The organism is Azospirillum brasilense (assembly GCF_022023855.1).
Taxonomy (GTDB): Bacteria; Pseudomonadota; Alphaproteobacteria; order Azospirillales; family Azospirillaceae; genus Azospirillum; species Azospirillum brasilense_F.
The window spans coordinates 1,160,834-1,215,212 of sequence record NZ_CP059450.1; the positions used below are offsets into that span (position 1 = coordinate 1,160,834).

The following is a 54,379-nucleotide window of genomic DNA, read 5'->3' on the forward strand; positions in this document are numbered from 1 at the left end:
CCTTCCCATCGTGCCGGGCATGCGTCTTCCGCCGCGGCAGCGCGACCTGTTCAGAAAGCCGCCGGAGGAAGGTGAGAAGGGCGAAGACGATCCGGAAAAAGACGACGAAAGCGGGAATGACGGCGATGCGTGAAGCCCAGGCCGGCGTCGCCTTCCATGCCGTGGCCCAGACGATGATGCCACGGAATAGCTTGCTGCTGTCGGTGGGGACGTAGATGGATCAGCCCGAGGCCGAGCGCATCCGAGCAGATCGCGTCGCCGCAATTACCGGTCTATCCAAACGCTCTGTGCAGTTGCTCGCCAAACAGGGCAAAATCCCCAGCGCTGCACAACTCGTCGAAGGAGGTGCTTGGACCTTCGTTGAGTCTGAAGTGCGGCGTTGGGTGAAACTTCGCGAGGATGCTACAGCATGCCTAAGCAGCCATCGGCTGCCGATGACCGGAACCTGTACCAAGTCGACGGAACTTGGTACCTCCGGGTCAAGATCGACGGCCAACCAATACGTGAAAGTCTACGAACAAAGGATCAAGCGGAAGCGGTCGCACGTCGCGACCGTCGCTTAGCGGAGCTACGCGGCCACCTCCACTCCTGGCCCGAGGCGGTGGGCAAATGGCTGAAGGAGTACCTGCCCGACAACGTCGACGACACGACGGCGCAGCGCTATACCGTCTCCATAGGCCAGATCGCGGCGGCCGTCGTCACCGATTCGACGGCCGGTAAGCGCGTGCCTCTGGAGGAACTGCCGGTCGAGAGAATCGCCCATAAGACGATCGGCGAGATCGTGAACTGGTCGAAGCAGCGTCGGGCCGCAACGAACGCGACCCTGCGTCGCGATCTGACGGCTCTGTCGAGCGTTCTGCATGCCTGCGTCGGCTGGGGTTGGCGCGACGACAACCCGGCCCGGACCTGGGATCGGTCGCACATCAAAGAGCGGAGGGAGCCCATCACCTTGCCGACCGCGGCCGAGATTGAGCGGTACTGCGCCAACGTGAAGCCAATGTGGGCCGCCCTGATTCGCTTTCTCGCCACCACCGGCATGCGAGAAGCTGAAGCGGTCGGCCTTACTCGCCCGCAGATCGCCGCTGACGGGTCCAGCATCACCCTCACCAGGACGAAGGGCCGGCGCGCGCGGGTGGTTCCCTTGAGCCGTCAGGCCGGTGTCATACTGGGTGGCATACCCCGCCACATCAAATCCCAGTACGTTTTCTGGCACGACGACGGCCAGCCGTTCCGAAACGTGGCGTCCCGCCATATCCAAATCCGGAACAGGATCAACGCAGCGGCCAAGAAAGCTGATAAGGGCTTGGAACCACTGTCATTTCGACTGCACGACCTACGGCACCTCTTCGCGGTAAATTACCTGCGCGACGGGGGGAGCATCTACGATTTGCAGCTTATCCTCGGCCATTCATCAGTGAAGGTGACCGAGATGTACCTCGACTATGTCGACCCTGCGACCCGGCAACGGGTGATGCGTATTGGGGGAGGGGTGTCACAGAAGTTGGCATAGCTGCAACGGTTTCACGAAGGTTGTAGCCTTCATCCTGCCCGTTGATCTATCGCTAACTTATTGATGTGAAAGGAAGTGGCGGAGGGGATGGGATTCGAACCCACGATAGGGGTTTGAGCCCCTATAACGGTTTAGCAAACCGCCGCCTTCAGCCTCTCGGCCACCCCTCCTACCGGGTCGGCGCTCTGTGGCGCCGCTGGCGTGGGTGCGTTCTAACGATCCGGATGGGGCCTGTCAACGCTTACTCACCAAAAACGTGATCAAACCGAGAAAGAACAAAATCTGTATAAAATTTTATGTACTTTTTAGAAAATCAGAGGTAGTTTACTACCAGAACGCGATAGCAATTCTTGGTCAGGGGGACGCCATGAGCTTGTCACGCCGCTGCGCCGAAACGCTGATCGATCTGGTCGAGATCAAGCTGAGCTGCCTGGAGATCACCGACCGCGAAGACCTTCGGGAGAAGGAGTTGCTGTTGCGTTGCGTTCAGGAATTGAAAGCCGAGGTTCGCGGCGAGGATGGTGCCACGGCCGCATTCGCGGCGCCCAAGCGGCGCGGCCGCCGGCCCAAGCATCTGCAGCCTCAGGATTTGCACGCCTGACGCAATCTCCCGGCGTTCATCAGACCGGCACCACTGGCCCCGACACCGATCCCGGTCGAGACGGCAGCGCCGTTGGCGCGACGTCCTCCTGCGTGATGCGGCGGGGCAATCGCAGAGTGAAGCCCGTCCCCTGCCCGCTCACCGAGCGCACCGCCAGCGTACCACCCAGCACCCCCGTCACGGTGCTTTGCACGATGTGCAACCCGAGACCCGAACCGCCCTCGCCACGCTTGGTCGTGAAGAACGGCTCGAAAACCTTGGCCAGATGGTCTTCTGGAATGCCGGACCCGTCGTCGGAAAAGTCGATGACGACGTGATCACCACCGTCCGGGTGGGCGGCGATCCGGATGGTCCCCCGCTGCTCCTCGCCATAAGCATGGATCAGCGCATTGATCACGAGGTTGGTCAGCACTTGACTCAGCGCGCCGGGGAAGCTGTCCATTTCCAGCCCCTCTGGGCAGTCCACTTCGACCGTCACCAGCGTGCGCTTCAGGCGGGGCCGCAGGGAGAACAGCACCTCGTCGATGTAGGTCCGCAGATCGAAGGTTCGTCGCTCGCCGGAGGTCTGGTCCACCGCCACCTGTTTGAAGCTCTGCACCAGCGCCGCCGCCCGGTTCATGTTCGACACCAGCAGGCGGGCGGCCTCCGTCACCACATCCAGATACTCGGCCAGATTGGTTTTCTTCAGCGCGCCCGAATCGAAACGGACGCGCAGGTCGCGGGCCTGTTCGGCGATGTGGCTGGCGGCGGTGAGGCCGATGCCGATGGGCGTGTTAATCTCATGCGCGACCCCGGCGACCAGCTGGCCCAGCGAGGCCATGGCCTCCGCCTGGATCAGGCTCTCCTGGGCGGCGCGCAGGTCGGCAAGAGCGCGCTCCGCCTCGTCGCGGGCGGCCACCATGGCGGCCTCCGCCGCCTTGCGGTCATTGATGTCGTAGAGCCAGGTCAGCAGCGCTGGCTCCCCGTCCATCTCGATCTCACCCCAACTCGACAACACCCAGATGATCGTTCCGTCGGGCTTGCGGAAGCGCACCTCGGCGTCGCGGAAGGGGCCTTCCCGTTCGAAGCGGTCGATCAGAGCCTGACGGTCCGCCGGATCGGCGTACAGCCGTTCGGCGGGCATCGGCAGCAGGTCGTCGCGCGACCGGCCCAGAATGATCTCCGACTGGGTGTTGCAGAACACCAGCAGGCCGTCGCGGCGCGTGATGTTCACGGCAATAGGGCTGGCCTCCAGGATCCGGAGCAGCCGCTCCTTGCCGGCGCGGACCTCCTCCTCCTGGCGGCGGCGCTCGGTGATGTCGGTCATGATGCCGACATAGCGCACCGCCTGCCCTGCGTCGTCGCGGATCGCCCGCCCCTGCGCTGCGATCCACATCCAGTCGCCATCGGCGCGGCGCAGCCGGTAATCGTAGGCGTAGGCCGCGGTCTCGCCACGCAGATGGGCATCGATGGTGGTCAGCACGCGCTGCCGGTCGTCGGGATGCAAACGCACGTCCCAGAAATGGGCCGGCATCTCCGGCGGCTCGGCGTAGCCCAGCATGCGCGGAAAGCTGTCGGACCACCAGCAGGTTCCCCGCGGAATATCGGTGTCCCACACCGCGGCGCCGGTGGCGTCCAGCGCCATTTCCAGGCGGTCGGCCAGATCGCGGCGAACCGCGTCGGCCTTCTTCTGTTCCGTCAGATCGTAGAACCAGCTGATGTGGCAGCGTTGCCCTTCGAAGTCGATGACAGTCGAACTCAGCGAGCCCATGCAGGTTTCGCCATCGCCGCGGCGCAGCAACACCTCCTGCCCATCGAAGAGGCCATCGGCGTAGAGCCGATCGATGGCGGCCCGGCGGTCCCGCGGGTCATGGTAGAGCGGCCACATGCCGTCGCGCTGGAGCTGCTCGCCGCTGACCTTGAAACAGGTCGCGGCGCTGGGGCTGTGGTAGAGGTTGTCGCCGTCGCGCGTGTTGATGAGGACGCCGATGGGGGCGGTGTCCAGGATGGCCCGCAACCGCTCTTCCGTCACGACGGAAGGGGGAGCCATGTTCTCCGCCAAGGGTCTTCGCCCAACGCGCCGCGCCGCCAGCAAGCCGGCGAGAAATCCGGCCAGGAGACCGGCGAACAGCGCGAACAGCGCCACCGTCAGCGAATCTGCAATCATTGGGCCTCCCGCCGGCCCCACTTGAAACCGACGGGAGAACAAAATCAACGGTTATGACGCCGCACCATGCCATGGCACGGCGTCACAACCGCTTCCCAATCAGCCCTTCAGCTTGGTCATCAGGATTTCGTTGACCAGGGCCGGGTTGGCCTTGCCCTGGGTCGCCTTCATGACCTGACCGACGAAGAAGCCGAACAGCTTGTCCTTGCCCGACCGGAACTCCGCCACCTTGTCGGCGTTGGCGGCCAGCACGGCGTCGATGGACGACTCGATGGCGCCGGTGTCGGTGACCTGGCGCAGGCCCTTCTTCTCGACGATGTCGGCAGGCTTCTCACCCGTTTCGAACATCGCCTCGAACACCTCCTTGGCGATTCGGCCGGAGATGGTGTTGTCAGCGATCAGGTCGATCAGGCCACCGAGATTTTCCGCCGAGACGGGGCTCTCCTCGATCTCCTTGCCGGCCTTGTTCAGATAGCCGAACAGCTCGCCGGTGACCCAGTTGGCGGCCAGCTTCGGGTCACGCCCCTTGGCCACCGCCTCGTAGAAGTCGGCGCGGGCCTTCTCCGACACCAGCACGTTGGCGTCATAGGAAGACAGCTTGTACTCGCTGATGAAGCGGGCCTTCTTGTCATCCGGCAGTTCCGGCAGGGTGCGCTTGATGTCCTCGACCCAGTCCGGATCCAGTTCCAGCGGCAGCAGGTCCGGATCGGGGAAGTAGCGGTAGTCGTGCGCCTCTTCCTTGGAGCGCATGGAGCGGGTCACGAACTTGGTCGTGTCCCACAGCCGCGTCTCCTGGTCGATCTTGCCGCCCTCCTCGATGATCTCGATCTGGCGGCGCGCCTCGTACTCGATCGCCTGCATCACGAAGCGGATCGAGTTGACGTTCTTGATCTCGCAACGCGTGCCGAAGGGCGCGCCCGGCTTGCGCACCGACACGTTGACGTCACAGCGCATGGAGCCTTCCTCCATGTTGCCGTCGCAGGTGCCGAGGTAGCGCAGGATGGAGCGCAGCTTGCGCACATAGGCGCCGGCCTCCTCCGCGGTGCGCATGTCCGGCTCCGACACGATCTCCATCAGCGCCACGCCCGACCGGTTCAGGTCGATGTAGGTCTTGGCGGGGTGCTGGTCGTGCAGCGACTTGCCGGCGTCCTGCTCCAGGTGCAGGCGCGTGACTCCGACCGTGCGGGAAGAGCCGTCCGGCAGATCCAGCACGATCTCGCCCTTGCCGACGATGGGCTGCAGATACTGGCTGATCTGATAGCCCTGCGGCAGGTCGGCGTAGAAGTAGTTCTTGCGGTCGAACACCGAGTGCAGGTTGATCTGCGCCTTCAGCCCCAGGCCGGTGCGCACCGCCTGCTCGATGCAACGCTCGTTGATGACGGGCAGCATGCCGGGAAAGGCGGCGTCGACGAAGCTGACCTGGCTGTTCGGCTCCGCGCCGAAGGCGGTGGCGGCGCCGGAGAACAGCTTGGCGTTCGAGATGACCTGGGCGTGGACCTCCAGCCCGATCACGATTTCCCAATCGCCCGTTTCGCCCTGAATGTACGACATCGGTCTCTTCTCTCGTCCGGCTCAGGCCATGAACGGCGGGGTGGCGGTGACGGCGGCGGCCTTCTCGATGACCTGACCGACGCGCAGGACGGTCTCCTCATCGAAGGGCCGGCCCAGGAGCTGGAGCCCCAGCGGCAGCCCGTCCGACCCGACGCCCGCCGGAACCGACATGCCCGGCAGGCCGGCCAGCGAGGCCGGGACCGTGAACACGTCGTTCAGGTACATCTGGATCGGATCGTCCATCTTCTCGCCGATGGCGAAGGCGGTGCTCGGCGCCGTCGGCGTCAGGATGACGTCGCACTGCTTGAACGCCTCGTCGAAGTCCCACTTGATGCGCGTGCGCACCTGACGGGCCTTGTTGTAGTAGGCGTCGTAATAGCCCGCCGACAGCACGTAGGTGCCGATCAGGATGCGGCGGCGGACCTCCTTGCCGAAGCCGGCGCCGCGGGTGTTCTCGTACATGTCCTTCAGGCTGGCGCCCTCGACCCGCAGGCCGTAGCGCAGGCCGTCGTAGCGCGCGAGGTTCGACGACGCCTCGGCCGGAGCGACGATGTAGTAGGTGGCCAGCGCGTACTTGGTGTGCGGCAGGCTGATCTCCACCGGCTCGGCGCCGGCCTGCTTCAGCCACTCGATGCCCTGGTCCCAGATCGCGGCGATCTCGGCGGGCATGCCCTCCACCCGGTATTCCTTCGGAATGCCGACCTTCAGGCCGCGGATGTCACCGGTCAGCGCGGCGCGGAAGTCCGGCACCGCCATGTCGACCGAGGTCGAGTCCTTCGGGTCGAAGCCGCACATCGAGCGCAGCATGATCGCCGCGTCCTCGACCGTGCGGGTCATCGGCCCGGCCTGGTCCAGCGAGGAGGCGAAGGCGACCACGCCCCAGCGCGAGCAGCGACCGTAGGTCGGCTTGATGCCGACGATGCCGGTGAAGGCGGCGGGCTGGCGGATCGAGCCGCCGGTGTCCGTGCCCGTGGCGCCAAGAGCGGCGCGCGCGGCCACCGCAGCGGCCGAGCCGCCCGACGAGCCGCCGGGGACGATCTGGCGCGACCAGTTGCCGACCTCGCCCGGGCTCCACGGGCTGATCACGTTGCCGTGGTGGGAGGTGATGTTGGCCGAGCCCATGGCGAACTCGTCCAGGTTCACCTTGCCCAGCATGATGGCGCCGTCGCGCCACAGGTTGCTGGTGACGGTGGACTCATACTCCGGCTTGAAGCCGTCGAGGATGTGGCTGGCCGCGGTGGTCAGCACGCCCTTGGTGCAGAACAGGTCCTTCACCGCGATGGGCAGACCCTCCATCGGGCCGGCCTCGCCCTTGGCGCGGCGTGCGTCGGACGCCTTGGCCATGGCCAGCGCCTGTTCCGGCGTCTCGGTGATGAAGGCGTTCAGCGGGCGGATCGTCTCCACCGCCTTGACGTGGGCCTCGGTCAGCTCGACCGCGGTGAACTCCTTCTTGGCGAGGCCGTCGAGGGCCGCCGCCATGGTCAGATGCGTAAGTCCCGTCATCACTCGACCACCTTCGGAACGACGTAGAAGCCTTCGGCCGTCTCCGGGCCGTTGGAGAGGACGGCGTCGCGGTAACCGCCATCGGTCACCTCGTCCTTGCGGCGGCGCAGGGTTTGCGCGGCCACGCTGGTCATCGGCGGCACGTCCTGCGTGTCGACCTCGCCCAACTGTTCGACGAAGGTCAGGATTTGGCTCAGCTCACCCGCCAGGTGATCCAGTTCATCGTCCGGCACCTTGATGCGGGCCAGATGCGCGATCTTGGCCACGGTGGCCTTGTCGAGCGACATGCCTTCCACTCTCTTCCGAAACGTCTGGAAAAACGGCTTGGAAGCTATCACCCGAATTCTATTACCGCAATGATTCAGGGATATCCCTTCCATCGGCGGCTCAGCCCAGGACAAGCGGCGGGAAGGCACCGCGAGGAGGACGCGCGGCAAAAGGTTTCCGGAACCGACGCCGCATGGTGCGGGGGCGGGTTCCCTGTTAGATTGTCCAACATACGAAACGAACTCGCGCCGAAGCCACCCCATCGCACCCAACCCGGCAGGCTCTCGATGACCGCATCACTGACGCTGGCGAAACGCCTTTTCCTTGGTTTCGGCATCGGCGTGGCGGGCTTCGCCGCCGTCGCCCTGTTCAACACCATCGCCATGACGCGGCTGAGCGACCTGCAGCAGGAGGGAATGCGGCGGGTCGCCGACGCCACGACGCTGACCGAACTCGCCGGCTATGACGGACGCCTCTACAAGATCGTGGCCGACGCGCAGATCAACGGCTACGCCCCGCAACACGAGGAGCAGTGGAAAGCCGTCCGCCGGAACGCCGAACTCTACATCCGAAAGACCGCCGAGGTGATGGACACGCCGGAGGAGCGTCGTTGGGCGGATGAGGCCGAGCGGCGTTTCCGGGCCGCCGTGGACATCTTCGAGATGGAGATGCTGCCCATCCTGCGCAGCGGCCCCGCCGACGCGCGGACCCGTACCATGGACGACCGGATCGACCGCGAGTTGGCCGCCATGTCCGAGCTTTACGAGAAGATCAAGGACTCCACCGCCCACGAGGCCAGGGAAGCGGACAAGGAGTATGACGACACCGCCGAACGCTACGGCATGATCGGGGTGTCGATCTCGCTGGCGATGACGGCGATCCTGCTGCTGACCGCGCTGCTCACCACCCGCTCGGTGGCCGGACCGGTGCGCGCCATGACCGAGGCCATGCGCCGGCTCGCCGACGGGGATCTCTCCATCGCCATTCCCGCGCAGAACCGGCGCGACGAGATCGGCGCGATGGCCGGCGCCATGCTGGTCTTCAAGGATAGCCTCCAGCGCAACCGCGCCATGGAGGAGGAAGCCCGGCAGGCCGACCAGCGGGCCGCGGCGGAGAAGCGGCGGCTGATGAACGAGCTGGCCGACTCCTTCCAGACCGGCGTTCGGGACATGGTCAGCGCCGTCGCCGCGGCGGCGGGCCAGCTCCAGGGCAGCGCGCGCAGCATGACGGCCATCGCCGAACGGACGACGGCCCAGGCGTCGTCCGTCGCCACGGTGACCGAACAGGCGTCGGGCAATGTCCAGACCGTCGCCTCCGCCACCGAGGAGCTGAGCGGCTCGATCGCCGAGATCGCCCAGCAGGTCGACAGCGCCGCCCGCACCAGCCGGGCCGCGCTCGAGGAGGCGCAGCGCACCAACGCCACGGTGGAAAGCCTGTCCGGCACGGCGGAGCGCATCGGCAGCGTGGTTCAGCTCATACAGCAGATCGCGTCGCAGACCAACCTGCTGGCGCTGAACGCCACGATCGAGGCCGCCCGCGCCGGTGAGGCCGGCAAGGGCTTCGCCGTCGTCGCCAACGAGGTGAAGGGCCTCGCCAACCAGACCGCCCGCGCCACCGAGGAGATCGCGGCCCAGATCCAGGCGATCCAGGAGGAAACCCACGACGCCGTGTCGGCGATCCGCGACATCGCCGACACGGTGCGGCAGGTGAACGACATCGCCGGGGCCATCGCCCTGTCCGTGGAACGCCAGTCCGCGGCGACCGGGGCGATCTCGCGCAACGTCCAGCAGGCCGCCGAGGGCACCGCCAACGCCTCGCGCAGCATTCTGCAGGTGAACGACGCCTCCCGCGAGGCCGGGCAGGCGGCGGCCGACGTGCTGGAGGCCGCCAACAGCCTGGGCGACCACGCCCAGGCGATGCGCCGGTCGGTGGACGAGTTCGTTCAGCGCATCCGCAGCGCCTGACCTTGCGACGACGCCCGGCGATGAAAGAAGGGCCATGTCACCCCTCGCCACGGCCCGCGTTCCAGCCCGCCCGGTCGATGCGCAGGGTGAAGAGAGCAAGCCGGTTTCCCCAGGGCGCCGTCCGCTCCTCAATGGTGATCGGGACGAAGCCCAGCGCGGCGTAGAGAAGAAGCCCCGGCGTGTTGGTGTTGAAGCAGCGCAGCACAAGCTCGGGCAAGCCGTGATGGTCGAAGGCACGGTCCATCATGGTCCGCACCAAGCGCTTCGCCACGCCCGTTCGTCGCGCCCAGGGTGCCACGCTGACGTTGCCCAGGCTGGCGCTGCGTCCCTCCTCGAAGGTGGCGAAGTTGGCATAGCCGACCACCTCGCCGCCGCGCAGCACCACCGTGGGATCGCGGCGCAAGGCCAGGGAATCGCGCACCTGTTGCGGTGTCAGAGGCCACGTGGCGCGGGGAAAGAGAAAATACAGTTCCTCCCGATCATGGGGGAACCGGCAGATGTGGGGAATGTCGGCATCGGACAGGGGGCGGTGGCTGTACGCGGAGGCGGGGGGTGGAGCCGGTGCGGCAGTGGACATGGACGAACTCCGGAATTCATGCGTGATAGAATAAGTACGCCGGAAAACAACTCAAGCGGCTTCGCTGCGCCGTCGCATCGCCCAACATCTTCGCCGGACTTGCCGTTCCGGCTTGTGGCTTCTATGGTTCGCGGCATGATCCACACGCTTCCCGAACTGGCCGCCCGCCTGGGCCGGGGCCAGCGCCTGCTCGGCCTCGACGTCGGCACCAAGACCGTCGGCATGGCCGTGTCCGACCCGAACTTCGTCGTCGCCTCGCCGATCGGAACGCTGAAGCGGACGAAGTTCACCCAGGACGCCCGCGAGCTGTCGCGGACGCTGCGCGATTACGGGATCGGGGGGCTGGTGATCGGCCTGCCGCTGAACATGGACGGGTCGGAGGGGCCGCGCGCCGAATCCACCCGCGCCTTCGCCAAGAACCTTATGGAGCGGTCCGACCTACTGGGCTGGGACGCCGAGATCGCCTTCTGGGACGAGCGGCTGTCGACCTCCGCGGTCGAGCGTTTCATGATCGGCGAGGCCGACATGACCCGCAAGCGCCGGGACGAGGTGGTGGACAAGATGGCCGCCGCCTACATCCTGCAAGGCGCGCTGGACGCGCTGGCCCACATCCGCCGCATGGAGCGGGAACAGCGGGAGCGCGACGAGTACGACAACGACATTGGCGGCGACAGCGGCGGCGGCCACAGCGGCGACCACGGGGACGCCTGACGGCTCCATGCTGCCCATCACCGGGGCGCTGGCCCCGATCTTCCTGCTGATCCTGTTCGGCCAGGGGCTGCGCCGCCGCGCCGTGATCCCCGACTCCGCTTGGCCGTCGCTCGACCGGCTGACCTATCTGCTGTTCTTTCCCTGCCTGATCGTGGACGAGCTGACGCGCACCGACCTGCGCGCGCTGTCCATGGGGTCCATGGGCGGGACGATGACGGTGGGGATCTTCGCCGGGGCCGCCCTGGCGCTCGCCGTCCGTCGCCCGATCGGGCTGGACGGTCCGGCCTTCACCTCGGTCTTCCAGGGGGCGATCCGGCCCAACACCTATGTCGGGCTGGCGGGGGCCAGCGCGCTCTACGGGTCCGCCGGGCTGACACTGACAGCGGTGGGCATCGCCGTGGTGGTGCCGCTGGTCAATCTGCTCTGCGTCACGGCGATGGTGCGCTATGGGCGCGTGGCGGACGGAGCGCCGCAACGCAACGGCGTCGGCGCGGTCGTCTTCGGCATCCTCCGCAACCCGATCATCATCGCCGTCGCCATCGGCGCCGCCCTGAACCTGAGTGGGATCGGCCGCATTCCGGTGGTCAGTGACGTGGTGGGCATTCTGGCGCGGGCCGCCCTGCCCATGGGGCTGCTGTCGGTCGGTGCCGGGCTGGACCTCGCCGCGGCGCGCGGCGCCGGGCTCGGCGTGGCGCTGTCCAGCGTCCTGAAGCTGCTGCTGGTCCCCGCCGCGACGGCGCTCGCCGGGCTGTGGCTGGGGGTGGACGGGCTGCCGCTGACCATCGCCGTGCTGTTCAACGCCCTGCCCTGCTCGGCCAGTTCCTATGTCCTGGCGCGGCAGATGGGCGGCGACCACGCGCTCGTGGCCAGCATCATCACCGTTCAGACTCTCGCCTCCGCCGCCACGCTGCCGCTGGTTGTCGCCTTGGCGGGATGATGACCAAGCGGCCATGGCCCACTCTCCGCCAACGGTTCACGGCGGTTCGGGTGCTCCTTGGGGAAAGCGTTCCAACCCGTCGTCAATGGCGTAATAGTCGCCCTTGTCCTTCGCATAGATATGCCGGAGCGTCGCCAATCCCGTCGGCTGGTCCAGGCTCCCGGCGGCAACGTCGAACAGGTCGGACTCATCGCCGCTCCAGAACAGCGACGACCCACAGCGCGAACAGAAGCCCCGCCGCGCCTTCGCCGAGGAGCGGTACCAGGACAGGGTGCCTTCCGCATCGGACACCGCCACCGTCTCACGGGGAATGGTGATGTAGGCGCCGAAATGGCCGTGAAAGCGTCGGCACTGGCCGCAATGGCAGTTCACCACCCCCATGGGCCGCTCGGTCACGTCGTACCGAACGGCGCCGCAAAGACACCCGCCCGTCAGAACTCCGCCGTCGCTCATCGGTCCGCTCCCGTCCGTTTCCTCGATAAGGGATGAGTCAGCCCTGCCAGAAGGGCTTGTCGGCCTCGGTCACCGCGTCGGCGCGGGACAGACCGATGTCCTGCAACAGATGATCGGGCAAAGCCTCCAACGCGCGCCGCTGGCGCCGCCGCTCGTTCCAGGTCGCCACCGTGTCGAACAGGGCGACCACCGCACCGCCGATCCCATGAATGGCGCTGCCCTGGCCGGGCCGCTCCTGCGCGTCGATGCGGGTGTTCATGCTGCCGTTCATGCCGTCATTCATGCTCTGGGCCATGACCGCGTCTCCTCTTGTGTCCGGTCGTTGTCGGTGCCTGTCGCCCGACGTTCCGGACTGTGTTCCGTGACTGGAGGATGGGCCACCCGGTCCTTGCGCACAAACGACGCTTTCTCATAGTTTGGATTAGGAAAACTAATCCGAAGCCCGAGTCCCGGAGTCGCTCCATGGCCCGCCGCCTGCCGCCGCTGAACGCTCTGCGCGCCTTCGAATCCGCCGCCCGTCACCTGTCCTTCACCAAGGCGGCGGAGGAGCTTCACGTCACCCAGGCCGCCGTCAGCCATCAAATCAAGGGGCTGGAGGAATGGCTGGGCATGCCGCTGTTCCGCCGGATGAACCGTGCGCTGATCCTGACCGAGACCGGGCAATCCTATCTGCCGCCGGTGCGCGATGCGCTCGACACGCTGTCGCAGGCGACGGAGCGGCTGTTCCGCATGGACGGGTCCGGCGCACTGACCATCTCCACCATGCCCAGCTTCGCGGCGAAGTGGCTGGTCATGCGGCTGGGCCGCTTCCAGGCCCGCCATCCGGAGCTGGAGGTGCGGCTGCACACCACCCCGCAGCTCGTGGATTTCACCCAGCAGGATGTCGACATCGGCATCCGCTTCGGAGCCGGCAATTGGCCCGGCCTGCGGTGCGAGCGGCTGATGACCGAGGACATCTACCCGGTGTGCAGCCCGTCCCTTCTGAACGGCCCCCGCCCCCTGTGCTGTCCGGAGGATCTGCGCCACCACACGCTGCTCCACGACGACTACTTCATCACCTGGGGCACCTGGGGCGAGGCCGCCGGGATCGCCGGACTGGACCACGCCCGCGGCCCGCGCTTCGACGATTCGGCGCTGCTCCTCCAGGTCGCGGCGGAGGGCGGCGGCGTGGCGCTGGCCCGCGGCGTCCTGGTGGCGGACGATGTCGCCGCCGGGCGGCTGGTCCGGCTGTTCGACGTCCATCTGCCAGGCAACTATGCCTACTATGTGGCCGCCCCGCCCCATTACTTCGCGCGTCCGAAGGTCAAAGCGTTCCGCGACTGGCTGTTCGAGGAAGCCACCGCCGATCACAGCCGGACCTTGTCCGCGGCGGAGTCCGCCACAACCTCTACCCCAGACGCCTGAACAGACGCCTGACCGGGGAAAGGATGCGCCATGACGCACGCACGCCCACTCGCCCTCGCCGCCCTCCTGTCCGCTTCGCTGGCTTGGCCCGCCGCCGCCCACCATGGCTGGGGCGGCTATGAATCGGGCCAGGAGATGACGCTGACCGGCACCGTGCAGCAGATCGCCTTCAACAACCCGCACGCGATGCTGAACCTCCAGGCCGGCGGCAAGGTCTGGCACGTCGTGCTCGCCCCGCCCAGCCGGATGAGCACACGCGGCCTGCCCGCCGATTCGATCAAGCCCGGTCAGACCGTGACGGTGGTCGGCTATCCTGCCAAGTCCGACCCGGCGGAGCTGCGGGCGGAGCGCATCACCGCCGCCGACAAGACCGTCGAGCTGCGCTGACGGCGGCCGGATTGCACTGACGGCGGCCCCACGCATGGACCACGATCTCGGACCCGCCGGCCCCGGCTGGCTCGTCGCGCTGGAGACATCCGGGCTCGGCGAGTCGCTGCGCCAGTCGGTCTGGCTCTATCCGCTGGTCGAGATCACGCACATCCTCGGATTCGCGCTTCTGGTCGGGGCGATCCTGGCCTTCGACTTGCGTCTGATCGGGATCCGGGCGCCGCTGCTGCCGGCGGATGCGCTGGCGCGGCTGCTCCTGCCGGTGGCGGTGACCGGCTTCGCGTTGGCGGTGCCCACCGGCTTCCTCCTCTTCACCACGGAGGCGACGGCGCTGGCCCGCAACCCGGCCTTCCTGGCGAAACTGGGGCTGATCGTGCTGGCCCTGCTCAACATCCTGGCCTTCCACGGGCTCGTCGGGCGGCGCATGGCCGAGTGGAGCCTGGCGGACCGCCCCCCGCCGGGCGCCCGGTTCGTGGGTGCCGCCTCGCTCGCGCTGTGGGTCGGCGTCCTGGCCTGCGGGCGGCTCATCGCCTACCTTTAAAAAGGGCGTAGGGCGCGCTTGCGGGCGTCCGGGACCGCTCCTATAGTCCCGGCCCATGACCGGATCGCCCCATTCCACGACGGTTTTCCCGCACCGCCACCTCCTTGGCATCGAGGGGCTGACGGCAGGCGAGATCACCACCATCCTCGACCTCGCCGACGGCTACGTCGAACAGAACCGCCAGCCCACGAAGAAGTCGTCGCTTCTCGACGGGCGGACGATCGTCAACCTCTTCTTCGAGAACTCGACCCGCACCCGCACCAGCTTCGAGCTGGCCGGCAAGCGGCTCGGCGCCGACGTGATCAACATGTCGTCGGACGGCAGCTCGGTGAAGAAGGGCGAGACGCTGATCGACACGGCGATGACGCTGAACGCCATGCACCTCGACGCGCTGGTCGTTCGCCACGCCGATTCGGGGGCGGTGAAGCTGCTGGCCGACAAGGTCAACTGTTCGGTCATCAACGCCGGCGACGGCCACCACGAGCACCCGACGCAAGGGCTCCTGGACGCGCTGGCGATCCGCCGCCGCCTCGGCAGCCTCGACGGGCTGATCGTGGCGATCTGCGGCGACATCCTGCACAGCCGCGTCGCGCGCTCCAACATCCATCTGCTGAACGCCATGGGCGCCCGCGTCCGCGTCGTGGCGCCGCCGACACTGATTCCCTCGCAGATCGACCGGCTGGGCGTCGAAATCCACCACTCCATGGCGACCGGCCTGAAGGACGCCGACGTGGTGATGATGCTGCGCCTCCAGACCGAGCGGATGAGCGGGCAGTACGTCCCCTCGACCCGCGAATACTTTTACTTCTACGGCCTGGACTACGAGAAGCTGGCGGTGGCGAAGCCGCACGCGGTGGTGATGCACCCCGGCCCGATGAACCGCGGCGTCGAGATCGATTCGGAGGTCGCCGACGACCTCAAGCGCTCCATGATCCTCGATCAGGTGGAGCTGGGCGTGGCCGTCCGCATGGCCGTGCTCGACCTTCTCACCCGAGACCGCCGGGGCACCGATGTCTAACGCCAACGCCCGCGTCGCCTACCGCAACGCCCGCCTGCTCGACCCCGCCAGCGGCCTGGACCAGCGGGGCGACCTGCTGACCGAAGGCGCGAAGATCGCCGACTTCGGCCCGTCCCTGTTCGCCGACGGCGTGCCGGAGGGGATCGAGGTCGTGGACCTGCAGGGCCAGTGCCTCGCCCCCGGCCTCGTCGACATGCGCGTCCTGATCGGCGAGCCCGGCGAGGAGGAAAAGGACACCATCAAGAGCGCGTCGCGCGCCGCGGTGGCCGGCGGCATCACCGCCGTGGTCCTGCTGCCCAACACCGACCCGGTGACCGACGAGGTGGCGAGCCTGGAGTTCATCGCCCGGCGCGCCCGCGAGGTGCGTCTGGTCAAGGTCTTCGCCTACGCCGCCGCGACCCGCGGGACCGAGGGCAACGAGATCACCGAGATGGGCCTGCTGTCCCGCGCCGGGGCCGTGGCCTTCACCGACGGCACCAAGGCGATCGCCAGCGCCAAGGCGATGCGCCGCGCGCTCAGCTACGCCCGCACCTTCGACAAGCTGATCGTCCAGCATCCGGAGGAGCCGAGCCTCGCCAGCGGCGGCATGATGAATTCGGGCGAGCGGGCCACCCGCCTCGGTCTCGTCGGCATTCCGCGGGAAGCCGAGATCATCATGATCGAGCGCGACCTGCGCCTGCTCGAACTCTCCGGTGGCCGGCTGCACTTCGCGCACGTCTCGACCGGCGAGTCGGTGGACCTGATCCGCCGCGCCAAGGCGCGCGGGCTCAAGGTCACCTGCGACACCGCCCCGCATTACTTCGCCTTGACCGAGACGGACGTCGGCGACTACCGCACTTTCGCCAAGGTCTCCCCGCCGCTGCGCGGCGAGATGGACCGGCGGGCCATCGTGGAAGGTCTGGCCGACGGTACCATCGACGCCATCGCCTCCGACCACACGCCGCAGGACCAGGACCAGAAGCGCCTTCCCTTCGCCCAGGCCGCCTGTGGCGTGATCGGGCTGGAAACGCTGTTCCCGCTGACGCTGGAGCTGGTGCACAAAGGAGCCATGCCGCTTTTGAAGGCGTTGGCCTGCGTGACCGTGAAGCCGGCCGAACTCCTCGGCCTGCCGCTCGGCCGCATCGCCAAGGGGGCGCCCGCCGACCTGATCGCCTTCGACCTGGAGGTGCCGTGGAAGGTGGACGTGGCAGCCTTCAAGTCGAAGTCGAAGAACAGCCCCTTTGAGGATCGCCCCGTCCAGGGCCGTCCGCTGCGCACCGTGGTGGACGGGCGCACCGTCTGGCAGTTCGAGGGCTGACCGGGTGACTCTCCTCATCTCGGCCCTTCTGGGCTATCTGCTGGGCTCGATCCCCTTCGGGCTGGTGCTGACGCGGCTGGCCGGCCTGGGCGACATCCGCCAGATCGGGTCCGGCAACATCGGCGCCACCAACGTGCTGCGCACCGGCAACAAGCCGCTGGCCGCCGCCACCCTGATCCTGGACAGCGGCAAGGGCGCCATCGCCGCCCTGCTCGCCATCGCCTGGGCGGGGCCAGAGGCCGCAGTCTTCGCGGCGGGCGGCGCCATGCTGGGCCACAGCTTCCCGGTCTGGCTCGGCTTCAAGGGCGGCAAGGGCGTGGCGACGGCACTCGGCGTGCTGCTGGCGGTGTCCTGGCCGGTCGGCGTGATCGCCTGCGCGACGTGGCTCGCCATGGCCTTCCTGTTCAAGATCTCGTCGCTGTCGGCCCTGACCGCGCTGGGCCTCAGCCCGATCTTCGGCTGGATCTTCGGCGGACCGCTGGTGGCGGGTCTCTGCCTGTTCATCGCCGTGCTGGTCGCCATCCGCCATTCCGCGAACATCACGCGCCTGCTGAAGGGCGAGGAGCCGAAGATCAGCTTCGGCAAGAAGAAGGCCTGATCCCCCCCGGTCAGGTCTTCACGAACACCCGCTCCATCGCCGTCAGCAACTCCCCCGCCAGGACGGGTTTCCTCAGGATCACCAGCGGACCGCCCTCCCTGTCCTGCAGGCCGGATATCCCGTCATCGGGCGGAGAGGCCGACAGGACGACGATGGGCAGGTCGGGCCAGTCGCGGCGCAACTGGCGGATCATCGCCTCGCCCCCCAGCCGGGGCATCACCAGATCGGTGATCACCGCATCGAAGGAACCGTCGGCTAGGGCGCTCAAACCGGCCTCCCCGTCCGTCACGGTGGTGACCGTGCAATGGGCCATCTCCAGCATGCGGGCCATCGCCATGGCGGTGAGCGAGTCATCCTCCACGAGAAGAATCTTGAGCGGCCTCGCGAAACGCACCAGGAACCTCCACGGGTGGCGAACGGGCCGACACTCTCCACGAAGGCCGGTGTCTTCGCTCCTGCAAAAAAGTGTGTCGGCGGGCGTTATTTAGGACGCCGGCTTCACCGTACCATGGGGTGGCGTCCGGCGGGATGGTTTTGAAAAGGCCGTGACCGAACCCGCCCCACGGGCCTTGCGGCGGCTCGACCAGCGGTACTGCGGGTCGTCGGCGATCAGATGCAGATGGTCGGAAATGCGGTTGCGCTCCAGCCAGCCGAGGGCGGCCTCCAGTTCCGACAGCGTCATCTCCGACCGCGCCTTGTTCATGCAGCGCTTCAGCACGGCGTTGTAGGTGTGGTAGCTGACCGGCCCCTCGGCGACGAGGTTGTTGTCCTGGTCCTCGATCACCTGGGCCGCCACGATCTGGCCGATGCGCTGGCGAAGATGATGCTCCACCGCGCTGGGCACCTGCACCCCTTCCTTTGAGGGGCGCTCAGCCGAGGGGCGGTCGGCGGAATCGCGCCCCGGCGACGGGTTGCCGAAATCGGGGCCGGGAGCGACCATGGCGAAGCGCAGGGCCGTCGCATTGGATTCCAGCGGGATGATCTCCGGCTCCGCCTCCACCGTGCGCTCGAAGGGCAGCTCATGCTGGCGCCGGGTCTTCACCATAGCCCGCGTGCCCTGCTGGGTTTCCACCATCTGGCGGAACCGCTCGAACATCATGTCGGAGGGGTGGTAGATCACCGCCCGTTGCTGCTCGTAGGCGCCGGCGTGGGGATCGACGCGGGTGGCCCGCGCGATGGCCTGTTCCAGCCAGGGGCGGGAGCGGATGTGGGTCAGGCAGGCGACGTGCGAGATGGCCGGCGCGTCCAACCCCTCGTAGGCCATGGCGACGGACACCAGCACGGCGGGTTCGGGGCGCAGGCGGAAGGCGGCCACCACCTCCTGCGCGTCGCGCCGTTCGGAAATGGCGATCTGCGCCATCCGCGCCGCCTGAGCCCCGGGCATCCAGCCGCGCAGCGTGTCGAGATAGTTGCGGGCGGTTTCCTGGTCTGGCGCGATCACCAGCAGCTTGCCCAGCCCCGCACCGTCCGATCCGTTCGCCGCCGCGCGCCGCTTCGCTCGGTGCTCGCGGCAGGAGCGGTAGGCCTCGCGCAGCATGGCCTGAGCGAAGCCGGTGCGCAGCGCGGTGAACAGGGCGTCGCGGGTGTTCTCCCCGGCGCGGGACAGCGCGTCGACGCTGCGCGTCGTCCGCTCCGCGTCCAGCCATGTCGCGGTGCCGTCCATCGCGCCGAAGGTCACCGGCAGGATCGCCTTCTCGGCCAACGCCTGCCGCCGCGAATAGCCGACGATGGCCCAGCCCGGCGCCTTGAAATCGATCTCACGCACCCGCCGCACCCCCTGCGGAGCGCGGTAGGGCAGCCAGAGGATGGGTCGCCCGTCCGCCCGCTCCAGCGTACCGCTCATCAGCAGCCGGGCGGCGGCGCTTTCCAGAAGCGGCAGAATGGAACGGCTCCAGGCGGTCTCGTCCTCCGCCGTGGTCGCCGTTCCGGTGTCGGCAACGGCAGGCAGGTGATGCAGCTCGTCCACGGCCAGCAGGTAGCGGTGACGGCGGAACTCCTGAAGGTGCAGGTCCGGAGCCGCGGCAACCGCCTGATAGGTGGTCACATAGCCTTGCAGGCCGCGGCAGGGATCGCGCCCGTTCTCTGCCGCCCGCAACGCGATCCCGTGGCCCAGCGCCTCGCGCCAGCGCGGGTCGGCGAAGGCTTCCTCGGCCTGCCGACGCAAGCTGTCGCGCGGCACGATCCAGCAGATGCGGTCGATCAGCCCGGCGCGCATCAGCGCCGCCCCCATGATCACCGGCAGCAGCGATTTTCCTCCACCCGGCGTCACCGCGGCCAGAACGTCCCGCACGTCGGTCTGCCGCTGCGCGATGGCCGCGGCGACGCCGGCGACCATGGTCTGGTGGCTCCTCAACGCTGGCATGCCGGCCTGTCGCCCCTCCCTGACGGTTTTGCGCGGTACGGACCGGGAAGGCTAAGCTGGGGGGAGTCGTCGGGTCACGGATTCAATCGTAGGTAGGACTCCCCCAAAGGAGGGGGGCGCTCGCCAAAGGAGTCCGAAGGAAAGACGCTGGGTGCGCTTCGGTCTGGGCGCGGGTCGGGCTTCGTGGTACACGAATTGTTCTTTTGCAAAGTCCCAACGAGAAGACCAAGGAGGGCACCGAGAAATGAGCACCCGTCCGCAGGCGGTTTCCACCCAGCATGTCGAGAACGAGCGCACCCGCGTCACCGAATGGCGTCTGGTGCCGGGGGCGGAGACCGGCGCCCATGTGCATGGCTACGACTATGTGATCGTTCCGGTGATGGCCGGCGCCTTCACCATCGTCGATCCGGACGGCAACGCCCGCCAATTCCCGCTGGAGCCGGGCCGCTCCTATTTCCGCAAGGCCGGCGTCAGCCACAACGTCATCAACGACGGCGACAGCGACATCGTCTTCGTCGAGGTCGAATTCCTCCAGCCCGGCTGACCCTTCACGCCCGATCCGACTGACCGATGCACCGCGGCTCCACCATGTTCGACTATGGCCAGGACGGCGACGAGCCGCTTCCCGACGCCGTCATCCGTTCCGGCGGGCCGCGGTCCGTCCAGCATTTGCTGCTCTCCCTGTCTCCGGAGAACCCGCTTTACCTCTACGCCGACGCGGCGGACGCCGGGGGCGGGGCCTATTACCGGGACTCCCGTGAGGTCTGGCAATCGCTGGCCGACGGGGAGGGCCAGCGCTGGCGCTGGTTCGTCGGCAGCCAGGGCCGCGTCGTCGAGGCCGCTCCCGGCGACGTCCATGGCCTGCGCCGCGCCGCACCGGTCGCCCTGACGATCACTTGGTACAGCCTGCCGGACCGCGAGAGCGTTGGGCGGGTGCGCAACGCCCTGCGCGCCATCGGGGCCACCTGCAGCCGCGGCCCGGCGGCCTGAGGGCGTACCTCCATCACGGACGCCCGTGAACGCATAGGCGCCATGTCATTTCGGAATCCCTCTTGATCAGGCCGGGATTGTGTGGGCGCGACTTCTGTCCTAGTGTTAGGAACTAGGAATCCGGGAGTATCCGACAGAGTGGCCGTCACCCAGGCACAGCCTTCGCGCGTTCTGACGCCCTGTGCCTCATCGCTCGTCCTGCGGTGACTGCCCATGATGGCCTCTTCCCACATGATCGTCGGCGGGGCGGCGTGGTTCTACACCTCGGCGCGCTTCGGCCTGCCCTTTGACGTGGTAGCGTTCGGAGCGGCGGTGATCGGGTCTCTGGCGCCGGACATCGACCATCCCAAATCGACGCTCGGCCAGTTGATGCGGCCACTGTCGAACGTGATCTCCGCCGTCTTCGGGCATCGCGGCGTCACCCATTCCACGCTGGCCATCGTGGGGTGCCTGTGGGTCCTGCACGAGTACGCGGACTACTCACACCTGATCCTGCCCTTCCTGATCGGCTATCTGACCCATCTGGCGGGTGACCTGCTGACTCCAGCGGGGCTGCCTCTGCTCTGGCCGATCAAGCGGCGGCGCAACTTCGCGCTCCCCATCCTGAAGACCGGCGGATTCTCGGAGCAGCTGGCGGTCACCCTGCTGGCCGGCTGGATGATCTCCGGCCTGTTCTCCGCGTCCTGGCCGGGCCTGCCCCTCGACCGCCTGCCCTTCGAGAACTGGATGGCGATGGACCGCCCGTGGCGCTCCGCCGTCGTCGCGGCGCAGGGCTTCCTCGGGGAGGAAGGGCGGGAGCGCAGCGCACCCCCCATCCCCGCCCGCAAGCCCGTGGAGCAGGCAAGGAGCCGTCCACTGAAAGGATGAGGCATGAGCGCTTGGGTTGTGTTTTTAATGTAACGGTCAATGACTCATCTTTGCTTTCGTTTCGTCAACCTTGTCACATTTCGTCATAGAGACCGCGAAAATCTGTCTTTGTCACCGCTTAGCGATTCGTTAGGCTTTTTAGGCATATTCTAGTGACCATATCCAATCGATCTTAGATTGAATTTCCACACGCTGCGATGCGGACGGATCCGACCATGGCAAAGCTCCGGATGTCGAAAGAGACGCAGGCGGCCGACGGCGTGCCGCCCGATGCGGCGACGGCGATGCCGCTCCACCTCGCGCTGCCCGATCTGCCCGGCGGACAGGACAACAGCCTGAAGCGTGTCTCCGACGTGCTGGCCCCGCTGGACCATGGGCAGAAGCTCCAGCTCTACAAGATGATCCGCGACGGGTATCTGGAGGACATGGCCGAGCCGGTCGCCCAGATGCTGGTCACCATGCTGAACGGGCGGCGGTCCGAGCACGCGCGCCGCGTCTGGACCGGCCTGTTCGACGCCCTGATTCTGCGCGACGATTCCCTGCTGACCAGCGGGGTTCGGCTGGCCGGCGCTCTTCATCTGGCGGACGTCAGCGCCTGGTGGTTCGCCCTGGCCCCGCGCATGGAGCCGCTGGTCGGCCGCGTCCAGGAGACGGTGGCCCGCCTCGCCAAGGACCAGCCGCTGAACGAGATCTTCGCCTCCGCCGAGGCGCAGAGCTGGGCGGACGAGCTGCGCCAGCGCAGCCTCGCCGTGCTGGCCCGCCTGCGTGCCACGCCGACGGAGGCGACCGCCTTCCTGGCCGAGGTGTCGGGTTTCCGCGCGCAGATGTTGAAACGCCACGGCGTCCGCCAGCGCGAAGGCGTCGCCCGTGCGGAGCTGGAGCGGATGGAAGCCATCCTTCTGGCGGCCCCCGCCTGGGCGGACCAGCCCTTGCCGTCGCTGCTGCACGGCGACCCGGTGCGTCTGGCGCGGGAGATGGTGCGCCGCGGCGACTGCACGCGCGACGGGGCGGCCATGTTCGCCGTGGCCGGCCTGCACCGGCGCGACGACGCCGCCCTGGCAATCCGCCTCTTCGAAGCCTTCCCCGTCGCCGTGGCGAAGGACGCGATCATCGGGCGCCTTCTTGTCGCCGCGGAAGCGCTGAAGACCACGCTGACCGGCAGCTTCCTCAGCAAGCCGGGCCTGCTGGTGGCGGACGCGGTGGACGACTGCGACCATCCCTCCGCCCAGCTCCAGCATTTCCTGGCTTGGTACGACGCCGTCCACGCGCTGGAGTTGGACACCACCGACCGCGAACGCAACATGGTTCATCAGGCGTTCCGCGAGCTGAGCAACGCGGTGCACGAGGACCTCGCCCCCGTCCTCGCCCGGCGGATCGAGGCGCTGACCATGCACAGCGTGCTCGACCCGCTGATGGAGCGCGTGCGCTTCGTCAACGAGTTCCAGGCGCAGCTGGCGCGGCGCGGCATCGTGTCGTCCGGCAAGCCGTGGCGGGCCGAGGACGGCAACCACGTCGCCACGGTCTTCCGCCGCCTGTCCTCCACCGGCGCCGCGGAAGGGCTGCGGACGCTCGGCCAGCTCGCCGATCTGGCGGACATGCTGAGCTATCCCGTCGAGATCACCGCGCTCGACATCGCGCTGGCCGGGGTGATCGAAGCGGCGTTGCGGCAGCAGAAGACGTTCGGCGCTGCCGAAACCCGCCTGATCGACCGCGTCATCGCCGTGTCGAGCGACGAGCGCAAGCGCTGCCGCTGGTGGGTGGCCCCGGAGGTCGTCACCCTGCTGGACGCCGCGGAGAAGTCCGGCATCGCCGGTCCTGCGAAAAAGTAACGACGACCGCCGCAACGCTGTCTTTTGCTCGTTGTGAAGAATGCTGAATCCCCCGTTCCCGGCTCGTTCATGCCAAGAGCGGAACGGCGGTGCCAACCTCCTGTTGGTCCGGACATATGACGCCGGCGCAGCCCTTGTTCGTGGCGGCGTCCGGCGCTCCCCCGCAGATCCGGAGTCTCCATGGCACCGCTCAAGGCCAGCCTGCGCCCGGCCCCCGCGCCGCCCCCAGCACCGATTCCCGTCACATTGAACGTCAACGGGGTGGAGCGGACGCTTCACCTCGCGCCGTGGACGACGCTGCTGGACGCGCTACGCCTGCATCTCGACCTGACCGGCACCAAGAAAGGCTGCGACCACGGCCAGTGCGGGGCCTGCACCGTCCTGGTGGACGGGCGGCGCATCAACTCCTGCCTGACGCTGGCGGCGATGCAGGACGGTCGCAAGGTCACCACCATCGAGGGGCTGACCACCGGCGACGCGCTCCACCCGCTCCAGGACGCCTTCATCGAGCATGACGCCTTCCAGTGTGGCTATTGCACGCCGGGCCAGATCTGTTCCGCCGCCGGGCTGATCGCCGAGGGCAAGGCCACCACTGACGACGAGATCCGCGAGTTGATGAGCGGCAACCTCTGCCGCTGCGGGGCCTATCCCAACATCGTCGCGGCGATCCGGCAGGCCATGGCCACCGCCGCCCCGAAGGCGGAGGGCGCGCCATGAGATCCTTCACCTACGCCCGCGCCGACAGCGCGGCGGACGCGATCGGGCGGGCCGGCGCCTCCGGGACGGCCTTCGTCGCCGGGGGGACCAATCTGCTCGACCTGATGAAGGCCGATGTGCTGCGGCCGGAAGGGCTGGTCGACATCTCGCGCCTGCCGCTGGACCGGATCGAGGAGACGGCGGAGGGCGGACTGCGGCTGGGCGCGTTGGCGCGCAACGCCGACACCGCCTATGACGAGCGCGTGCAGACCCGCTACCCCATGCTGTCCAAGGCGATTCTCGCGGGAGCCTCGGCGCAGCTCCGCAACATGGCGACCAACGGCGGCAACCTGCTGCAGCGGACCCGCTGCTACTACTTCTATGACACCGCCACCCCCTGCAACAAACGGGAGCCGGGGTCGGGCTGCGGCGCGATCGGCGGGGTGAACCGCATCCACGCCATCCTGGGCGCCAGCGACCATTGCATCGCCGTCCACCCCTCCGACCTCTGCGTCGCACTGGCAGCGCTCGAAGCGGTGGTCCAGGTGACCGGGCCGGAGGGTGAGCGCAGCATCCCCTTCGCCGAGTTCCACCGCCTGCCCGGGGACCGCCCGGAGATCGACACGGTCCTGCGGCCGGGCGACCTCATCACGGCCATCGACCTGCCGGCCAGGGGCTTCGCCGAGCATTCGACCTATCTGAAGATCCGCGACCGCGCCTCCTACGCCTTCGCGCTGGTGTCGGTCGCGGCGGGGCTGGAGATGGATGGGGGCACCGTCCGCGAGGCCCGCCTGGCGCTGGGCGGGGTCGCCCACAAGCCCTGGCGCGACCCGGAGGCGGAAACCGCCCTCGTCGGGAAGCCCGCCACGCCCGACCGGTTCCGCGCCGCCGCGCGTGTTCTGCTGCGCGACGCCAAGGGGCACGAGCACAACAGCTTCAAGATCGAACTGGCCGAGCGCGCCATCGTCCGTGCCCTGACCGAAGCCGCCGAGCGCAAGGGAGCGCCCCGTCCATGATCGCCATTCCCAGCATCCCCGGCTTCCTGACGGAGCCCAACGGCCCCATCGGCAAGCCCGTCAGCCGGGTGGACGGGCGCAAGAAGGTGACCGGCGACGCCCATTACGCCGCCGAGTTCACCTTGCCGGACCTTGCCCACGGCTGCATCGTCTCCAGCGCCATCGCGCGCGGGCGAATCACCCGCATCGACACGGCAGCAGCGCTGGCTCTGCCCGGCGTCATCCACGTCTTCACCCACGAGAACCGGCCGAGCCTCGCCTGGTTCGACCGCAAATGGAAGGACGACGACGCGCCCAAGGGAGCGCCCTTCCGCCCGCTCTACGACGCGGAAATCCACCACGCGCTCCAGCCGGTGGCGCTGGTGATCGCCGAGAGCTTCGAGCTGGCCCGCTACGCCGCCCGCCTCGTCCACATCGAGTATGAGGCGGCTCCCCACCAGACCGACCTGCGCGCCAACCGCGCGAACAGCTTCACCCCCGGCAAGGACAAGGGCGGCTTCGAGCCCCCGCCGAAGCCCCGCGGCAACCCGGAGCAAGCCTTCCTGGACTCGCCCGTCCAAGTGGACGCGGAGTTCACCCAGGCGGCGGAATACCACAACCCGATGGAGATGCACGCCACCACCGTCCTGCACCACGACGACGGCACGCTGACCGTCCACGACAAGACCCAGGGCGCTCAGAACTGCCACACCTATGTCTGCAACGTCTTCGGCCTGGCCAAATCCGCGGTGCGGGTGATGTCGCCCTTCGTCGGCGGCGCCTTCGGCTCCGGCTTGCGGCCGCAGCACCAGCTCTTCATGGCCATGCTGGCGGCGACGCAGTTGAAACGCTCCGTCCGGGTGGAGCTGTCGCGCCCGCAGATGTTCAGCTTCGGCCACCGGCCCGAAACCATCCAGCGGGTGGCGCTGGGCGCCGACCGCGACGGCACGCTGCGGGCGCTGATCCACGAGGCGGTGCAGGAAAGCTCCCAAAACGAGAACTATGTGGAGATCGTCGTCAACTGGTCGGGCCAGCAGTACGCCTGCGACAACGTCCGGCTGGACTACAAGCTGACCCGGCTGGACGTGCACACGCCGCTGGACCAGCGCGCGCCAGGGGCTGCGACCGGCGTCCCGGCCCTGGAGATCGCCATGGACGAGCTGGCCTGCAAGCTCGGCATGGACCCGGTGGAGCTTCGCCTGAAGAACTACGCGGAGACCGACCCCAACACCGGAAACCCCTTCTCCAGCAAGGAACTGCGCGCCTGCTTCCAGCACGGGGCGGAGCGGTTCGGCTGGGCGAAGCGCAGCCCCGCGCCGCGCTCCATGCGCGAGGGGCGCGAACTGATCGGCTGGGGCATGGCGGCGGGCGTATGGGACGCCATGCAGGGGCAGGCCGCCGCCAAGGCGGTCCTGGGCGTCGACGGCAAGCTGGTGGTGTCCAGCGCCACCGCCGACATCGGCACCGGCACCTACACCGTCATGACGCAGATCGCCGCCGACGTGCTGGGCCTGCCGATCGAGGAGGTGACCTTCTGCCTGGGCGATTCCTCGCTTCCCACCGCCCCCATCGAGGGCGGGTCCTGGACCGTCTCCACCGTCGGGTCGGCGGTGAAGGCGGTGTGCGACCGGGTGCGGTCACAGCTGATCACGCTGGCCGGGAAGCTGGACGACAGCCCGCTGAAGGGCGTGGCGGAGGCGGACGTTCTCTTCGCCGACGGCCATCTCATCGTCCGGGACGACCGGGCGCGGCGGCTGTCCATCACCGAGGTGATGCGCGGCTCCGGCACCCTGTCCATCGAGGAGGAGGCGCGCGCCCTGCCCTATCTGCTGGCGCGGGCGCGGCACACCTTCGCCACCCATTCCGCGGTCTTCGTGGAGGTCCGGGTGGACGAGGATCTCGGCACCATCCGGGTATCGCGCGTGGTCAGCGCCATCGCCGCCGGCCGCATCATCAACCCCAAGACGGCGCGCAGCCAGATTCAGGGCGCCGTGGTCTGGGGCATCGGCATGGGGCTGGAGGAGGAGGCCTTCACCGATCACCGGCTTGGCCGCGTGATGAACCACGACTACGCGGAGTACCATGTCCCGGTGAACGCCGACGTGCCGGAGATCGACGTACTGTTCGTCGAGGAGCATGACGACATGGTCAACGCGCTGGGCGCCAAGGGAGTCGGCGAGATCGGCATCGTCGGCGTTCCCGCCGCCATCGCCAACGCCATCCATCACGCGACCGGCGTGCGCGTGCGCGACTTCCCGATCACGCTGGACAAGGTGCTGGCGGGTCTTCGCTGACGAGGGCGGGTGGTTGCGACGGGCCCCCACCCAACCCTCCCCCGCTTCGCAGGGGAGGGCTTTTCTCCTCCCCCTGCGCAGCGGGGGGAGGCCGGGAGGGGGGCCCTACGCCACCACTTCCTTACGCCGCAGCGACAGCCTCGACCGGCGCCATGCGGATCAGGTAATCAAAGGCCGACAGGGCGGCCTTCGAGCCCTCGCCCATGGCGATGATAATCTGCTTGTAGGGCACCGTCGTCGCGTCGCCCGCCGCGAACACGCCGGGGATGGAGGTCTGGCCGCGGGCGTCCACCTCGATCTCCCCGCGCGGGCTCAGCGCCACAGACCCCTTCAGCCACTCGGTGTTGGGCACGAGGCCGATCTGCACGAAGATGCCTTCCAGATCGATCCGGTGCACCTCGCCGGTGTTGCGGTTCTTGTAGCTGAGGCCGGTCACCTTGGTGCCGTCGCCATGCACCTCGGTCGTCAGGCCCGAGGTGATGACGCGCACGTTGGGCAGGCTGCGCAGCTTGCGCTGGAGCACCTCGTCAGCGCGGAGCTGGCTGTCGAACTCGATCAGCGTCACCTCGGCGACGATGCCGGCCAGATCGATCGCCGCCTCGACGCCGGAGTTGCCGCCGCCGATGACCGACACGCGCTTGCCCTTGAACAGCGGGCCGTCGCAATGCGGGCAGTAGGCCACGCCCTTGTTCCGGTACTCGTCCTCGCCGGGGACGCCCATCTGGCGCCAGCGGGCGCCGGTGGACAGGATCACCGTCTTCGACTTCAGCGAGGCCCCGTTGGCGAGCCGGACCTCGATCAGGCCGCCCGGCTCCGAGGCGGGGATCAGCTTCTCCGCCCGCTGCAGGTTCATCACGTCGACCTCATACTCCTTGACGTGCTGCTCCAGCGCGGTGGCCAGCTTCGGGCCCTCGGTGTGGGAGACCGAGATGAAGTTCTCAATGGCCATGGTGTCGAGCACCTGACCGCCGAAGCGTTCCGCCGCGACGCCGGTGCGGATGCCCTTGCGGGCCGCGTAGATCGCCGCCGCGGCGCCGGCCGGGCCGCCGCCGATCACCAGCACGTCGAAGGCGTCCTTGGCCTTGATCTTCTCCGCGTCGCGCTGCGAGGCGCCGGTGTCGATCTTGGCGAGGATCTGCTCCAGCCCCATGCGGCCCTGGCCGAACGGCTCGCCGTTCAGGAAGATCGACGGGACGGCCATGATCTTGCGCGATTCGACCTCCTGCTGGAACAGCGCGCCGTCGATGGCGACATGCTTGATCCGCGGGTTCAGAACGCTCATCAGGTTCAGGGCCTGCACCACGTCGGGGCAGTTCTGGCAGGACAGCGAGAAGTAGGTCTCGAAGCTGTACTCACCATCCAGCGCCTTCACCTGCTCGATGACCTCCGCCGACTCCTTGGAGGGGTGGCCGCCGACCTGCAGCAGGGCGAGGATGAGGGAATTGAATTCATGGCCCATCGGCAGGCCGGCGAAGCGGATGCCGACGTCGGTGCCGGTGCGCTTGATCGCGAAGGAAGGCTTGCGCGCGTCGTCGTCGCTGCGGACGAAGGTGATCTTGTCCGACAGGGACGCGATGTCCTGCAGCAGAGCCTGCATTTCCTGCGACTTGGCACCGTCGTCCAGGGAGGCGGCCAGTTCGATGGGCTGCGTGATCTTGTCGAAATAGGCCTTGAGCTGGCCTTTGACGTTGCTATCCAACACGGCGAGGGCTCCCGAAAGTGGTTTTTCGAAGCGAGCCCGGTGGCGCCAGGGCGGGTCCGGGCAGCAGAAGTTCGTTGAAGCGTTTCTTGTCGAACGGCAGATCTTGGTGAACGGCAGATCTTGGTGAACGGATGAAGGCCACTCGTGATCCGGGCCCGGAATCGATCCGGGCCCGAAGCCGTGGCGCCGCGGCCAACTTGGCCGCGGCCGAACCGTCCGGCCGCGGTTGCGGCCGGCGGTTCCCAGATGATCAGCCGGAGAGGCTTAGATCTTGCCGACGAGGTCGAGCGACGGGGCGAGCGTCTTCTCACCCTCTTCCCACTTGGCCGGGCAGACTTCGCCCGGGTGCGAGGCGACGTACTGGGCGGCCTTCACCTTGCGGAGCAGCTCGCGGGCGTCGCGGCCGATGCCGCCGGCGGTGATCTCGATGATCTGGATCTTGCCGTCCGGGTCGACGACGAAGGTGCCGCGGTCGGCGAGGCCCTTCTCCTCGATCAGGATCTCGAAGTTGCGGCAGATCGTGGCGGTCGGGTCGCCGACCATGGTGTAGCCGATCTTGCCGATGGCCGGCGAGGTGTCGTGCCAGGCCTTGTGGCAGAAGTGGGTGTCGGTCGAAACGCTGTAGATCTCAACGCCGAGCTTCTGGAACTCGCTGTAGTTATCGGCCAGGTCTTCCAGCTCGGTCGGGCACACGAAGGTGAAGTCCGCCGGGTAGAAGAAGACGACCGACCACTTTCCCTTCAGGTCGGCGTCGCTGACGTCGATGAACTTGCCGCCCTTGAAAGCGGTCGCCTTGAACGGCTTAATCTCGGTGTTGATCAAGGACATGATTTCTCCATCAGTCTGAATGATTGGAGCAAGCGTCACTCCGGTGTCCTGCCAGCCTGGCGCCGTTTCCCAAATGGGCTACCGGTGCCGCGGCATCCCTGCCGGAAGTCTGCTCCCCCCTCGTTGGTCGCTTGACACCAGGGAAGTTAGGGGCAATGGGTCAGCGATGGAAGCGAAAAATACCAATCGCTTTGATCGATAAAACCGATTATTGTGCAGTGCATGAAGCCCCTCCCCACGTTGCGTCAGCTCCACTACCTCGTCGCCGTCGTCGATCGTTGCCATTTCGGCAAGGCGGCGGAGGCGTGCCTCGTCAGCCAGTCCACGCTCAGCGCCGGCATCCAGGAATTGGAGAATCTGCTGGGCGCTCCGCTGCTGGAGCGCACGCGGCGGACCGTCCTGCCGACCCCGCTGGGCCGCGAGATCGCCGACCGCGCCCGCACCGTCCTGAAGGGGGCGGAGGAGCTGGTGGACATGGCCCGCTCGGTGGAGGACCCGATGTCCGGGCCGCTCCATCTGGGTGTGATCCCGACCATCGGCCCCTTCCTGATCCCCCGCGTGATGCCGGCCCTGCGTGACAGCTTCCCCAAGCTGAAGCTGTTCCTGCGCGAGGACCAGACCGCCCGTCTGCTCGACCGGTTGGAGTCGGGGGAGCTGGACGCGGCCATCCTCGCCCTGCCCTATCCGTCCGGCGACGTGGAATCGATCGACATCGCCGAAGACCGCTTCTCCGTGGTCTGCACGCCCCAGCATCGGCTGAGCGACGTAACGACGCCCCGCCCGTCCGACGTGGCGCTGGAGGATCTGCTGCTGCTGGAGGATGGGCATTGCCTGCGCGACCACGCGCTGGCCGCCTGCTCGATGGAGGGGGCGCGGCAAAGCGCCACGTTCCAGGGCACCAGCCTGCACACGCTGGTCCAGATGGTCGCCAACGGTCTGGGGGTGACGCTGCTGCCGCAGATGGCGCTCGACTCGGGGATTCTGCGCGGTTTGGATGTGGTGGTCCGCCCGCTCGGCGGGGAGCGGCCGTTCCGCCGCATCGGGCTGGTCTGGCGCCGCACCTCCGGCCGCAAGGAAACCTTCCGGCAGCTCGCCGCCGCCTTGAAGACGGAGATGTCCCGCGACAGCGGGCCGCAGGCCCCCGCCAACGGCGACGCCGGCGTGCGGACCGCCGCCTGACCCGGGGTCAGAGAACGTAGGTCATCACGAGATACAGCAGCGCCTCGCCGTCGCCGACATTGCGGTAGGCGTGGGGCGCGTCTGCGTCGAACTGGATCGTGTCGCCCTCCTCCAGCCGGTGGTTGCCGTCGCCGGTCTCGATCTCGACCACGCCGCACCCGACCAGGATGTTCTCCACGGTGCCGATGGTGTGGGCGTCGGCCCGCTCGTCGGTGCCGGGAGCGAGGCGCAGCTCGTAGAACTCCACCTGCCGCTCCCCACGGAAGGGAAACAGCGCCCGCGAGCTGAACCGCCCGTCGCGCGAGGCCAGCGGCCGGCTGTCCGCCCGCCGAATCACCGTGGTCCCGCCGCTGCCCCCGCTGCTGAGCAGGCTGGAGAAGGGCACGTCGAGCGCGCGGGCGATGGTCCACAGGAAGTCGATGCTGGACGGCCCCTGCCCGGCTTCGATCGCCGTCAGCTCCGCCCGGCTGTTGCCCGACAGCTTGGCGAGCGCGTCGACGGACAGCCCCTGGCGGAGCCGGAAGTTGCGGATGTTCTCGGCGATGACGCCGGTCAGCGGGTTGGCGTCGCCGTCCGCCGCCCGGGAGTCCGTGCTCCGGGGGGTCGATGTCGTGCTCATGGTGTTTGGCCCTCCCGTTCCATCACTGCGTGCTCATGTCCTGGGGTTCAGCGGGGCGCCGACTGGATCTGGTCGAACAGGGCACCCTCCGCGAAGTGGGTCGCCTGGGCCTTGCGCCAGCCGCCGAAAACGTCGTCCACGGTCACCAGCGCCACCGGCGAGAAGCGCCCGGCATATTGCCGCGCCAGCTCGGGATGGCGGGGCCGGTAGAAATTCCGCGCAGCGATCTCCTGCCCCTCGCGGGTGTAGAGATACTGCACATAGGCCTCGGCCACCTTGCGGGTGCCCTTGCGGTCGACCACGCTGTCCACCACGGCGACCGGCGGTTCGGTCAGGATGGACAGGGACGGCACGACGATCTCGAACTGGTCGGCGCCGAACTCCTGGAGCGACAGGAAGGCTTCGTTCTCCCAGGCCAGCAGGACGTCGCCGACGCCCTTGCGGGTGAAAGTCAGGGCGGCCCCGCGGGCGCCGCTGTCCAGCACCGGGACGTTCCGGTAGAGGTCAGCGATGAACTGCCTGGCCTTCGCCTCGTCGTTGCCGTTGGTCTTCAGCGCGTAGGCCCAGGCCGCCAGATAGTTCCAGCGCGCTCCGCCCGAGGTCTTCGGGTTGGGCGTGACTACCTCCACGTCCGGCTTCACCAGATCGTCCCAGTCCTTGATCCGCTTCGGGTTGCCCTTGCGGACCAGGAACACGATGGTGGAGGTGTAGGGGGAGCTGTTGTTCGGCAGGCGCGTCCGCCAGTCCTTGGCGATCAGCCCGGCGTCGGCGATGGCGTCCACGTCGTAGCCCAGAGCCAGCGTCACCACGTCGGCGTCCAGCCCGTCGATGACCGAGCGCGCCTGCGCGCCCGATCCGCCGTGCGACTGGTGAATAACCACCGTCTCCCCCGACGCCTCCGCCCAGGTGCGGGCGAAGGCTGGGTTGAACTCCTCGTACAGCTCCCGCGTCGGGTCGTAGGAGACGTTCAGGATCGTGCTGCGGCTCGCGGCGCTGGCGGTCGCCAGGGCGGCCAGTGTCACCAGCCCGACGGCGATGAGGCTCTGGCTGAAGCGGGACGGCATGAACGGTGTTCCCCAGGCTGACGGTCGATGGCGTGGTGCCGGGGATTATTGAACACGGGCGATCCCTATCAAGCAAGTCGTCTTTTGCTGTTTTGTGTGTAATTCACATATGCACGATTATCATTTATCAGAATTTTAATGTGAAAAAAGGACGTCAAACGGTTGCGCCAGCCGAACGGCGCAGCCGGACCGGTCAGGCCTGCTTGGCGTCGATGATGCCGCGGCGGATGGCGCGGGTCTTGGTGAAATGGTCCTGCAGCTGCTCCCCCTCGCCCCAGCGGATGGCGCGCTGGAGGGCGGTCAGGTCCTCGGTGAAGCGCTGGAGGATTTCCAGGACCGCTTCCCGGTTGTTCAGGAACACGTCGCGCCACATCACCGGGTCGCTGGCGGCGATGCGGGTGAAGTCGCGGAAACCGCCGGCCGAGAATTTGATGACCTCGGACTTGGTGTCGTCCTCCAGGTCGGACGCCGTGCCGACGATGGTGTAGGCGATCAGATGCGGCAGGTGCGATGTGATGGCCAGCACGCGGTCATGGTGGTTGGCGTCCATCAGTTCCACGGTGGAACCGATGCGGCGCCACATCGTCACCACCTTATCCACCGCACCCTCGTTGGCGCCGGGCGGCGGGGTGACGATGCACCAGCGGCCCTGGAACAGGGTGGCGAAGCCCGCTTCCGGCCCCGAATGCTCGGTGCCCGCCACCGGGTGGCCGGGAATCAGATGCACGCCGTCCGGGATGTGCGGCCCGACGTCGCGCAGCACCGCCTGCTTCACCGAGCCGACGTCCGTCACGATCATGCCGGGGCGCAGCAGCGGCCCGAGCTGTTCACCCACCTCGGCGAAGGCGCCGACGGGAGTCGCCAGGACCACCACGTCCGCACCCTCCAGCGCTTCCGCCAGATCGGTGGTGGCGCGCTCGACGATGCCCAGTTCCATCGCCTTGGCGCAATGCTCCGGGCTGCGGTCCGCGCAAACGACCTGACGCGCCACCCCATAATGCGTGAGCGCCCGCGCCAGGGACGAACCGATCAGACCCACGCCGACGATGGCGACGCGGTCGAACAAGGGAGTGGCGGTCTCGCTCATGATCTCAAGGCACCGGCTGCGGATGGGTTGCAGAACGCTCCGCTATAAAGCACCAAGGCGCCCCCTGACCAAGCGAAACTTTGCCCGGCCGACCGCGCGCAAGGGCCGGAATGAAAAGGCCGGGCGCATGGCCCGGCCTGTTTCAGCGCGATCCGACGGCCCTGTTACGCCGCCAGGAAGTCCTTCAGCGCCTGCACCACCTCGCGCATTTCGGCCTCCGTGCCGATGGTGACGCGCAGGCAGCTCGGCAGGCCGTAGGCGGGCATCTGGCGGACCAGGATGCCGCGGCCCTTCAGGAACAGGCGCGCCGCCTCGGCGTCGTCCTTGCCGGGGGTCTGGCCGGCGAAATCGACCAGAACGAAGTTCGTCACGCTGGGATGGGTCTTCAGCCCCAGCCCCTGCACCTGCTGGACGAACCACTCCCGCCATTCGGTGTTGTGGCTGCGCGAGCGCTCCAGGAACTCGGTGTCCTCCAGCGCCGCCACCCCGGCGATCTGCGCCGCGGAGGAGACGTTGAAAGGACCGCGCACGCGGTTCAGCACATCGGCGATCCCCGCCGGGCAATAGGCCCAGCCCAGCCGGACCGAGCCCAGCGCGAAGATCTTCGAGAAGGTGCGGGTCATCACCACGTTGGGGAAGCGGTCAACCAGCTCCTGCCCCGCCGAATAGTCGTTGTGGTTCATGTACTCGGCGTAGGCCGCGTCGATGACCAGGATGGCGTTTTCCGGCAGGCCGGCGTGCAGCCGGGCCATTTCGTCGGCGGTGATGTAGGTGCCGGTCGGGTTGTTCGGGTTGGCGACGAAGACCAGCCGGGTGCGCGGCGTGACGTGGGCCAGCAGCGAATCCACATCGGTGGTCAGGTTCGTCTCCGGCGCCTGGACCGGCGTGGCGCCGACCGACTTGGCGCCGATCGGGTACATCAGGAAGCCGTGCTGCGAGTACAGCACCTCGTCCCCCGGCCCGGCATAGGCGCGGATCAGAAGGGCGATCAACTCGTCGGAGCCGGCGCCGCAGACCACGCGGTCGGCGTCCAGGCCGAAGCGCTCGGCGATGGCCTTGCGCAACTTGGCGGAGCCGCCGTCCGGGTAGCGGTGCAGCTCGCCCGCGGCGGCCTTGTAGGCCTCCACGGCGCGCGGGCTGGGACCGAGCGCGCCTTCGTTGGAGGCGAGGCGGATGTGCCCCGCATGCTCGCCGCCGACATAAGGGGCGATGTCGAGAATCCCCGGGCGGGGCGCCGGGCCGTTGTTCGGCTGGGTCATGTCAGGTCTCGGACCTTGCGGGCGTCATTGGGCGGGCGTCATTGGAAAGACGAGGTGGAGAGATGGAGCGGGACGGCGTAGCCGCCCACGATGTTGATCCGCACCGGGATGTCGCCCAGCCGGCCGGCGAAGGCGGCCAGGCGCGGATCGGTGTGGTCGACGAAGTCGGCGATCTCGACCAGATGAATCGACGGTCCGGACGGATCGCGGGCGTGCCAGGTGCAGAAATAGGTCGGGGCGAGGCCGCTCGTCTCCAGATGGTCCTTGAGCCGGCCGCGGCTGAGGTCCTGCCCCAGCTCAATCCCCAGCAGGGTGCGGTCGTCGCCGGTCGGCTCGTGCGGGACCAGCGCGATGGCCAGCGCGTCGCGGTCCTCGCCGCGGGCGTTGCCGCGCCCGGCGAAGGGCAGCCGGGCGACCACGCGCGGCGTGCGCGCGTCGGACGACACCAGGAAGCGCCACCAGGGGTCCGCGTCGTCCTCCGCCGGATAGGGAACGACGCCGACGGTGGCCGTGCCCTCCGACACCGCGCGGATCGCCGCGGCGGGGGAGTTGACGGCGGTCATCGGGACGACGCTGCCGAAATGGTCGCGGGCGACGTCCCAGAATCCGCGGCGGTCCTCCGGCGCGTAGACCGCGACGGCGAAAGGCCCCTGGAGCCGGGTGAAGGCGGTGATCATCTCCCGCCACATGCGGGTGACGGCCATCGCCGGGAAGGAGCCGGCATGGCGCGCCATCAGGCGGCGCAGGATGACCGCCTCGCGCGCCGGGCGCAGATAGATCGGGGTCTGGGGATTCCCGCTGACCTGCCCCTCGGCGGCCTCGATCTGGCTTTTCACGACGCCGACGCGCTCCACCACCGCGGCACGGCGCATCAGCAGGTCGTGGATCGTATCGTCGATGTGATCGATCTCGCGGCGCAGATCGTCGAGCGGGGACTTGGGCGGAGGCATGGGGCGGGAAACCGTCAAATCCAGGGCGAATCCAAAGCCGGATAGTAGTAGTCCGCAAGCGACGCAAAATCAAAGAAAACGTTGACACTCCCAACCGCCGGTCCGTAGCTATGAACTCCCGTTTTCCGGAGGCTCCCGACCCGTCATGTCCGCGCCGAACCCCGCCGCCGCCGTGCCTGGCGCCGTGCCTGCCGAGCCCGCGACGATGCCCGGCCACCGGGTCACGCTCGGGGTGGAGCGGCCCATGCGGCTAGACAGCGGGGCGGAGCTGGGTCCCTTCGAGGTCGCCTACCAGACTTATGGCGCGCTGAACGCGGACCGGTCGAACGCCATCCTGATCTGCCACGCCCTGACCGGCGACCATTACGTGCTCGACCAGCATCCCGTGACCGGCAAGCCCGGCTGGTGGGAGATGCTGGTCGGTCCGGGCAAGCCGGTCGACACCGACCGCTATTTCGTCATCTGCTCCAACGTGATCGGCGGCTGCATGGGCTCCACCGGCCCGAAGGAGACCGACCCGGCGACCGGCAAACCCTACGGTCTCGGCTTCCCCGTCATCACCATCGGCGACATGGTGCGCGCGCAGAAGCTGCTGGTGGAGCATCTCGGGATCGACCAGTTGTTCTGCGTGATCGGCGGCTCGATGGGCGGCATGCAGGTCCTGCAATGGGCCGTCGCCTATCCGGAGTCGGTATTCGCCGCGGTGCCGATCGCCACGGCGGCCCGCCACTCGGCGCAGAACATCGCCTTCCACGAGGTCGGCCGGCAGGCGATCATGGCCGACCCGGACTGGGCCGGCGGCAACTATCTGCTGGAGGGCACCCGCCCGCACCGCGGGCTGGCGGTGGCGCGCATGGCCGCGCACATCACCTACCTGTCGGAGCCGGCGCTGCACCGCAAGTTCGGGCGCAACCTGCAGAACCGCCAGACCGTCACCTACGGCTTCGACGCCGATTTCCAGGTGGAGAGTTATCTGCGCCACCAGGGCATCACCTTCGTCGAGCGGTTCGATGCAAACTCCTATCTCTACATCACGCGGGCAATGGACTATTTCGACCTCGCCGCGGATTACGGGGGCGGCATCCTGTCCAACGCCTTCCGCAAGGACGGCAAGGGCACGCCGGTGCGCTTCTGTCTGGCCAGCTTCTCCAGCGACTGGCTGTTCCCAACCTCCGAATCGCGGGCCATCGTGCATGCGCTGAACGCGGTGGCGGCCAACGTCAGCTTCGTGGAGATCCGGACCGACAAGGGCCACGACTCCTTCCTACTGGACGAGCCGGAATTCCATCAGGTGATCCGCGGCTTCCTGGAGGGCTGCGCCGAACACCGGGGTCTGACACGGGCGTCCCGGCCATGAGCCCCCTCGACGACAAGCAAACCGCGGCCCGCACCGCTTCCGGCAACGGCATCCGCACCGACCTGAAGCTGATCGCGGAGATGGTGGAGCCGGGCAGCCGCGTGCTCGACGTCGGCTGCGGCGACGGCGCCCTGCTCGCCTTTCTGTCCCGCCAGAAGGGGGTGGACGGGCGCGGGATCGAGCTGTCGATGGACGGCGTGCACCAGTGCGTAGCCCAGGGCCTGTCGGTCATCCAGGGCGACGCCGAAGCCGACCTGAAGGACTACCCGCCGGGCGCCTTCGATTACGTGATCCTCAGCCAGACCCTCCAGGCGATGCGCGAGCCGCGGACGGTGCTGGAGACGATGACCCGCATCGGGCGGCGGGCTATCGTGTCGGTGCCCAACTTCGGCTATTGGCGCATCCGCGTGCAGCTTCTGCTGACCGGGCGCATGCCGGTGACGGAGAAGCTGGGCTACCAGTGGTGGGAAACCCCCAACATCCATTTCTGCACGATTAAGGACTTCGTCGTCCTGGCGGAGGAGATGGGCATCCGCATCGAGCGCTGCATGATCGTGGACCGCGCCGGCCGGATCACCGGCCACGCCCATTCCGGGCTCGCCAACCTGCTGGGCGAGCAGGGCGTCTTCCTTCTGCGCCGGGACTGACCGGACCCCGCCGGTTTCCGGCGATGCAACCCCTGCCCCGCTGGCGCTGTTGATAGGCGAAGTCCGTTCAACAACAGACCAGCGGGAGCCACGCACCATGCGCCTCGTCCCCTCCTCCATCCTGGCCGCATCGGCCGCCGCCCTGCTGCTGTCCGGCGCCGCATCGGCCCAAACATCGCAGGCGCAAACGCCACAGGCGTCACCGGACGCCGCGCGGCCCCCGCTGATGACAGCGCCGCGCCCGGACGACACCCCGGCCACTCCGCCCGCCGCCTCGCCGGAGGGGCTCGGCGGCGATGCGCCCTCCGACGAGATGAAGCGCGCGGCCCCCTCCGTCGCCGCGATTCCCCATCTGCTGACCCCAGAGGAGGCGCGGACCCTGATCGGCAAGGAGGTGCGGACCCGCGACGGCCAGCCCGGCGGCTCCATCAAGGATTTCACGCTGGACGGCGGCGGCGCCGCGATTGAACGGATTGTGCTGGCCCCCGCCGAGGGCAGCGGGGCGGACGGGAAGCTGCGGTCCCTGCCGGTCAGCATGCTGCGCACCGACATTGCGGGCGCGTCTGCCGGCGCCGATGGCTCGACGCCGCCGACTTTGGACCTGCCGGCGGCCGAACTCGCGCGGGCACCGGAATTCACCTATGGCGCGGGTGTGAAGACGGTGACCGGCCAGCCGCAATAGCGGCTCAAACGCCGCTGTCCACCGCGCGCAGCAGGTCGAGGACAAGCCGCTCGCCGTCCGGCCAGGGACCATAGCCGGCGGCGGTGTTGATGTGGCCAAGATCGCCCGCATCGATGAAGTCGGCGCCCCACCCCACCGCGAACCCGCAGGAGCGCTCGGTGCGCGCATAGGAATCGTTGTGGCTGGCCAGCACCACCGTGTGGAAGGGCAGCGGGTCGGTGGGCACCGGAGCGAAGCCGTGGACCTCCGGCGGCGTGTGCTCCACCGACTCGACGTCGGGCGGGGCGACCAGCAGGGCGGCGGCGACTTTGCCGACCGACGATCCGCTCCGCACGGCCCAATGGGCGACCGTCATGCAGCCCAGGCTGTGGGCGACCAGCACCACCGGGGCGGGCGCGGCGGCCACGGCCTGTTCCAGCGACCGCACCCAGTCCTCCAGAACCGGCGCATCCCAGTCGGCCTGCTCGACCCGCGTGAAAGATGGGTGACGCTGCTGCAGCCAGCTTTGCCAGTGGTCCGGGCCGGAATTGCCGAGTCCGGGGACGATGAGAACGCTCGCCTTCGCCATGGGGTCCGATCCGCTGCGGTGACCAGGAAGGTTACAAACCGCAACGCCCCCGGAGCAAGGCTTACGGTTCCTCCGACACCCGCCACGCGCCGGATCCCGCCGGGCGGCGGGCCGGGGCCGCCCCGCCGGGAAGCGGAACGATCAGGCGGCGCTTGGCCGGCTGCTGGGTCTTGCGCGACACCCCGGCGAAGATCTGCTTGGACGCCTCGATCATGGTGACCCCGGCGAAGGCCTTGAACCAGCGACAGCCGACTTCCTCCCAGGCCGGGGCGGTCTTCATCAGGAAGCGGGAACGCAGCGGCGGCAGGAACAGGGCGTGCCCGGTGCGCTCCGGCACGAACATGGTGTCGCGCAGCACCTGCTTCAGTTGAGAGGCCGAGTAGGGGAATCCATGGCCGAAGGGTGTCCAGTCGGCCCGCGCCCACAGGCCGCGGCGGTTCGGCACCACCACCAGCACCCGGCCACCGCCGGCCAGCACGCGCCAGATCTCCCGCATCATCGGGCGGAGCTGCTCCGTTCCCTCCAGCCCATGGACGAGCAGCACGCGGTCCACCGACATGTCGGCCAGCGGCAGGTCCGCCTCGTCGCCCAGCGCCACCAGGCCCGGCCCGCCCGGCGGCCAGAAGGTCACGCCCTGGGTCGCCGGCATGATGGAGAACACCCGCTCCGCCTCGTCGCGGAAGGGTTGCAGGTACGGCGTCGTATAGCCGACCCCCAGCACGATCTGCCCGCGCAGGTCGGGCCAGATGGTGCGGATGCGCCGGCGGATCATCCGCCGCGCCGCCTGACCAAGCCCGGACTCGTAGAATTCACGAAGATCGACGATATCGGTGTACATGGTCATCCCAGGCTATCACGTTTCGATCGAACGTCCATTCATGCGGGAGGGGCCCAAGGCCATGGACATCCACCTTATTCCGGCTTTCGCCGACAACTACATCTACCTCCTGCGCGACCCGGCCAGCGGCGCCGTCGGTGTCGTCGATCCCGGCGACGCGCAGCCCGTGCTGGCGGAACTGGACCGGCGCAACTGGACGCTGACGCACATCTTCAACACCCACCACCACAACGACCACATCGGCGGCAACCACGCGCTGAAGGCGCGCTATGGCGCCGACGTGATCGGCCCGCGCGCCGACGCAGCCCGCATTCCCGATATGGAGACGTGCCTGGGCGAAGGCGAGACCATTTCGTTCGGATCGCTCACCGCGCAGGTGTTTTTCGTCCCCGGCCACACCTCCGGCCACATCGCCTTCTGGTTTCCGGAGGCCAAGACGCTGTTCAGCGGCGACACGCTGTTCGCGCTCGGCTGCGGGCGGCTGTTCGAGGGCACCCCGGCCCAGATGTGGGCCTCTCTGGTCAAGTTGCGCGGTCTGCCGGACGACACGCGCGTCTATTGCGGCCATGAATACACCCTGTCCAATGCCCGCTTCGCCGTGACGGTGGAGCCGGACAACGCTGCCCTGAAAGCCCGCGCGGCGGACATCGCCGCGCAGCGCGCGCGCGGGGAGCCGACCATCCCCTCCACGCTGGGCGTCGAGAAGGCCACCAACCCCTTCCTGCGCGCCGACGTGCCGGAGGTCCAGTCCGCCATTGGCATGGCCGGGGCCGATCCGGTGGCGGTCTTCGCCGAGATCCGAGGCCGCAAGGACCGCTTTTAAGGCAAGGACTGCTTTTAAGAAGGAGCGCCCTCGCGCTACGCTGACGCCCACAAAACGGGAGGAGAGATTTTCATGAAGCTGCGCTGGAGCCCGACCTCGCCCTACGTCCGCAAGGTCGCGATGGTCCTCATCGAATGCGGACTGGACTCGGCGGTCGAGAAGCAGGTGACCAACGCCTGGGCGCCGGACACCGATTTGCCGGCGGACAACCCGCTGGGCAAGGTGCCGGCCCTGATCCTGGACGACGGCTCGGCGCTTTACGACAGCCCGGTGATCGCGGAATATCTGGACACGCTGCACGACGGCCCGCGCCTGTTCCCGGCCTCCGGCCCGGCGCGCTGGACGGCGCTGCGCCAGCAGGCCCTGGCCGACGGCATCTGCGACGCCGCCATCCTGCGCCGGCTGGAGCTTCAGCGGCCGGACGGCGAGCGTTCCGAGTCGTGGGCGGACCGCCAACGCCGCGCCGTCGCCCGCGCGCTCGACGTGCTGGAGGCGGAGGCGCCGGCCCTCGACGGCACACTGACCATCGGCACGCTGTCCATCCTGGTGGCGCTCGGCTACCTCGACTTCCGGTTCGGGCACGAGCACTGGCGGGTGGGCCGCCCGGAGTTGGCGGCGTGGTTCGCCTCGGCTTCGGATCTCGACAGCTTCCGCCGCACCGCCCCGCCGCCGGCGTGAGAGGGGATGACGCCATGGAGTCCTTGACGCCCAAGCGCATCATCGCGACGCTGGGCATGCAGCCCCATCCGGAAGGCAGCCACTATGTGGAAACCTTCCGGGGCGCCCCGCCGGGCGGCGGACGCGGGATCAAGACCGGCATCTACTATCTGCTGCAGGCGGGGGAGCGCTCCCACTGGCACCGTGTGGACGCGGTCGTTATCTCGGATCCAGCTTATCAGCGCCCGTTGTTCACGATGACGTCCGCTAACTGGCAGTGCCTTACTCATCCCAAGCCTCAAGCTGGCACAGGCCGACAACGGCCGCTCGCAGCATTAAGCTGCCAAGTGATTGTTGCGCGGAGTTTCAGCGCCAGTCCCGGAACAATCCCCAAAGTGGATCCCTGCTGTCCGACACGAGGCAATGTGAAAAGCGGGAGTTGAACCAAACGCCCCCGGCACTCTGGCCGGGGGTCGTCAAGGTCGGTGGCGGTCATCGGCTCCCCAGCCTGTACCGCAAGCAAGATGGTTTGCTCATTCTTTAAACAAGTCAAGGTTGGTGCCGAAGTACCCCGGGGGTATGGGGGCAGCGCCCCCATGCTTGAAAACTGCCCGCCCACTGCGCTCAGTTTACAGACAGAGGACAGGTGTTAGTCGCGGCCCCCCGCCAATGTGTCTCATCGTCAGCTCCGCCGCTCACGCCTGTACGCCAAAACTTCGACTGGTTCCGTTGCAATATTTGGCCGAGGGTGATCGCGCCTCCAATTCGACAATCTTAGGCAGCGGCTCCGAACAGGGTGGCGATGAAGGTCGCCTGGGCCGGCATGTCGTTGGCGGGCATGGTGGCGACCTGCCCTTTGCGCACCATCGCCAGGATCTCATAGCCGGCGATTGTCCGCTGCGCTGTGTGGAAGCTCTTGAACCCGAGGCCCGGCCGGACCAGCCGCTTGATCCGCCGGTGATCCTGTTCAACGATATTGTTGAGGTACTTGACTTGTCGGAGCTTGGTGAACCGCCACAGTTCACCGTCCTTCTTCATCGCTTTGGTCGCACTCGGATAGGCGGCGTTCTTGTCCACGGTGAGGGTGCGCGGGTTGACGGTGTGCGCCTGCTTCAGCGCCTTACGGAGGAAGCGCCGGGCCGCCACGGCATCGCGCTTGGTGCTGAGCAGGAAATCGATGGTCTGCCTGCGTGCATCGACGGCACGGTATGGGTACATCCACCGCCCCTTCACCCTGATGTACGTCTCGTCCACCCGCCAGGAGCCGGTGGTCAGGCGCAGGTGCGGGTGGAGGGCCGGTCCAGTTCCGGGGCGTAGGCCTGGATCCAGCGGAAGATGGTTGTGTGATCGACCACCACGCCGCGGTCGGCCAGCATCCGCTCCAGGTCGCGGTAGCTGATCGGAAACTGCAAGTACCAGCGCACTGCCCACAGGATCACCGCCGCCGTGAACTGCCGGCCCTTGAACGGGCTCTTTCCGCTGCGCTTCACCGTGGCACCCTTGCCGCCGAAAGAAGACGGGTTTTACCCGATCTCCGCCCGCAGGCAAACTTTGCAACGGATCTAGCCCCTCTACCCGCACAGCCCCAGCACGCAAGATGATGACCCTGAACATGCGTGTTGGCAAGAGAGTGGCTTCTCGGGGCAGGCTCCCCTTTAACCACATTGGCTCAAACCGCATTTTGTCCGGCTGACCACCGGCTTTGGCCGGGCGCATGCCCTTTTTTGTCAGTCCTTGCGGCCCCTCACGGCCCAGGCCCGCGCGACAAGATGGATGCTGCCGTCTGCCTGTGCCGGTAAGGACGCCCGCAGGCGCTCACGCAACGCGGCTCGGCTGTCCTCGTCCAACGACATGCAGTAGGCCGGTGCCGGCGCTTGTCCCCCAAGAAACGGAGCCCAGTAGTCGTCGAAGTCGCGGAACTTGGTGGGAACGTCGATCGTAAGGGTCTTCACCTGCGAAAGGCCGGCGCCCTCGAACAGCCGGCGCAATGTCTCCGGCTGGCATATCGGGAAACGACGCCCCTCGTCGAATCCGAGGGCCTTCGTGTCCAGTGCGATCGCCGCATCCCAAAAGCGGCGCATCAACTCCATCTTGCCCGCGTAATCCCAGACATAGAGCGCCACCTCGCCGCCCGGTCGAACGACCCGCGCCATCTCGGAAGCCGCGAGCGGATGATCGGGCAGGAAGTTGAGGACAAGGCCGGACACCACGCGATCGAACTGGGCGGCGGGGAACGGCAGGCCGAGGGCATTGGCTTGAAGCAACTCGGCTCCCGAGGCCTTTAAACGCCGACGTGCGAAGTCGAGAAAGCCGGCTGACGGGTCAATCCCAACCAAACGCTTGGGGGCGCATCGCTCGGCAATGGCCTCCGCCACTGTTCCGGTGCCGCAGCCCACGTCGAGCCAATCGAGGTCGGTCGGGGCGTTCAACCAAGCGAGCAACGCGTGGGCCACCGGACGGCTCCAGCGTCCCACGTAGGGTTCATAGAGGTCACCGCTCTCCCAGCGAACGGCCGCGGCTTCAGTCATCGCCGGGGCTCCTTTGGCCTTTAGGAGCCTGATCGTACTCCTTCCCGGCTTCGCGATCACTGGAACAGGCGGATAGGCGGGAGACCGCGACAAGAGCCTTTTCTTTACCTGTCACGTAATCGCGGGCGGATCGAGGAACGGTGATGCTGTGGGCGTCCGGTCGATCCGGGCAACGCCCCACAAAGGAGCCCCGCCATGACGAACGCCGCCCATGTCGCCCAGCACTACATCGCCGCATGGAACGAGACGGACCCAGACCGTCGGCGCGCGTTGCTCGCCGAACACTGGACCGATGATGCGCATTACCTCGACCCGATGATGCGGGCGAACGGCCACGCCGACATCGGCGCCCTGATCGGCGCCGTGCAGCAGCGGTTCCCAAACTTCCGCTTCACCCTGCACGGCACGCCCGACGGTCACAACGACCGGGTGCGCTTCTCCTGGTCGCTGGCTCCAGCAGGGGCCGAGCCCGTGGTCATCGGCACCGACTTCGTCCAGCTCGCCGCCGACGAACGGATCCGCTCGGTGACTGGCTTTTTGGACCAAGTTCCGGCCGGTACGTAACGCACCGGCTTTCCCGTCCTGCAGTTTCGCCGAACTCAGGAGCACCGACCATGAGCATGCCTTCGATGTCCCCCACCGGCCCGGCCGAGCCCGGCTTCATCCACACTGACGACGGCGTGAAGCTCTTCTACCGGGATTGGGGGCGGGGGAAACCCGTCGTCTTCCTGTCCAGTTGGTCGCTGAACTCCGACTCCTGGGCCTATCAGATGCTGGCGCTGGCGGAGCACGGCCACCGCTGCGTCGCGTACGACCGCCGTGGTCACGGCCGGTCGAGCGACCCGGGAACCGGCTTCGACTTCGACCGACTGGCCGACGACCTCGCCACCCTGCTCGACACGCTGGATCTGCATGGCGTCACCTTGCTCGGCCATTCCATGTCCTGCGGAGAAATCGTCCGCTACCTGAGCCGGCACGGCAGCGGCCGCGTTTCCCGCACGATGCTGGTTGGCACGGTGACCCAGATGCTCGCCCGTACGGACGACAACCCCGACGGGATCTCGCCCCCGCCGTTTTCGAGGCCTTCCGCTCGGAATGTCTGATGCGGGACTTTCCGGCATGGCTGGAGGACCACATTCGCCCCTTCATGACGGCAGACAGCTCGACGGACATGATGGCCTGGGTGAATTCGATGGCCTTGCAAGCCTCGATGAAGGCGCTTCTGGACTGCCATCGGACGACGACGTCCACCGACTTCCGACACTGGCCATTGAGGCCTTTTTTTCCGGCCGACGTTCCCACAGCGGAGGCGATGCGGCAGGCGCTCTCCCCGTTGTGAAGGGGGCGTCCGTTTCACGGAACTGAGCTGGCGACACGCGGATCTGACAACGGCCCCTGAGCCGGCGCCCCTTTCGCCACACTTACGTCGGCGATTTTGCCCCCAAGCGAACATGAAGACCCCAGTCGATTTCGAATTCAGGGCTACGGGAAAATCCGAAATGCGGCTTCCTGCCGCATGGCTTCAATGATCAGCGACACAGCGCGGAATGATCTGCTGTTCAGCCAAGCCATTGTGCACGCTTCTGGCCGTGCACAATGGCTGTCGAACAAGGGGCTTCTACATGTTCATGGGTAGTTGACCACGCCATCGTCTGCCGACACTTTCTAGGTTGGGTGACGAGCCGCAGCCACTTCGTTGATGCAGGCGGCGACCTGCTGCGGACGCACATAGTGGACCATGTGACCAGCCCCATTGATCAACTGCAGGCGGCTACCGGGAATCTGGTCGTGGAGCCAAGTGGCATGGCTTTCGTGGCTCACGATCCGGTCTTCCGTTCCGGCCAAGATGAAGACTGGCAGACGCAGATGGCGAAACCGTTGGTGCATGTCGATCGCGGCCGGCATCATCGTGACGGCGTCTTGCGACTCGGCCCGGATCTGCCAAGGGCGGATTGGGAAACCGTATGGGAAATTGCGTTTGAACTGGGGCGGCACGGGTTGGGGCGAGAACATAGCCTTGATGTTCAGCGGCAACAGGGCGGCTCCCAGAACCGGCGACACGGTGTACCGTATGACATCGCCTACACCGGGAACTGTCGAAACCGCGACGAGCGGCACGTCGTAGCGGACCGTGACATCGTAATAGCCCGATAGAACGACCAAACCACGGACGGCGTCCGGGTGGTTCAGGGCGAGTTCCAAAGCAACGAGCGCCCCCCAGGAGTGCCCGACGACCACCGGGCGTTCGATCCCCAATTCGCGGAAGGCGTGGCGGAGCAGCGTGGCCTGATGGGCCGCCGTCCACATCGAGCCGTGCGGCCGGCCGCTGTGTCCGAAGCCGGGGCGGTCGAAAGCGATCACACGGTGGTGAGCGGCGGTTCGCTCGAAGACGCCGCTCAAAACCCAATCCCCCGCATCCACAACGTTGCCATGGATAAGGACGACCGGCGATCCCTCGCCCTGGTCGAGGTAATGGAGCCGCACGCCGTCCACCGTGACGAATCGTCCCTTGGGCGGGTGCTTGCGCTCGACCTTGCGCGCCCGGTAGGTGTTGAAGAGGGCTGCAGCGGCCACGGCAGCCGTAGACAGACCCAAAACGGTCCCCAGCCGCGACCGCTGTTGCTGCCGATGTGGTTGATTGGAAAGCCGAGTCTCGCGCGTGGGAGAGTTGTGAACCCGGATGCCGGTCATGCTTGGTCTCCCGCGTGGGGGGAGCGGGGCCATTGTGCTCCCCACCACGACGGGAGTGGAACCCAAGGGGGGCGCGGTTGGTTCCGAACGTACAAGGCCCGGGCTGAAACGGCAGTTGGCGATCCCGCCCCCGGTTGCCACCACCCGTTCAGGGCATCACAGGAGAGAACTCAAATTCTGAGCGGGGAATCTTGGGAAGCTGGTTGCGGTACCTCGCGCGCTCGCGGCGGTTCGGGGCGGCCCCTTTTCGCCCCACGGCGACACGTGAATCGGTGGACCGTCACAGCGAGCGTGGCTGACGTGGCTCTCCGAGCGCGCATTCAAGACGTCCGCGTTCCCAGCCGCCGAGGTCGGCCGCCGCGCGGTAGGTGCTCTCCAGAAACGCCTTCAACGTCGCCTCCGGGTCAACCGCCCGACGCACGGCATCGTAAGGCAGCAGGAACTCGCCGAGTTCACGTTCGAAACGCGCGTCCTCCGGCTCGATCCTGGCCTCGGCGAAGCCCTCGGACGCCGGGAGGGCATAGGAGTAGAAGGCGGGATACTTGACCATCCCGCCGCCCGGCCAGAAGCCCGCCGAGGACACCTCGTGGCTGTAAGCCTCGCGGGTGACGTCATCCGGCAAGGCCGGGATCCCGCCGGGGTGAAGGGGCGCCGCGGCCCCGGAGAAGCGCGTAACCGCCAAGTCAAAGCTTCCCCAGAAGAAATGCACCGGGCTGACCTTCCCGAGATATCCCGTGCGGAACCGCTTCAGCACGCCGTCAACGGCCACCAGAGCGCCAAAGAACTGCCGCACGGCATCCGCATTGTAGGGGCGTTCAATCCGGTCCTCGGCGAACGGCACCGGGTCGGGCACCTCGTTGGGACGGCCGTTCAGCCGAGGCGTGGCCCCAAGCCACGTGAGCAACTCCATGAAGCGGGTGTGAAAGCTGGCGACCGTCGTCGGGCCGAGGGCGAAGCGGCCGGACCGGCCGTCGGTGGCGCACCCCACCACCGCATGGTCGATCAGGTCGAAGGCGATCTCGACGCCGCCCGGCCCGTCGGGGACCAAGCCGATCGTCAGCCCCCGTCCATTCACATAGAGCGTGGCGTGCCAGGAATGGTTCACCCAGGGTGTCCGCGCAAGGCGGTACTTGCCCACGATCTGCGTGTCGAGGTGCAGGGCGGTGCAGGTGTCCCGCCAAGGCTGATAGGGAATGTCCGGCCGTATGCGGCACCTCCTCGCAGGATCGAGCGGACTCAGGGAACAAGGTGGAGGTTTGCGCCTCGGCGTCCATCCCCCCGGCGGGACTGCGCGGCTGCCCATCTTTGACGGCCGCGCCGCGGCAACCATATTGCCAACAGCAGCTGATCGCATGACCATGGAGGCGCGGATGACCACACTGATCGGATTATCGGGCAGTCTCCGCCGAGGTTCCCTCAACACCGCTTTGCTGAAGGCGGCCGCCGCTGCGATGCCGGATGGCGCGATACTGACCATAGGCAGCATCCGTGGCATACCGCTTTACGACGGCGATCTCGAGGCCGCCGAAGGAATTCCGCAGCCGGTGGTGGAACTGAAGAACGCCATCGCGGCCGCCGACGGGCTGCTGCTCATCACGCCCGAGTACAACAACTCGATCCCCGGCGTGTTCAAGAACGCGATCGACTGGCTGTCCCGGCCGCCGGCCGACATCCCCCGGGTCTTCGGCGGGAAGCCCGTCGCGCTGATGGGAGCCTCGCCTGGTGGCTTCGGTACCATCCTCAGCCAGAACGCTTGGCTTCCAGTTCTGCGCACGCTCAGTACCGAACTGTGGAGCGACGGTCGCCTGCTGGTCTCGCGGGCGCACACGATCTTCGGCGATGACGGCACAATTTCAGACCCGAAGGTGGAAGAGCAGCTGCGATCGTTCCTGCGGGGCTTTACCGCCTTCGCCCAAAGGTCGCGGGGAAAATAACCGCGCACCCGAGAGGCGCGGCAGATGGGCACAGAGTGCGCCGCCACGCCCCCTTTTGTTCATCAGGCGAGGCGATGTCTGCTGACAAGCGGCCCCGGGGCGCGGTCCCCTTTCACCACACCCACGCCGGCGGCTTTTGACTCAAAGCGGCCCCATCCAAGTCCGCCAAGCGGGTATCGAGCTCGACGACAAAGCCCTTCAGGCGGCCCGGTCGCCGAGCTACGCAGGAACCGGTAGCACGTGATGCACGCTGGGTCTGACTGTTTGAACCAGGAGCAGAACTCGGGCCTTTGGATCAGCCGATCGCGGCCTTCTCCTTCTGGGCGCTCCTGACCGAGGTTCCTCCTCACGCCGGCTATCGCCGGCCCCCATTGGCCTCGGGGTGAGAGACATGGAAAGCGAGCAACACAGCCAGCATCTTGAGCGCGTTCCAAGCGGCATCTCGGGGCTGGACGCGATCCTGCAGGGCGGTTTCCTGAAGGGCGGCGTCTACATCGTTCAAGGCGTCCCGGGCACGGGCAAGACCGTCCTTGCCAACCACATTTGCTTCAACCATGTCGCCCGTGGGGGCCGGGCCGCCTATCTCACCCTCCTGGCCGAGTCCCACGCGCGCATGCTTCAGCATCTGCGCCCGATGGCCTTCTTTGATGACACGGCCATCCCCGACCGGCTCTACTACGCGAGCGCCTACAGCACGTTGGAGGAGCAGGGACTCAGAGGACTGCTCGACCTGATCCGGCATGAGATCAGAGGGCAGACGGCGAGCCTTCTGGTGCTCGACGGATTCGTCGTGGCCGGGCTCACAGCGCCGTCGGAGCGCGAATTCAAGAAGTTTGTCTATGAGGTGCAGATCCACGCCAACGTGATGAACTGCACGGTGCTGCTCCTGACCAGCAATGAACCGGGTCCGGTCCGAGCCGAGCACACCATCGTGGATGGGGTAATCGAACTGGACGATCGGTTGTTTGATCACCGCACCGAACGCGGCTTGCAGATCCGCAAGCATCGCGGCAGCGGTTTTCTGCGGGGCGTGCATCCCTTCCGGATCACCACGACAGGGATCGTGGCTTTCCCGCGCATCGAAGTCGCCTTCGCCTCACCGTCGCGGCGGGATCTGCCACCCCGGGATCGTGTTTCGACCGGCGTCGCCAGTCTGGACGCGCTGATCGGCGGCGGGCTGATCGACGCGACGACCTCGGTCGTCATGGGCCCGACCGGCATCGGGAAGACGACGTTTGGCCTCCAGTTCCTCGCCCGATCGCGCCAGGAGGAGCCTGGCTTGCTGTTCGGCTTCTACGAGACGCCGGAGCGCCTAAAGGCCAAGGCCGAGGCCTTGGGGCTGGACGTGGCGGGACTCGAGGCCAGCGGTACGGTGGAGATCGTCTGGCAACCGCAGGGCGAGAACGTGCTCGATGAGCTCGGCCATCGGCTCCTGAGCGCTGTGCGCCGCCGCGGTGTGCGGCGGCTGTTCCTGGACGGCTTGGGCGGCCTCATCGAATCCGCCGTTCACCCTGGGCGGATCAGCCGCTTCCTCTCGGTGCTCTCGAACGAGCTTCGAGCGCTTGGCGCGACAACCGTCTACTCGGTGGAGACGCGGGACATCGTGGGGCCCACGGTGCAGGTGCCAATCGACGGGATTTCCTCGCTGGTCGAGGGCATGATGGTCCTGCGCTATGTGGAAGCGCAAGGGCGAACCCACCGGGTGTTGTCGATCACCAAAATCCGTGACAGCGCCTTCGCCCCAGAATTGCAAGCCTTTTCAATCACGAGCGGCGGCTGGGAGATCATCGGTCCGTTCCAGGGGTACGAGGCCGTCCTCAGCGGCTCGGCTCACATGCCGCCGCCGCCTCCCGAGGGGAGGTGACGCGTGAAGACGATCCTGCTGGTGGAAGACGAGTTTGGCATTGCTGGAGTGTTGACCGTGCTTCTGGAGGATGCCGGCTACCGCGTGCTCTCGGCGGGCAATGGCCGCGAAGGGCTGGAACAGCTCGCCGCCAACCGACCGAATGTTGTCGTGACGGACTACATGATGCCGCTCATGGATGGGGCCGCGATGGCCCAGGCTATCCGGGCCGACCCGGCCTTTCAAGACATCCCCATCATCATGATGACCTCCGTCCGCGAGGATATTGTCCGCCAGCACTTTGCCGGGTACACCGCGTACATGCGCAAGCCCTTCCAGACGGAGGCTTTGCTCGATCTGATTGCCCGTATTGCGGAATCGTGAGTGCAGATATGCCAATCGTAACGAGAGCGTTGTACTGGAGCGCCAACGGCGACCGGTGGCTGCTGGTCCGCGATTCTGAGGTGGACCGGGTGTTCATCCGCGACGAGGCCAACGCGGCATCGGGTGGGCATCAAACTGAGCTCGACATAGGGACGTTTCTCAAAAGCGGGGGCGGCCCCGAACAGCAGGAGCTGCTGCGATTGATCGGAACGTTGGTCAAGAATCCGGAGACGCCTACTCGGCCATGAGGGCGGGGACTGATCAGGCCCGCGGTTGCGGGGACGTTTCCTGGCGGAGGGTGACGGCGAGAGGGCACCCGCAATCGGCGCCATAGGACGAAGACGGACGGGACCCGTAGAGGCGGTGGTTCCGCCCAGCATTGGACGGCATGTCCGGATTTCGGTGCCGCGCCCTCCATCCACGGATAATCGCAACGGTGTAGCCGCTCCAAGTTGCGATGGACCGTGATTGCCTGACAACCAATTATTGGCTGGTAGGCTCCCCTTTCGCAACACCCATACTGGCAATTGTCGGTGCGAATCGGCCTCAGACGTGGCAGGGACGGGCTTCCCCTACTCGTTCTACACGGTGGGACAGGTTGCCGCGGTTCGTTGGCACCCAGGAAGGCACCCGAGCCCGACCAGGGTGGCGCGCACCGCCTCGTCGAGCGGGGTGTGGGGCTCAGCCCCAAGTTCAGCCGTCAGCCGGGTATTGTTCAACTTGACGGGAGTGTCCCAGAGGTAACGCATCTCTACCAATTCCCGAAACAGCGGGACGAACGGGGAGGCTGCGGTCATCAAGAGCCATGGAAACCGACGGACGGGGAGTTCAGGCTCGCCAACCACGCGCCTGATCGCTTCCAAGACCCGTGTTCCGTCTTCGTCCCAATGCCCTCCCATGTGGAAGGTGGCGAATGCACTCTGCGCCTCACGTTCAGCCAAACGCGCCATTGTCTCCGCAACATCGGGGAGATAGGCCCACTGATGCCCGACGCCCGCTTTGCCGGGATAAGTGATGGAGCGGAGTCGGCTTCCGGGCTTCACGAGCCCTTGCGAGAACCAGCTGTTTCCCGCCCCTGGGCCGAAGAAATCGCCGGCGCGCACGATCAGAACTCGAACGTCCCCTTTGTCCGAGGCCATCCGGAGGTGCCGTTCCATTTCGACGCGAATGGCGCCCTTGCGGGTGAGCGGGGTCTGGGGAGAGGACTCGTTCAGCAGCGGGAACGCGTCGGGCCCATAGTTGTAGACCGTGCCCGGAAGGAGGATGCGGGCGCCACTCGCGCGTGCCGCGGCAATCGTATTGGCCAGCATCGGAAGCACCAGCTTGCCCCAATTCCGGTAGGCTGGGGGGTTTACCGCGTGCACGATGAGCGAGGCTCCCTGCGCCGCGTGCGCCACGGCTGAGGCCGACAGGGCATCGCCGCGAATCCACTCCAGGCCGCCTTGCGCGCCGGCTTTGCCGGGATCGCGGGCAAGCGCGCGGACGGTCCATCCACCGTTGCGCAGACGCTGGGCGACGTGCCCACCGATGCCCCCCGTCGCGCCGAGGACCAAGGCTGTCCGATGTGTCATATCCAACTCCTGCCGCTGCGTGTTGCGGCAGGTTGCTCCGTGGTGCTTCTCAACGGAATTGTGGAAAGCCGTTCGGCTGCTATACTGAAATGCATGAACCAGGAACCCGCTTGGGACCTATACCGGACCTTCCTCGCCGTCCTGCGGGAGGGATCGCTGTCGGCTGCCGCGCGGTCGCTTGGCCTCACCCAGCCGACGGTGTCGCGTCACATCGAGGCGCTCGAAGACGCCGTAAGACTGAGGCTCTTCGTCCGGTCGCAACGGGGACTGACTCCGACCGAGGCGGCGTTGGAGCTTGCGCCCTACGCCGAGACGATCGCCTCCACCGCGGCCGCGATGCTCCGGGTCGCTTCGGGGCATGGTGCCGTGGTCGGCGGAACGGTGCGGATCAGTGCCAGCGAGGTTGTTGGGGTAGAAGTCCTGCCTCCGATCTTGATGGCATTGCGGGAACGACATCCTCATCTAACGATTGAACTCGTGCTCTCGAACACGGTTGAGGACCTGCTCCGTCGAGATGCCGACATCGCCGTGCGAATGGTCGAGCCCGCCCAGGAGGCACTGGTTGCCAAACATGTAGGAATGATCGCGCTTGGATTTCACGCGCATCGTCGATACTTGGACCGGCGGGGCATGCCCGCCACGTTGGGCGATTTGGTCCAACACGATGTGATCGGCTTCGACAGGGAGACACCAGCGATCCGGACGATGCTCAAGCGGGTCCGCGGCGTGGACCGATCCGCCTTCGCGCTGCGGGCCGACAGCGACCTTGCCCAGCTTGCCATGCTTCGGGCCGGCTTTGGCATCGGCGTCTGCCAAATCCCGGTTGCTGCACGCGATCCCGACCTCGTCCGGGTGCTCGCCGACGCGTTCGTGCTGAACCTTCCGACCTGGGTGGTGATGCACGAAGATCTTCGGTCAAGCCCCCGGTGCCGCGCCGTGTTTGACGCGCTCGTTGACGGATTGGCAGCCCACTCGAAAGCAGGAGCGTCCAGCGCGCATCGCGAACCTGGGACCCGGCCCGAGATGCCACCGGACAGACTGGAGTGGTAGGAAGGACGTTGTCTTACACCGGTCTGCACGGGATTTCGCCGCCTGTTCCAAAACAGCGACCAAGTTAGCTGGCGGCTCCCTTTTCGCCACATTATCGTTTGTGAGCCCCCTCTGATCAGCTTCCCCAAGCTTGTGGCCCGCCGCGCTGCTTCTATCACCGAGGGAGATCCACCGTGGACGAACCCGCCATCCGCAAGGAACTCGCCCGCCTCGCCAAGCGCTTCGCACGCCGCAAGCAAAGGACCAAGTCCTGACCGTAGCACTCAGCCGGCGTTTACCATTTAGCATACTATAGTATGCAGAAAACCGCGCCATTGGCCACTGGCACTGCCTCAGTACTGCGCACTCACAAGCAAAGATCCGCCCGACGGTAAATGGCTCTCAAATGATTGCCTCATATATGGGGATGAATTCACTCATACTGGCGCGCTTAGTCCTTTTTGGCATGATGTCATAAAACCTCCATCATGCTATCCTCCTTCTTCGACCGACCATAGCAGATGCAGCATGACATTCAGCGGAGCGATTCCCGTTCCGCAAAAGGATAGCTGCGCCACATCGATGGAAGGGGGCCGACCGATGCGCCTCGCCTTTCTGACGCAGACCGAAAACGATCAAGG

At 67.2% G+C, this 54,379-nt stretch carries 56 protein-coding genes, 1 tRNA gene and 2 pseudogenes (2 of these 59 cut by a window edge); 35 read left to right on the forward strand and 24 right to left on the reverse strand.

The window, feature by feature from the left end; genetic code table 11:
• The 3 genes and pseudogenes from H1Q64_RS18695 to H1Q64_RS18700 form a co-directional block, all read left to right on the forward strand.
• Positions 1-133, forward strand: partial view of a KilA-N domain-containing protein gene (locus tag H1Q64_RS18695; protein WP_237905097.1) — the 3' portion only. The gene continues 458 nt to the left of window position 1, outside the view; 133 of the gene's 591 nt are visible here — the last part of the coding sequence; its start codon lies off the left edge, out of view; the stop codon is at positions 131-133.
• A gap of 82 nt (positions 134-215) precedes the next feature.
• A pseudogene (locus H1Q64_RS34130) lies at positions 216-374 on the forward strand (helix-turn-helix transcriptional regulator); the annotation flags it as partial.
• A 35-nt stretch (positions 375-409) separates the two neighbouring features.
• Positions 410-1,510: a tyrosine-type recombinase/integrase gene (locus tag H1Q64_RS18700; protein ID WP_237905098.1), complete on the forward strand. Its 1,101-nt coding sequence runs from the start codon at positions 410-412 to the stop codon at positions 1,508-1,510.
• Between the two features lie 76 nt (positions 1,511-1,586).
• On the opposite strand, the gene H1Q64_RS18705 is transcribed toward H1Q64_RS18700, so the two are convergent.
• Positions 1,587-1,680 (reverse strand) — tRNA-Ser (locus H1Q64_RS18705).
• A 197-nt stretch (positions 1,681-1,877) separates the two neighbouring features.
• On the opposite strand from H1Q64_RS18705, the gene H1Q64_RS18710 reads away from it, so the two are divergent.
• Entirely contained in the window at positions 1,878-2,111 is a 234-nt protein-coding gene (locus tag H1Q64_RS18710; RefSeq protein ID WP_237905099.1) for a hypothetical protein, read from the forward strand.
• A gap of 19 nt (positions 2,112-2,130) precedes the next feature.
• On the opposite strand, the gene H1Q64_RS18715 is transcribed toward H1Q64_RS18710, so the two are convergent.
• The 4 genes from H1Q64_RS18715 to gatC all read right to left on the reverse strand — a co-directional run bounded on the left by H1Q64_RS18715 (position 2,131) and on the right by gatC (position 7,598).
• On the reverse strand, positions 2,131-4,257 hold the full coding sequence (locus H1Q64_RS18715) for a PAS domain S-box protein (protein ID WP_237905100.1): 2,127 nt from the start codon (positions 4,255-4,257) through the stop codon (positions 2,131-2,133).
• Positions 4,258-4,356: 99 nt separating this feature from the next.
• Positions 4,357-5,808 (reverse strand): Asp-tRNA(Asn)/Glu-tRNA(Gln) amidotransferase subunit GatB, encoded by a 1,452-nt coding sequence (gatB, locus tag H1Q64_RS18720; RefSeq protein ID WP_237905101.1) that lies wholly within the window; start codon positions 5,806-5,808, stop codon positions 4,357-4,359.
• A gap of 21 nt (positions 5,809-5,829) precedes the next feature.
• A complete protein-coding gene (gene gatA / locus H1Q64_RS18725; RefSeq protein ID WP_237905102.1) occupies positions 5,830-7,311 on the reverse strand; it encodes an Asp-tRNA(Asn)/Glu-tRNA(Gln) amidotransferase subunit GatA in 1,482 nt (493 codons plus the stop codon).
• Entirely contained in the window at positions 7,311-7,598 is a 288-nt protein-coding gene (gatC, locus tag H1Q64_RS18730; RefSeq protein ID WP_014198426.1) for an Asp-tRNA(Asn)/Glu-tRNA(Gln) amidotransferase subunit GatC, read from the reverse strand. Before gatC ends, gatA begins: the two co-directional genes overlap by 1 nt.
• Positions 7,599-7,865: 267 nt before the next feature.
• Here gatC and H1Q64_RS18735 point away from each other — a divergent pair, with 267 nt between their 5' ends.
• On the forward strand, positions 7,866-9,542 hold the full coding sequence (locus H1Q64_RS18735) for a methyl-accepting chemotaxis protein (RefSeq protein ID WP_237905103.1): 1,677 nt from the start codon (positions 7,866-7,868) through the stop codon (positions 9,540-9,542).
• Positions 9,543-9,579: 37 nt separating this feature from the next.
• On the opposite strand, the gene H1Q64_RS18740 is transcribed toward H1Q64_RS18735, so the two are convergent.
• Complete coding sequence (locus tag H1Q64_RS18740; RefSeq protein WP_237905104.1) at positions 9,580-10,119, reverse strand: GNAT family N-acetyltransferase; 540 nt, start codon at positions 10,117-10,119, stop codon at positions 9,580-9,582.
• A 135-nt stretch (positions 10,120-10,254) separates the two neighbouring features.
• Between H1Q64_RS18740 and ruvX the strand changes: the two genes are divergently transcribed.
• Both ruvX and H1Q64_RS18750 read left to right on the forward strand, forming a co-directional pair.
• Positions 10,255-10,830 carry a Holliday junction resolvase RuvX gene (ruvX, locus tag H1Q64_RS18745; protein ID WP_237905105.1) on the forward strand — a complete coding sequence of 192 codons (576 nt, stop codon included), beginning with the start codon at positions 10,255-10,257 and terminating at the stop codon, positions 10,828-10,830.
• A 7-nt stretch (positions 10,831-10,837) separates the two neighbouring features.
• Entirely contained in the window at positions 10,838-11,767 is a 930-nt protein-coding gene (locus tag H1Q64_RS18750; protein WP_237905106.1) for an AEC family transporter, read from the forward strand.
• A 36-nt stretch (positions 11,768-11,803) separates the two neighbouring features.
• Here the strand turns inward: H1Q64_RS18750 and H1Q64_RS18755 are convergent, their stop codons facing one another.
• A complete protein-coding gene (locus H1Q64_RS18755; protein ID WP_237905107.1) occupies positions 11,804-12,220 on the reverse strand; it encodes a GFA family protein in 417 nt (138 codons plus the stop codon).
• A 37-nt stretch (positions 12,221-12,257) separates the two neighbouring features.
• A complete protein-coding gene (locus H1Q64_RS18760) occupies positions 12,258-12,515 on the reverse strand; it encodes a DUF1127 domain-containing protein (RefSeq protein ID WP_237905108.1) in 258 nt (85 codons plus the stop codon).
• 167 nt (positions 12,516-12,682) lie between these two features.
• Between H1Q64_RS18760 and H1Q64_RS18765 the strand changes: the two genes are divergently transcribed.
• The 6 genes from H1Q64_RS18765 to plsY are packed head-to-tail and all read left to right on the forward strand — an operon-like array spanning position 12,683 to position 17,465.
• Positions 12,683-13,624, forward strand: a complete 942-nt coding sequence (locus H1Q64_RS18765) for a transcriptional regulator GcvA (protein ID WP_237905109.1) — start codon at positions 12,683-12,685, stop codon at positions 13,622-13,624.
• Between the two features lie 30 nt (positions 13,625-13,654).
• Positions 13,655-14,011: a DUF6152 family protein gene (locus H1Q64_RS18770; protein ID WP_237905110.1), complete on the forward strand. Its 357-nt coding sequence runs from the start codon at positions 13,655-13,657 to the stop codon at positions 14,009-14,011.
• Between the two features lie 34 nt (positions 14,012-14,045).
• Positions 14,046-14,552, forward strand: coding sequence for a DUF6644 family protein (locus tag H1Q64_RS18775; RefSeq protein WP_237905111.1), 507 nt, complete (start codon positions 14,046-14,048; stop codon positions 14,550-14,552).
• Between the two features lie 55 nt (positions 14,553-14,607).
• A complete protein-coding gene (locus tag H1Q64_RS18780; RefSeq protein WP_237905112.1) occupies positions 14,608-15,570 on the forward strand; it encodes an aspartate carbamoyltransferase catalytic subunit in 963 nt (320 codons plus the stop codon).
• Complete coding sequence (locus H1Q64_RS18785; protein WP_237905113.1) at positions 15,563-16,867, forward strand: dihydroorotase; 1,305 nt, start codon at positions 15,563-15,565, stop codon at positions 16,865-16,867. The genes H1Q64_RS18780 and H1Q64_RS18785 overlap by 8 nt, the downstream gene beginning before the upstream one ends.
• A 4-nt stretch (positions 16,868-16,871) precedes the next feature.
• Positions 16,872-17,465 carry a glycerol-3-phosphate 1-O-acyltransferase PlsY gene (gene plsY, locus H1Q64_RS18790; protein WP_237905114.1) on the forward strand — a complete coding sequence of 198 codons (594 nt, stop codon included), beginning with the start codon at positions 16,872-16,874 and terminating at the stop codon, positions 17,463-17,465.
• Positions 17,466-17,475: 10 nt separating this feature from the next.
• Here plsY and H1Q64_RS18795 read toward each other — a convergent pair whose 3' ends face one another.
• Positions 17,476-17,859: a response regulator gene (locus H1Q64_RS18795; protein WP_237905115.1), complete on the reverse strand. Its 384-nt coding sequence runs from the start codon at positions 17,857-17,859 to the stop codon at positions 17,476-17,478.
• A 90-nt stretch (positions 17,860-17,949) separates the two neighbouring features.
• Entirely contained in the window at positions 17,950-19,827 is a 1,878-nt protein-coding gene (locus H1Q64_RS18800) for a DEAD/DEAH box helicase (RefSeq protein WP_237905116.1), read from the reverse strand.
• A gap of 244 nt (positions 19,828-20,071) precedes the next feature.
• On the opposite strand from H1Q64_RS18800, the gene H1Q64_RS18805 reads away from it, so the two are divergent.
• From H1Q64_RS18805 to H1Q64_RS18835, 7 genes are all read left to right on the forward strand, one after another.
• Entirely contained in the window at positions 20,072-20,371 is a 300-nt protein-coding gene (locus tag H1Q64_RS18805) for a cupin domain-containing protein (protein ID WP_237905117.1), read from the forward strand.
• Positions 20,372-20,397: 26 nt separating this feature from the next.
• Positions 20,398-20,817 carry a hypothetical protein gene (locus tag H1Q64_RS18810; protein WP_237905118.1) on the forward strand — a complete coding sequence of 140 codons (420 nt, stop codon included), beginning with the start codon at positions 20,398-20,400 and terminating at the stop codon, positions 20,815-20,817.
• Positions 20,818-21,030: 213 nt separating this feature from the next.
• Entirely contained in the window at positions 21,031-21,684 is a 654-nt protein-coding gene (locus tag H1Q64_RS18815) for a metal-dependent hydrolase (RefSeq protein ID WP_237905119.1), read from the forward strand.
• A gap of 215 nt (positions 21,685-21,899) precedes the next feature.
• Positions 21,900-23,513 carry a hypothetical protein gene (locus tag H1Q64_RS18820; protein WP_237905120.1) on the forward strand — a complete coding sequence of 538 codons (1,614 nt, stop codon included), beginning with the start codon at positions 21,900-21,902 and terminating at the stop codon, positions 23,511-23,513.
• A 180-nt stretch (positions 23,514-23,693) separates the two neighbouring features.
• A complete protein-coding gene (locus tag H1Q64_RS18825) occupies positions 23,694-24,230 on the forward strand; it encodes a (2Fe-2S)-binding protein (protein ID WP_237905121.1) in 537 nt (178 codons plus the stop codon).
• Positions 24,227-25,225: an FAD binding domain-containing protein gene (locus H1Q64_RS18830; RefSeq protein ID WP_237905122.1), complete on the forward strand. Its 999-nt coding sequence runs from the start codon at positions 24,227-24,229 to the stop codon at positions 25,223-25,225. Before H1Q64_RS18825 ends, H1Q64_RS18830 begins: the two co-directional genes overlap by 4 nt.
• Positions 25,222-27,498: a xanthine dehydrogenase family protein molybdopterin-binding subunit gene (locus H1Q64_RS18835; protein WP_237905123.1), complete on the forward strand. Its 2,277-nt coding sequence runs from the start codon at positions 25,222-25,224 to the stop codon at positions 27,496-27,498. The genes H1Q64_RS18830 and H1Q64_RS18835 overlap by 4 nt, the downstream gene beginning before the upstream one ends.
• Positions 27,499-27,619: 121 nt before the next feature.
• Here the strand turns inward: H1Q64_RS18835 and ahpF are convergent, their stop codons facing one another.
• Positions 27,620-29,200, reverse strand: coding sequence for an alkyl hydroperoxide reductase subunit F (gene ahpF, locus H1Q64_RS18840; protein WP_237905124.1), 1,581 nt, complete (start codon positions 29,198-29,200; stop codon positions 27,620-27,622).
• Between the two features lie 264 nt (positions 29,201-29,464).
• A complete protein-coding gene (ahpC, locus tag H1Q64_RS18845) occupies positions 29,465-30,028 on the reverse strand; it encodes an alkyl hydroperoxide reductase subunit C (RefSeq protein WP_145623952.1) in 564 nt (187 codons plus the stop codon).
• A gap of 222 nt (positions 30,029-30,250) precedes the next feature.
• Between ahpC and H1Q64_RS18850 the strand changes: the two genes are divergently transcribed.
• Positions 30,251-31,207 carry a hydrogen peroxide-inducible genes activator gene (locus H1Q64_RS18850; protein WP_237905125.1) on the forward strand — a complete coding sequence of 319 codons (957 nt, stop codon included), beginning with the start codon at positions 30,251-30,253 and terminating at the stop codon, positions 31,205-31,207.
• A gap of 7 nt (positions 31,208-31,214) precedes the next feature.
• Here H1Q64_RS18850 and H1Q64_RS18855 read toward each other — a convergent pair whose 3' ends face one another.
• The 5 genes from H1Q64_RS18855 to H1Q64_RS18875 form a co-directional block, all read right to left on the reverse strand.
• Entirely contained in the window at positions 31,215-31,826 is a 612-nt protein-coding gene (locus H1Q64_RS18855; RefSeq protein WP_237905126.1) for a helix-turn-helix domain-containing protein, read from the reverse strand.
• A gap of 47 nt (positions 31,827-31,873) precedes the next feature.
• Positions 31,874-32,890 (reverse strand): sulfate ABC transporter substrate-binding protein, encoded by a 1,017-nt coding sequence (locus H1Q64_RS18860; RefSeq protein WP_237905127.1) that lies wholly within the window; start codon positions 32,888-32,890, stop codon positions 31,874-31,876.
• A gap of 193 nt (positions 32,891-33,083) precedes the next feature.
• Entirely contained in the window at positions 33,084-33,977 is an 894-nt protein-coding gene (locus tag H1Q64_RS18865) for a prephenate/arogenate dehydrogenase family protein (RefSeq protein WP_104675395.1), read from the reverse strand.
• A 164-nt stretch (positions 33,978-34,141) separates the two neighbouring features.
• Positions 34,142-35,236, reverse strand: a complete 1,095-nt coding sequence (gene hisC, locus H1Q64_RS18870) for a histidinol-phosphate transaminase (protein ID WP_237905128.1) — start codon at positions 35,234-35,236, stop codon at positions 34,142-34,144.
• A 38-nt stretch (positions 35,237-35,274) separates the two neighbouring features.
• A complete protein-coding gene (locus H1Q64_RS18875) occupies positions 35,275-36,186 on the reverse strand; it encodes a chorismate mutase (RefSeq protein WP_237905129.1) in 912 nt (303 codons plus the stop codon).
• A 145-nt stretch (positions 36,187-36,331) separates the two neighbouring features.
• On the opposite strand from H1Q64_RS18875, the gene metX reads away from it, so the two are divergent.
• From metX to H1Q64_RS18890, 3 genes are all read left to right on the forward strand, one after another.
• Complete coding sequence (gene metX / locus H1Q64_RS18880) at positions 36,332-37,543, forward strand: homoserine O-acetyltransferase MetX (protein ID WP_237905130.1); 1,212 nt, start codon at positions 36,332-36,334, stop codon at positions 37,541-37,543.
• Positions 37,540-38,190 (forward strand): methionine biosynthesis protein MetW, encoded by a 651-nt coding sequence (gene metW / locus H1Q64_RS18885; protein ID WP_237905131.1) that lies wholly within the window; start codon positions 37,540-37,542, stop codon positions 38,188-38,190. Before metX ends, metW begins: the two co-directional genes overlap by 4 nt.
• A 97-nt stretch (positions 38,191-38,287) precedes the next feature.
• Positions 38,288-38,872, forward strand: coding sequence for a PRC-barrel domain-containing protein (locus H1Q64_RS18890; RefSeq protein WP_237905132.1), 585 nt, complete (start codon positions 38,288-38,290; stop codon positions 38,870-38,872).
• A gap of 4 nt (positions 38,873-38,876) precedes the next feature.
• On the opposite strand, the gene H1Q64_RS18895 is transcribed toward H1Q64_RS18890, so the two are convergent.
• The gene (locus tag H1Q64_RS18895) at positions 38,877-39,440 is read right to left on the reverse strand and encodes an RBBP9/YdeN family alpha/beta hydrolase (RefSeq protein ID WP_237905133.1); all 564 of its coding nucleotides are present in this window, start codon (positions 39,438-39,440) and stop codon (positions 38,877-38,879) included.
• A 61-nt stretch (positions 39,441-39,501) separates the two neighbouring features.
• Positions 39,502-40,278 (reverse strand): class I SAM-dependent methyltransferase, encoded by a 777-nt coding sequence (locus tag H1Q64_RS18900; protein ID WP_035678754.1) that lies wholly within the window; start codon positions 40,276-40,278, stop codon positions 39,502-39,504.
• Positions 40,279-40,339: 61 nt separating this feature from the next.
• Here H1Q64_RS18900 and gloB point away from each other — a divergent pair, with 61 nt between their 5' ends.
• From gloB to H1Q64_RS18915, 3 genes are all read left to right on the forward strand, one after another.
• A complete protein-coding gene (gene gloB, locus H1Q64_RS18905; protein ID WP_237905134.1) occupies positions 40,340-41,101 on the forward strand; it encodes a hydroxyacylglutathione hydrolase in 762 nt (253 codons plus the stop codon).
• A gap of 72 nt (positions 41,102-41,173) precedes the next feature.
• Positions 41,174-41,779, forward strand: coding sequence for a glutathione S-transferase N-terminal domain-containing protein (locus H1Q64_RS18910; RefSeq protein WP_237905135.1), 606 nt, complete (start codon positions 41,174-41,176; stop codon positions 41,777-41,779).
• Positions 41,780-41,793: 14 nt separating this feature from the next.
• On the forward strand, positions 41,794-42,201 hold the full coding sequence (locus H1Q64_RS18915; protein WP_237905136.1) for a cupin domain-containing protein: 408 nt from the start codon (positions 41,794-41,796) through the stop codon (positions 42,199-42,201).
• 331 nt (positions 42,202-42,532) lie between these two features.
• On the opposite strand, the pseudogene H1Q64_RS18920 reads toward H1Q64_RS18915, so the two are convergent.
• Together H1Q64_RS18920 and H1Q64_RS18925 are read right to left on the reverse strand one after the other, a co-directional pair.
• A pseudogene (locus H1Q64_RS18920) lies at positions 42,533-43,248 on the reverse strand (IS6 family transposase).
• A 237-nt stretch (positions 43,249-43,485) separates the two neighbouring features.
• Positions 43,486-44,286 (reverse strand): class I SAM-dependent methyltransferase, encoded by an 801-nt coding sequence (locus tag H1Q64_RS18925; protein ID WP_237905137.1) that lies wholly within the window; start codon positions 44,284-44,286, stop codon positions 43,486-43,488.
• A 195-nt stretch (positions 44,287-44,481) separates the two neighbouring features.
• On the opposite strand from H1Q64_RS18925, the gene H1Q64_RS18930 reads away from it, so the two are divergent.
• Together H1Q64_RS18930 and H1Q64_RS18935 are read left to right on the forward strand one after the other, a co-directional pair.
• A complete protein-coding gene (locus H1Q64_RS18930; protein WP_237905138.1) occupies positions 44,482-44,850 on the forward strand; it encodes a nuclear transport factor 2 family protein in 369 nt (122 codons plus the stop codon).
• Between the two features lie 50 nt (positions 44,851-44,900).
• Positions 44,901-45,389: an alpha/beta fold hydrolase gene (locus tag H1Q64_RS18935; protein WP_237905139.1), complete on the forward strand. Its 489-nt coding sequence runs from the start codon at positions 44,901-44,903 to the stop codon at positions 45,387-45,389.
• A 562-nt stretch (positions 45,390-45,951) separates the two neighbouring features.
• Here H1Q64_RS18935 and H1Q64_RS18940 read toward each other — a convergent pair.
• Positions 45,952-46,977 (reverse strand): alpha/beta fold hydrolase, encoded by a 1,026-nt coding sequence (locus H1Q64_RS18940; RefSeq protein WP_237905140.1) that lies wholly within the window; start codon positions 46,975-46,977, stop codon positions 45,952-45,954.
• Positions 46,978-47,257: 280 nt separating this feature from the next.
• Positions 47,258-48,184 carry a DUF5996 family protein gene (locus H1Q64_RS18945; protein ID WP_237906463.1) on the reverse strand — a complete coding sequence of 309 codons (927 nt, stop codon included), beginning with the start codon at positions 48,182-48,184 and terminating at the stop codon, positions 47,258-47,260.
• Positions 48,185-48,347: 163 nt separating this feature from the next.
• Here H1Q64_RS18945 and H1Q64_RS18950 point away from each other — a divergent pair, with 163 nt between their 5' ends.
• The 4 genes from H1Q64_RS18950 (at position 48,348) to H1Q64_RS18965 (ending at position 51,386) form a co-directional block, all read left to right on the forward strand.
• Positions 48,348-48,911 (forward strand): NADPH-dependent FMN reductase, encoded by a 564-nt coding sequence (locus H1Q64_RS18950; protein WP_237905141.1) that lies wholly within the window; start codon positions 48,348-48,350, stop codon positions 48,909-48,911.
• A 391-nt stretch (positions 48,912-49,302) separates the two neighbouring features.
• The gene (locus H1Q64_RS18955; RefSeq protein ID WP_237905142.1) at positions 49,303-50,775 is read left to right on the forward strand and encodes an ATPase domain-containing protein; all 1,473 of its coding nucleotides are present in this window, start codon (positions 49,303-49,305) and stop codon (positions 50,773-50,775) included.
• 3 nt (positions 50,776-50,778) lie between these two features.
• Positions 50,779-51,138: a response regulator gene (locus tag H1Q64_RS18960; protein WP_237905143.1), complete on the forward strand. Its 360-nt coding sequence runs from the start codon at positions 50,779-50,781 to the stop codon at positions 51,136-51,138.
• A gap of 29 nt (positions 51,139-51,167) precedes the next feature.
• Positions 51,168-51,386 carry a hypothetical protein gene (locus tag H1Q64_RS18965; RefSeq protein WP_237905144.1) on the forward strand — a complete coding sequence of 73 codons (219 nt, stop codon included), beginning with the start codon at positions 51,168-51,170 and terminating at the stop codon, positions 51,384-51,386.
• A gap of 333 nt (positions 51,387-51,719) precedes the next feature.
• Here H1Q64_RS18965 and H1Q64_RS18970 read toward each other — a convergent pair whose 3' ends face one another.
• A complete protein-coding gene (locus tag H1Q64_RS18970) occupies positions 51,720-52,709 on the reverse strand; it encodes an NAD-dependent epimerase/dehydratase family protein (RefSeq protein ID WP_237905145.1) in 990 nt (329 codons plus the stop codon).
• 93 nt (positions 52,710-52,802) lie between these two features.
• On the opposite strand from H1Q64_RS18970, the gene H1Q64_RS18975 reads away from it, so the two are divergent.
• Both H1Q64_RS18975 and H1Q64_RS18980 read left to right on the forward strand, forming a co-directional pair.
• Positions 52,803-53,759 (forward strand): LysR family transcriptional regulator, encoded by a 957-nt coding sequence (locus H1Q64_RS18975; RefSeq protein WP_237906464.1) that lies wholly within the window; start codon positions 52,803-52,805, stop codon positions 53,757-53,759.
• A gap of 579 nt (positions 53,760-54,338) precedes the next feature.
• Positions 54,339-54,379, forward strand: partial view of a M28 family metallopeptidase gene (locus H1Q64_RS18980; RefSeq protein WP_237905146.1) — the beginning only. 1,189 nt of this gene lie beyond the right edge of the window; the window shows 41 of its 1,230 coding nt (coding positions 1-41); it begins with the start codon at positions 54,339-54,341; its stop codon lies off the right edge, out of view.

What these genes read in the sequence shown, in the direction of transcription:
- H1Q64_RS18830 (WP_237905122.1), top strand. Translation starts at nt 24,227, where the DNA reads ATGAGATCCTTCACCTACGCCCGCGCCGACAGCGCGGCGGACGCGATC.
- H1Q64_RS18940 (WP_237905140.1), bottom strand. Translation starts at nt 46,977, where the DNA reads ATGACCGGCATCCGGGTTCACAACTCTCCCACGCGCGAGACTCGGCTT.
- H1Q64_RS18735 (WP_237905103.1), top strand. Translation starts at nt 7,866, where the DNA reads ATGACCGCATCACTGACGCTGGCGAAACGCCTTTTCCTTGGTTTCGGC.
- H1Q64_RS18820 (WP_237905120.1), top strand. Translation starts at nt 21,900, where the DNA reads ATGGCAAAGCTCCGGATGTCGAAAGAGACGCAGGCGGCCGACGGCGTG.
- H1Q64_RS18895 (WP_237905133.1), bottom strand. Translation starts at nt 39,440, where the DNA reads ATGGCGAAGGCGAGCGTTCTCATCGTCCCCGGACTCGGCAATTCCGGC.
- H1Q64_RS18750 (WP_237905106.1), top strand. Translation starts at nt 10,838, where the DNA reads ATGCTGCCCATCACCGGGGCGCTGGCCCCGATCTTCCTGCTGATCCTG.
- H1Q64_RS18780 (WP_237905112.1), top strand. Translation starts at nt 14,608, where the DNA reads ATGACCGGATCGCCCCATTCCACGACGGTTTTCCCGCACCGCCACCTC.
- H1Q64_RS18930 (WP_237905138.1), top strand. Translation starts at nt 44,482, where the DNA reads ATGACGAACGCCGCCCATGTCGCCCAGCACTACATCGCCGCATGGAAC.
- H1Q64_RS18700 (WP_237905098.1), top strand. Translation starts at nt 410, where the DNA reads ATGCCTAAGCAGCCATCGGCTGCCGATGACCGGAACCTGTACCAAGTC.
- H1Q64_RS18775 (WP_237905111.1), top strand. Translation starts at nt 14,046, where the DNA reads ATGGACCACGATCTCGGACCCGCCGGCCCCGGCTGGCTCGTCGCGCTG.
- H1Q64_RS18915 (WP_237905136.1), top strand. Translation starts at nt 41,794, where the DNA reads ATGGAGTCCTTGACGCCCAAGCGCATCATCGCGACGCTGGGCATGCAG.
- H1Q64_RS18825 (WP_237905121.1), top strand. Translation starts at nt 23,694, where the DNA reads ATGGCACCGCTCAAGGCCAGCCTGCGCCCGGCCCCCGCGCCGCCCCCA.
- H1Q64_RS18935 (WP_237905139.1), top strand. Translation starts at nt 44,901, where the DNA reads ATGAGCATGCCTTCGATGTCCCCCACCGGCCCGGCCGAGCCCGGCTTC.
- H1Q64_RS18900 (WP_035678754.1), bottom strand. Translation starts at nt 40,278, where the DNA reads ATGTACACCGATATCGTCGATCTTCGTGAATTCTACGAGTCCGGGCTT.
- H1Q64_RS18810 (WP_237905118.1), top strand. Translation starts at nt 20,398, where the DNA reads ATGCACCGCGGCTCCACCATGTTCGACTATGGCCAGGACGGCGACGAG.
- H1Q64_RS18835 (WP_237905123.1), top strand. Translation starts at nt 25,222, where the DNA reads ATGATCGCCATTCCCAGCATCCCCGGCTTCCTGACGGAGCCCAACGGC.
- metW (WP_237905131.1), top strand. Translation starts at nt 37,540, where the DNA reads ATGAGCCCCCTCGACGACAAGCAAACCGCGGCCCGCACCGCTTCCGGC.
- H1Q64_RS18925 (WP_237905137.1), bottom strand. Translation starts at nt 44,286, where the DNA reads ATGACTGAAGCCGCGGCCGTTCGCTGGGAGAGCGGTGACCTCTATGAA.
- H1Q64_RS18800 (WP_237905116.1), bottom strand. Translation starts at nt 19,827, where the DNA reads ATGCCAGCGTTGAGGAGCCACCAGACCATGGTCGCCGGCGTCGCCGCG.
- H1Q64_RS18740 (WP_237905104.1), bottom strand. Translation starts at nt 10,119, where the DNA reads ATGTCCACTGCCGCACCGGCTCCACCCCCCGCCTCCGCGTACAGCCAC.
- H1Q64_RS18970 (WP_237905145.1), bottom strand. Translation starts at nt 52,709, where the DNA reads ATGACACATCGGACAGCCTTGGTCCTCGGCGCGACGGGGGGCATCGGT.
- H1Q64_RS18875 (WP_237905129.1), bottom strand. Translation starts at nt 36,186, where the DNA reads ATGCCTCCGCCCAAGTCCCCGCTCGACGATCTGCGCCGCGAGATCGAT.
- H1Q64_RS18855 (WP_237905126.1), bottom strand. Translation starts at nt 31,826, where the DNA reads ATGAGCACGACATCGACCCCCCGGAGCACGGACTCCCGGGCGGCGGAC.
- H1Q64_RS18850 (WP_237905125.1), top strand. Translation starts at nt 30,251, where the DNA reads ATGAAGCCCCTCCCCACGTTGCGTCAGCTCCACTACCTCGTCGCCGTC.
- ruvX (WP_237905105.1), top strand. Translation starts at nt 10,255, where the DNA reads ATGATCCACACGCTTCCCGAACTGGCCGCCCGCCTGGGCCGGGGCCAG.
- metX (WP_237905130.1), top strand. Translation starts at nt 36,332, where the DNA reads ATGTCCGCGCCGAACCCCGCCGCCGCCGTGCCTGGCGCCGTGCCTGCC.
- H1Q64_RS18865 (WP_104675395.1), bottom strand. Translation starts at nt 33,977, where the DNA reads ATGAGCGAGACCGCCACTCCCTTGTTCGACCGCGTCGCCATCGTCGGC.
- H1Q64_RS18760 (WP_237905108.1), bottom strand. Translation starts at nt 12,515, where the DNA reads ATGGCCCAGAGCATGAATGACGGCATGAACGGCAGCATGAACACCCGC.
- H1Q64_RS18950 (WP_237905141.1), top strand. Translation starts at nt 48,348, where the DNA reads ATGACCACACTGATCGGATTATCGGGCAGTCTCCGCCGAGGTTCCCTC.
- ahpC (WP_145623952.1), bottom strand. Translation starts at nt 30,028, where the DNA reads ATGTCCTTGATCAACACCGAGATTAAGCCGTTCAAGGCGACCGCTTTC.
- gloB (WP_237905134.1), top strand. Translation starts at nt 40,340, where the DNA reads ATGGACATCCACCTTATTCCGGCTTTCGCCGACAACTACATCTACCTC.
- gatC (WP_014198426.1), bottom strand. Translation starts at nt 7,598, where the DNA reads ATGTCGCTCGACAAGGCCACCGTGGCCAAGATCGCGCATCTGGCCCGC.
- H1Q64_RS18815 (WP_237905119.1), top strand. Translation starts at nt 21,031, where the DNA reads ATGATGGCCTCTTCCCACATGATCGTCGGCGGGGCGGCGTGGTTCTAC.
- H1Q64_RS18890 (WP_237905132.1), top strand. Translation starts at nt 38,288, where the DNA reads ATGCGCCTCGTCCCCTCCTCCATCCTGGCCGCATCGGCCGCCGCCCTG.
- H1Q64_RS18715 (WP_237905100.1), bottom strand. Translation starts at nt 4,257, where the DNA reads ATGATTGCAGATTCGCTGACGGTGGCGCTGTTCGCGCTGTTCGCCGGT.
- H1Q64_RS18710 (WP_237905099.1), top strand. Translation starts at nt 1,878, where the DNA reads ATGAGCTTGTCACGCCGCTGCGCCGAAACGCTGATCGATCTGGTCGAG.
- H1Q64_RS18785 (WP_237905113.1), top strand. Translation starts at nt 15,563, where the DNA reads ATGTCTAACGCCAACGCCCGCGTCGCCTACCGCAACGCCCGCCTGCTC.
- H1Q64_RS18955 (WP_237905142.1), top strand. Translation starts at nt 49,303, where the DNA reads ATGGAAAGCGAGCAACACAGCCAGCATCTTGAGCGCGTTCCAAGCGGC.
- H1Q64_RS18755 (WP_237905107.1), bottom strand. Translation starts at nt 12,220, where the DNA reads ATGAGCGACGGCGGAGTTCTGACGGGCGGGTGTCTTTGCGGCGCCGTT.
- H1Q64_RS18805 (WP_237905117.1), top strand. Translation starts at nt 20,072, where the DNA reads ATGAGCACCCGTCCGCAGGCGGTTTCCACCCAGCATGTCGAGAACGAG.
- H1Q64_RS18910 (WP_237905135.1), top strand. Translation starts at nt 41,174, where the DNA reads ATGAAGCTGCGCTGGAGCCCGACCTCGCCCTACGTCCGCAAGGTCGCG.
- H1Q64_RS18975 (WP_237906464.1), top strand. Translation starts at nt 52,803, where the DNA reads ATGAACCAGGAACCCGCTTGGGACCTATACCGGACCTTCCTCGCCGTC.
- H1Q64_RS18770 (WP_237905110.1), top strand. Translation starts at nt 13,655, where the DNA reads ATGACGCACGCACGCCCACTCGCCCTCGCCGCCCTCCTGTCCGCTTCG.
- gatB (WP_237905101.1), bottom strand. Translation starts at nt 5,808, where the DNA reads ATGTCGTACATTCAGGGCGAAACGGGCGATTGGGAAATCGTGATCGGG.
- hisC (WP_237905128.1), bottom strand. Translation starts at nt 35,236, where the DNA reads ATGACCCAGCCGAACAACGGCCCGGCGCCCCGCCCGGGGATTCTCGAC.
- H1Q64_RS18765 (WP_237905109.1), top strand. Translation starts at nt 12,683, where the DNA reads ATGGCCCGCCGCCTGCCGCCGCTGAACGCTCTGCGCGCCTTCGAATCC.
- gatA (WP_237905102.1), bottom strand. Translation starts at nt 7,311, where the DNA reads ATGACGGGACTTACGCATCTGACCATGGCGGCGGCCCTCGACGGCCTC.
- H1Q64_RS18860 (WP_237905127.1), bottom strand. Translation starts at nt 32,890, where the DNA reads ATGCCGTCCCGCTTCAGCCAGAGCCTCATCGCCGTCGGGCTGGTGACA.